This window comes from Staphylococcus caeli, assembly GCF_051413795.1.
In the GTDB taxonomy this organism is placed as follows: Bacteria; Bacillota; Bacilli; order Staphylococcales; family Staphylococcaceae; genus Staphylococcus; species Staphylococcus caeli_A.
Window position 1 is genome coordinate 1 of the sequence record NZ_JBOIRQ010000015.1, and the last position, 57,671, is coordinate 57,671.

The 57,671-nt window shown below is 35.1% G+C and carries 47 protein-coding genes, 1 tRNA gene, 2 pseudogenes and 1 riboswitch; of the genes and pseudogenes, 36 read left to right on the plus strand and 14 right to left on the minus strand.

Translation table 11 applies throughout. The annotated features are described in order from the left end of the window. The first annotated feature begins 408 nt into the window (after positions 1 to 408). The 6 genes from nfsA (at position 409) to ACSULM_RS08665 (ending at position 5,047) form a co-directional block, all read left to right on the plus strand. Complete coding sequence (gene nfsA / locus ACSULM_RS08640) at positions 409 to 1,164, plus strand: oxygen-insensitive NADPH nitroreductase (RefSeq protein WP_436862140.1); 756 nt, start codon at positions 409 to 411, stop codon at positions 1,162 to 1,164. 88 nt (positions 1,165 to 1,252) lie between these two features. After that, positions 1,253 to 1,834 carry a hypothetical protein gene (locus ACSULM_RS08645; RefSeq protein ID WP_436862141.1) on the plus strand — a complete coding sequence of 194 codons (582 nt, stop codon included), beginning with the start codon at positions 1,253 to 1,255 and terminating at the stop codon, positions 1,832 to 1,834. A 308-nt stretch (positions 1,835 to 2,142) separates the two neighbouring features. Then, positions 2,143 to 3,177, plus strand: a complete 1,035-nt coding sequence (locus tag ACSULM_RS08650; RefSeq protein WP_436862143.1) for a PTS sugar transporter subunit IIC — start codon at positions 2,143 to 2,145, stop codon at positions 3,175 to 3,177. A gap of 12 nt (positions 3,178 to 3,189) precedes the next feature. Continuing rightward, positions 3,190 to 3,867: an L-serine ammonia-lyase, iron-sulfur-dependent subunit beta gene (gene sdaAB, locus ACSULM_RS08655; RefSeq protein ID WP_436862144.1), complete on the plus strand. Its 678-nt coding sequence runs from the start codon at positions 3,190 to 3,192 to the stop codon at positions 3,865 to 3,867. Positions 3,868 to 3,879: 12 nt separating this feature from the next. Continuing rightward, a complete protein-coding gene (gene sdaAA, locus ACSULM_RS08660) occupies positions 3,880 to 4,770 on the plus strand; it encodes an L-serine ammonia-lyase, iron-sulfur-dependent, subunit alpha (protein WP_436862146.1) in 891 nt (296 codons plus the stop codon). Between the two features lie 97 nt (positions 4,771 to 4,867). Next, entirely contained in the window at positions 4,868 to 5,047 is a 180-nt protein-coding gene (locus ACSULM_RS08665) for a hypothetical protein (RefSeq protein ID WP_436855593.1), read from the plus strand. Between the two features lie 96 nt (positions 5,048 to 5,143). On the opposite strand, the gene ACSULM_RS08670 is transcribed toward ACSULM_RS08665, so the two are convergent. The 4 genes from ACSULM_RS08670 to ACSULM_RS08685 form a co-directional block, all read right to left on the minus strand. Continuing rightward, a complete protein-coding gene (locus tag ACSULM_RS08670; RefSeq protein WP_436862148.1) occupies positions 5,144 to 6,523 on the minus strand; it encodes an L-cystine transporter in 1,380 nt (459 codons plus the stop codon). Positions 6,524 to 6,772: 249 nt separating this feature from the next. After that, positions 6,773 to 7,777, minus strand: a complete 1,005-nt coding sequence (locus ACSULM_RS08675) for a hypothetical protein (protein WP_436862150.1) — start codon at positions 7,775 to 7,777, stop codon at positions 6,773 to 6,775. 124 nt (positions 7,778 to 7,901) lie between these two features. Continuing rightward, positions 7,902 to 8,564, minus strand: a complete 663-nt coding sequence (locus ACSULM_RS08680; RefSeq protein WP_436862152.1) for a hypothetical protein — start codon at positions 8,562 to 8,564, stop codon at positions 7,902 to 7,904. Between the two features lie 126 nt (positions 8,565 to 8,690). Then, on the minus strand, positions 8,691 to 9,107 hold the full coding sequence (locus ACSULM_RS08685; protein ID WP_436862154.1) for a general stress protein: 417 nt from the start codon (positions 9,105 to 9,107) through the stop codon (positions 8,691 to 8,693). A gap of 225 nt (positions 9,108 to 9,332) precedes the next feature. After that, positions 9,333 to 9,435, plus strand: a riboswitch (purine riboswitch). Positions 9,436 to 9,679: 244 nt separating this feature from the next. On the opposite strand from ACSULM_RS08685, the gene xpt reads away from it, so the two are divergent. The 8 genes from xpt to ACSULM_RS08725 all read left to right on the plus strand — a co-directional run bounded on the left by xpt (position 9,680) and on the right by ACSULM_RS08725 (position 18,308). Continuing rightward, on the plus strand, positions 9,680 to 10,261 hold the full coding sequence (gene xpt / locus ACSULM_RS08690) for a xanthine phosphoribosyltransferase (RefSeq protein WP_436862156.1): 582 nt from the start codon (positions 9,680 to 9,682) through the stop codon (positions 10,259 to 10,261). Beyond that, positions 10,258 to 11,526, plus strand: coding sequence for a xanthine permease PbuX (gene pbuX, locus ACSULM_RS08695; protein WP_436862158.1), 1,269 nt, complete (start codon positions 10,258 to 10,260; stop codon positions 11,524 to 11,526). Before xpt ends, pbuX begins: the two co-directional genes overlap by 4 nt. A gap of 37 nt (positions 11,527 to 11,563) precedes the next feature. Beyond that, positions 11,564 to 13,030 carry an IMP dehydrogenase gene (guaB, locus tag ACSULM_RS08700; RefSeq protein WP_436855599.1) on the plus strand — a complete coding sequence of 489 codons (1,467 nt, stop codon included), beginning with the start codon at positions 11,564 to 11,566 and terminating at the stop codon, positions 13,028 to 13,030. Positions 13,031 to 13,052: 22 nt separating this feature from the next. Further along, positions 13,053 to 14,594: a glutamine-hydrolyzing GMP synthase gene (guaA, locus tag ACSULM_RS08705; RefSeq protein WP_436862160.1), complete on the plus strand. Its 1,542-nt coding sequence runs from the start codon at positions 13,053 to 13,055 to the stop codon at positions 14,592 to 14,594. 109 nt (positions 14,595 to 14,703) lie between these two features. Next, a complete protein-coding gene (locus ACSULM_RS08710; RefSeq protein ID WP_436862162.1) occupies positions 14,704 to 15,360 on the plus strand; it encodes a hypothetical protein in 657 nt (218 codons plus the stop codon). Positions 15,361 to 15,389: 29 nt separating this feature from the next. After that, positions 15,390 to 15,608, plus strand: a complete 219-nt coding sequence (locus tag ACSULM_RS08715) for a hypothetical protein (RefSeq protein WP_436862164.1) — start codon at positions 15,390 to 15,392, stop codon at positions 15,606 to 15,608. A gap of 773 nt (positions 15,609 to 16,381) precedes the next feature. Further along, positions 16,382 to 17,656: a dicarboxylate/amino acid:cation symporter gene (locus ACSULM_RS08720; protein ID WP_436862166.1), complete on the plus strand. Its 1,275-nt coding sequence runs from the start codon at positions 16,382 to 16,384 to the stop codon at positions 17,654 to 17,656. Between the two features lie 136 nt (positions 17,657 to 17,792). Continuing rightward, positions 17,793 to 18,308: a VOC family protein gene (locus tag ACSULM_RS08725; RefSeq protein WP_436862168.1), complete on the plus strand. Its 516-nt coding sequence runs from the start codon at positions 17,793 to 17,795 to the stop codon at positions 18,306 to 18,308. Between the two features lie 24 nt (positions 18,309 to 18,332). On the opposite strand, the gene ACSULM_RS08730 is transcribed toward ACSULM_RS08725, so the two are convergent. After that, a complete protein-coding gene (locus tag ACSULM_RS08730; RefSeq protein ID WP_436862169.1) occupies positions 18,333 to 18,542 on the minus strand; it encodes a hypothetical protein in 210 nt (69 codons plus the stop codon). Between the two features lie 115 nt (positions 18,543 to 18,657). On the opposite strand from ACSULM_RS08730, the gene ACSULM_RS08735 reads away from it, so the two are divergent. From ACSULM_RS08735 to ACSULM_RS08755, 5 genes are all read left to right on the plus strand, one after another. Next, the gene (locus ACSULM_RS08735) at positions 18,658 to 18,867 is read left to right on the plus strand and encodes a hypothetical protein (RefSeq protein ID WP_436862170.1); all 210 of its coding nucleotides are present in this window, start codon (positions 18,658 to 18,660) and stop codon (positions 18,865 to 18,867) included. Positions 18,868 to 18,921: 54 nt separating this feature from the next. Further along, positions 18,922 to 19,080, plus strand: coding sequence for a hypothetical protein (locus ACSULM_RS08740; protein WP_436862171.1), 159 nt, complete (start codon positions 18,922 to 18,924; stop codon positions 19,078 to 19,080). 114 nt (positions 19,081 to 19,194) lie between these two features. Beyond that, complete coding sequence (locus tag ACSULM_RS08745; RefSeq protein ID WP_436862172.1) at positions 19,195 to 19,638, plus strand: VOC family protein; 444 nt, start codon at positions 19,195 to 19,197, stop codon at positions 19,636 to 19,638. 316 nt (positions 19,639 to 19,954) lie between these two features. Continuing rightward, complete coding sequence (gene cspD, locus ACSULM_RS08750; protein WP_069995700.1) at positions 19,955 to 20,155, plus strand: cold-shock protein CspD; 201 nt, start codon at positions 19,955 to 19,957, stop codon at positions 20,153 to 20,155. Positions 20,156 to 20,329: 174 nt separating this feature from the next. Further along, entirely contained in the window at positions 20,330 to 21,952 is a 1,623-nt protein-coding gene (locus tag ACSULM_RS08755) for a poly(glycerol-phosphate) alpha-glucosyltransferase (RefSeq protein WP_436862173.1), read from the plus strand. A gap of 80 nt (positions 21,953 to 22,032) precedes the next feature. Here the strand turns inward: ACSULM_RS08755 and ACSULM_RS08760 are convergent, their stop codons facing one another. Next, positions 22,033 to 24,075, minus strand: coding sequence for a Mur ligase family protein (locus ACSULM_RS08760; protein WP_436862175.1), 2,043 nt, complete (start codon positions 24,073 to 24,075; stop codon positions 22,033 to 22,035). A gap of 246 nt (positions 24,076 to 24,321) precedes the next feature. On the opposite strand from ACSULM_RS08760, the gene ACSULM_RS08765 reads away from it, so the two are divergent. Both ACSULM_RS08765 and ACSULM_RS08770 read left to right on the plus strand, forming a co-directional pair. Continuing rightward, positions 24,322 to 27,084 (plus strand): fibrinogen-binding adhesin SdrG C-terminal domain-containing protein, encoded by a 2,763-nt coding sequence (locus tag ACSULM_RS08765; protein ID WP_436862177.1) that lies wholly within the window; start codon positions 24,322 to 24,324, stop codon positions 27,082 to 27,084. Between the two features lie 142 nt (positions 27,085 to 27,226). Continuing rightward, positions 27,227 to 27,762 (plus strand): annotated as a pseudogene (locus ACSULM_RS08770) (GrpB family protein). A 134-nt stretch (positions 27,763 to 27,896) separates the two neighbouring features. On the opposite strand, the gene ACSULM_RS08775 reads toward ACSULM_RS08770, so the two are convergent. Further along, positions 27,897 to 28,469 (minus strand): histidine phosphatase family protein, encoded by a 573-nt coding sequence (locus tag ACSULM_RS08775; protein WP_436862179.1) that lies wholly within the window; start codon positions 28,467 to 28,469, stop codon positions 27,897 to 27,899. Between the two features lie 315 nt (positions 28,470 to 28,784). On the opposite strand from ACSULM_RS08775, the gene ACSULM_RS08780 reads away from it, so the two are divergent. Then, positions 28,785 to 29,315, plus strand: a complete 531-nt coding sequence (locus ACSULM_RS08780; RefSeq protein WP_436862181.1) for a hypothetical protein — start codon at positions 28,785 to 28,787, stop codon at positions 29,313 to 29,315. Between the two features lie 168 nt (positions 29,316 to 29,483). Further along, entirely contained in the window at positions 29,484 to 30,221 is a 738-nt protein-coding gene (locus tag ACSULM_RS08785) for an alpha/beta hydrolase (RefSeq protein WP_436862182.1), read from the plus strand. Positions 30,222 to 30,610: 389 nt separating this feature from the next. Here ACSULM_RS08785 and ACSULM_RS08790 read toward each other — a convergent pair whose 3' ends face one another. Continuing rightward, complete coding sequence (locus tag ACSULM_RS08790; protein ID WP_436862183.1) at positions 30,611 to 30,982, minus strand: iron chaperone; 372 nt, start codon at positions 30,980 to 30,982, stop codon at positions 30,611 to 30,613. A gap of 61 nt (positions 30,983 to 31,043) precedes the next feature. Beyond that, positions 31,044 to 32,348: a branched-chain amino acid transport system II carrier protein gene (brnQ, locus tag ACSULM_RS08795; protein ID WP_436862185.1), complete on the minus strand. Its 1,305-nt coding sequence runs from the start codon at positions 32,346 to 32,348 to the stop codon at positions 31,044 to 31,046. Positions 32,349 to 32,646: 298 nt separating this feature from the next. On the opposite strand from brnQ, the gene ACSULM_RS08800 reads away from it, so the two are divergent. The 4 genes from ACSULM_RS08800 to ACSULM_RS08815 all read left to right on the plus strand — a co-directional run bounded on the left by ACSULM_RS08800 (position 32,647) and on the right by ACSULM_RS08815 (position 37,901). Continuing rightward, complete coding sequence (locus ACSULM_RS08800) at positions 32,647 to 33,978, plus strand: sodium-dependent transporter (RefSeq protein WP_436862213.1); 1,332 nt, start codon at positions 32,647 to 32,649, stop codon at positions 33,976 to 33,978. A 348-nt stretch (positions 33,979 to 34,326) separates the two neighbouring features. Further along, positions 34,327 to 36,573, plus strand: a complete 2,247-nt coding sequence (gene lip, locus ACSULM_RS08805) for a YSIRK-targeted triacylglycerol lipase (RefSeq protein WP_436862186.1) — start codon at positions 34,327 to 34,329, stop codon at positions 36,571 to 36,573. Positions 36,574 to 36,837: 264 nt separating this feature from the next. Continuing rightward, the gene (locus tag ACSULM_RS08810; RefSeq protein WP_436862187.1) at positions 36,838 to 37,272 is read left to right on the plus strand and encodes an NUDIX hydrolase; all 435 of its coding nucleotides are present in this window, start codon (positions 36,838 to 36,840) and stop codon (positions 37,270 to 37,272) included. A 71-nt stretch (positions 37,273 to 37,343) separates the two neighbouring features. After that, positions 37,344 to 37,901 carry a GNAT family N-acetyltransferase gene (locus tag ACSULM_RS08815; protein ID WP_436862189.1) on the plus strand — a complete coding sequence of 186 codons (558 nt, stop codon included), beginning with the start codon at positions 37,344 to 37,346 and terminating at the stop codon, positions 37,899 to 37,901. A 338-nt stretch (positions 37,902 to 38,239) separates the two neighbouring features. Here ACSULM_RS08815 and ilvD read toward each other — a convergent pair whose 3' ends face one another. Further along, the gene (gene ilvD / locus ACSULM_RS08820; RefSeq protein ID WP_436862191.1) at positions 38,240 to 39,934 is read right to left on the minus strand and encodes a dihydroxy-acid dehydratase; all 1,695 of its coding nucleotides are present in this window, start codon (positions 39,932 to 39,934) and stop codon (positions 38,240 to 38,242) included. Between the two features lie 499 nt (positions 39,935 to 40,433). On the opposite strand from ilvD, the gene ACSULM_RS08825 reads away from it, so the two are divergent. After that, positions 40,434 to 41,423, plus strand: a complete 990-nt coding sequence (locus ACSULM_RS08825) for a LysM peptidoglycan-binding domain-containing protein (RefSeq protein WP_436862215.1) — start codon at positions 40,434 to 40,436, stop codon at positions 41,421 to 41,423. A gap of 120 nt (positions 41,424 to 41,543) precedes the next feature. Here ACSULM_RS08825 and ACSULM_RS08830 read toward each other — a convergent pair whose 3' ends face one another. Continuing rightward, positions 41,544 to 41,813: a hypothetical protein gene (locus ACSULM_RS08830; RefSeq protein ID WP_436862193.1), complete on the minus strand. Its 270-nt coding sequence runs from the start codon at positions 41,811 to 41,813 to the stop codon at positions 41,544 to 41,546. 199 nt (positions 41,814 to 42,012) lie between these two features. Between ACSULM_RS08830 and ACSULM_RS08835 the strand changes: the two genes are divergently transcribed. Both ACSULM_RS08835 and ACSULM_RS08840 read left to right on the plus strand, forming a co-directional pair. Continuing rightward, positions 42,013 to 42,891 (plus strand): GNAT family N-acetyltransferase, encoded by an 879-nt coding sequence (locus ACSULM_RS08835; protein WP_436862195.1) that lies wholly within the window; start codon positions 42,013 to 42,015, stop codon positions 42,889 to 42,891. Between the two features lie 108 nt (positions 42,892 to 42,999). Further along, entirely contained in the window at positions 43,000 to 44,244 is a 1,245-nt protein-coding gene (locus ACSULM_RS08840) for an ammonium transporter (protein ID WP_436862196.1), read from the plus strand. Positions 44,245 to 44,359: 115 nt separating this feature from the next. Here ACSULM_RS08840 and ACSULM_RS08845 read toward each other — a convergent pair whose 3' ends face one another. From ACSULM_RS08845 to gltC, 3 genes are all read right to left on the minus strand, one after another. Beyond that, positions 44,360 to 45,142 (minus strand): YibE/F family protein, encoded by a 783-nt coding sequence (locus ACSULM_RS08845; protein WP_436862198.1) that lies wholly within the window; start codon positions 45,140 to 45,142, stop codon positions 44,360 to 44,362. Beyond that, complete coding sequence (locus ACSULM_RS08850; protein ID WP_436862200.1) at positions 45,139 to 46,260, minus strand: YibE/F family protein; 1,122 nt, start codon at positions 46,258 to 46,260, stop codon at positions 45,139 to 45,141. The genes ACSULM_RS08845 and ACSULM_RS08850 overlap by 4 nt, the downstream gene beginning before the upstream one ends. A gap of 94 nt (positions 46,261 to 46,354) precedes the next feature. Continuing rightward, positions 46,355 to 47,242 carry a glutamate biosynthesis transcriptional regulator GltC gene (gene gltC, locus ACSULM_RS08855; protein WP_436862202.1) on the minus strand — a complete coding sequence of 296 codons (888 nt, stop codon included), beginning with the start codon at positions 47,240 to 47,242 and terminating at the stop codon, positions 46,355 to 46,357. Between the two features lie 139 nt (positions 47,243 to 47,381). Here gltC and gltB point away from each other — a divergent pair. The 6 genes and pseudogenes from gltB (at position 47,382) to treR (ending at position 57,646) form a co-directional block, all read left to right on the plus strand. Next, positions 47,382 to 51,881, plus strand: a pseudogene (gene gltB, locus ACSULM_RS08860) (glutamate synthase large subunit). A 19-nt stretch (positions 51,882 to 51,900) separates the two neighbouring features. After that, entirely contained in the window at positions 51,901 to 53,364 is a 1,464-nt protein-coding gene (locus ACSULM_RS08865) for a glutamate synthase subunit beta (protein WP_436862203.1), read from the plus strand. Between the two features lie 56 nt (positions 53,365 to 53,420). After that, positions 53,421 to 53,513, plus strand: a tRNA-Ser gene (locus ACSULM_RS08870). A gap of 249 nt (positions 53,514 to 53,762) precedes the next feature. Next, positions 53,763 to 55,190 carry a PTS system trehalose-specific EIIBC component gene (treP, locus tag ACSULM_RS08875; RefSeq protein WP_436862205.1) on the plus strand — a complete coding sequence of 476 codons (1,428 nt, stop codon included), beginning with the start codon at positions 53,763 to 53,765 and terminating at the stop codon, positions 55,188 to 55,190. 72 nt (positions 55,191 to 55,262) lie between these two features. Next, positions 55,263 to 56,897: an alpha,alpha-phosphotrehalase gene (treC, locus tag ACSULM_RS08880; protein ID WP_436862207.1), complete on the plus strand. Its 1,635-nt coding sequence runs from the start codon at positions 55,263 to 55,265 to the stop codon at positions 56,895 to 56,897. Between the two features lie 23 nt (positions 56,898 to 56,920). After that, entirely contained in the window at positions 56,921 to 57,646 is a 726-nt protein-coding gene (gene treR / locus ACSULM_RS08885) for a trehalose operon repressor (RefSeq protein ID WP_436862209.1), read from the plus strand. Positions 57,647 to 57,671: the final 25 nt, after the last annotated feature.

Genomic DNA, 57,671 nt, shown 5'->3' on the forward strand with positions numbered 1-57,671 from the left:
GTGGTTATTAACATCTTACAATAGAGTGCCGTTTATGGGCATTTTTTTTATGAAATTTTAAGAGTGTTGCACTTAATATTACAATCCGTCAATAATAAAAGATATGTAGCACGCCACGCACCAAATAGCATGTATTGTTGCAACCTATGAGAGCATCATTAGTAACAAAGCTTGTGTTTCTACTATATGTATATCATTTCTTACTATCTAAGTATACCCGCATTTAAGTTTTTATATTAAAAGCGAGTCATTAATTTAATTTATTAAAAAGTAGTGACATTACTCAATAAATTTAAAATTATTTTCAAAAGATTTTAAGCATGTAAAAAAATGGGTAAAACATAAAGAAGGCATTAGCTATATGAATTTGTTAAGCTTGGGATACATATAGAAAGAGGAGCGGATAAGATGTCTGATTACGTGTACAATTTACTTAAAAAACACCATTCAGTTAGGAATTTTAAAAAGGAAGTTATTCCAGAAACACATATTAAACAACTTGTTGAAGCGGGGCAAAGTGCTTCTACTTCAAGTTATTTACAAACATATTCAATCATCGGCATTAATGATCCAGAAATTAAGATGCAATTGAAAGAAGTGTCAGGTCAGCCTTACGTAGTTGAAAATGGTTATCTTTTTGTCTTTATAATGGATTATTATAGACATGCGATTATAAATGAAAATGCTGAGCATGATATGGCAACATCATTCGAATCAGCGGAAGGTCTACTCGTCGGCACAATTGATGCGACATTAGCAGCTCAAAATATTCCTGCAACAGCTGAAGATATGGGGTACGGTATTGTTTATTTAGGCTCACTTAGAAATGATGTTGAAAGAGTGAGAGAGATTTTAGACTTACCTGAGCATACCTTCCCCTTATTTGGTATGGCGATGGGTATACCAGCAGACGATGAAAATGGTAGCCCCAAACCGCGTTTGCCGTTAGAACATGTATTCCATCAAAATCGTTATAATCACGACAAAGAAAGTCAACGACAATCTCTAGAGGCATTTGATAGAACAGTAAGTGATTATTATAGCAAGCGAACAAATGGTAAGCGTGAAGAAACATGGTCACAACAAATTGCTCAATTCATGAGCTCAAAACAAAGACTAGATATGTTAGAACAATTGAACAAAGCAGGTTTTATAAAAAAATAATGACCAGTTAATAATGGAAGTTGTTTTTCAATGAAGTTGTTCTAGTAAATTTGTCAAAATGGTTTGTGATAAAAAAGGGGGGAGTACGTTGAATATATTTGATAGAATGTTTAAAAAGAAAGTGAGTAAGTCAGAAAAGCATAATGACTACGATAATTATATTTATACATCAAATAGTCAACTTACCCCTGACGAGGCGCAAGCTTATTGGGAAAAAGTGGCACGTAAACTTATTGTTGGTGCGATTAATTCGGTAGATCACACTGCAGAACGTATCTTTATATTAGTGTCCTTTGACGACAGAGTACCGTCGATTGATATGTTTTTCCAAATGAATGGCCAAATAAGATTGTGGAATGACTTAGATAATGCAATGCACAAACGTGTGATTGCAAATAGTCTCGTCACACAGGCACCTAAGATGGTCAAGCAAGTGAATTGTGTATACAATCACGCTGGGTTAGCGCGCTTGGCCTATGCACAAGTACAGTATGAATTTGAAAGTGAAACTTGGTATTTGCATGATGTGATTCAAGGTAGCATTGAATCACAATTGGAAAAAGAGCCTGCATTTTTGAAATGGTTTGATGATGTGTCAAGATGTGTCGAAGGTCTTCCGTTAGATAGTAAACATAAAATTACTTGGGGGCCATTTAAACCAGAATATTAGTTAATGCTGTGATTATGAAATCATTTAACTAAATATAGGAAAGTATATGTAAAGATAATATAACAAACCTTCACTAAATCAGTATGAAATTGATTTAGTGAAGGTTTTTTTGTGGAATTTTCGAATTAAAGTGAAATGTCATAGATGATTTTTTAAATAGAAACTGAATTCATTATTTTGTGAATACATTCACAAAAAGTTCGAAAAAACCTAAATATTCATATTGTAAGAGTTTTCATAAAATCTTATTATGTAGTCGACAAAGATTTAAAAATGCAATTAAACGGAATAGAAAGAGGTTATATGAAATGGATATTATTTTAGGTGTGGGAACTTTATTAATTGTATTGCTAGCAATGACTTTATTTTTGAATTTTGCGCCTTATGGAAAAAAAGGATTGCAAGCTTTATCAGGCGCCGCTTGTGCTACGTTTCTGCCACAAGCATTTCTAAGTTACGCCATTGGTGGTGTATTTGATATTAAGTTTTTACAAGAAATAGGAGATCTGGCTGGGAGTTTAAGTGGGGTGGCGGTTGGATTTTTAACATGTTTGAAACTCGGGGTTTCTCCAGTATTTGCAGTGATTGTGGGACTCGTATTGCATGATTTTAAACTACTACCGGCATTTTTAGCAGCGTATATCATTTCGTTTGCAATTAAGTTTATCGAGAGAAAAGTACCAGAAGGTTTAGATTTGATTACGGTAATATTATTTGCACCTGCTGTAGCCTTTTTATTGGCAAGCATCATGAGTCCAGGAGTGATTGCTTTGTTGCAACAAATAGGTAGTGCAGTTACTGCGGTTGGTGACAATAATCCATATGTACTTGCTACAATACTAGGATTAATTATTCCAGTCACTGGTATGACGCCATTAAGTTCGATGGTATTGACCAGTTTATTAGGATTGACTGGTTTGCCAATGGCTATTGGTGCTTTGACACGCACTGGTAGCTCATTCGTGAATTTTATCATGTTCCGACAGTTAAAAATAGGTAATGCATCTAAGGCATTTGCGGTGGCAATTGAGCCATTAACGCAAATTGATATTATAGCAAAATATCCGCTCCAGCTTTATGGCACAAATGCAATAATTGGCGTTGTGAATGCATGTATAGTGACTTTTAGTGGGCTTGTTATTAATGTAACCGGTATGGCTACACCTATTGCTGGTGCGATTGTCTTATTCGGTTTCAATGAACCCGTACGTGCAGCAATAACGATCGTTACTGTATCGATTGTAAGCATACTGTTAAGCCTCGTTATAGGTAAGACGTTAAATAAATTTAACATGACTCGATTGAATTTTAATTTACCTCGTTTAAAAAAACATGCGAATTAAGGAGAGATATGTATGGCTAGAAAACAAGATTATCAGAGTGCCTTTGATGTAATTGGTCCAATTATGATGGGACCTTCGAGTTCACATACAGCAGGCGCCGTAAAAATTGGGAATGCAGCAAGAACAATATTACAAGCCAATCCTCAAAGCATCACTATACATTATTACGAATCTTTTGCTTCAACGCATAAAGGACATGGTACAGACTTGGCTGTTGTCGGTGGTGCAATGGGATACAATACTTTTGATGAGCGCATTAAGCATTCCATTGATATTGCGAAAGAGCAACAAATCCGTGTTGAAATTATTGAAGAAACAGGTACAAGTTTAGGCGAGCACCCTAATTGTGCACTCGTTAAGTTAGATGGCCCTAATCGTCATGTAGAAATAAATGGTATTTCTATTGGTGGTGGGACGATAAAAATTAAGAGTATTCATATCAATGGTTTGTGCATACTCATGAATCATGGTTTGCCAATACTCGTGATAGATGGAAAAGCGAATATAGCGACAATTAATCACTTAATTAATGATTTAATTGAACATGATATCGATATTAATGAGGAAATAAAAACTATAAATAAAGATAAATGTTTACTCGCGTTACATCTTAACAAGCAATTATCTGAAGCAATTTTAACTGAAATCAATGAAAAATATAATGACTTGAATTTTTCTTATATAAATTAGAGGAGGCGTCATATGTTTAATTCGATGCAAGAAATCATAGATTATGCAGTTGAACATGATACAACATTTTCAGAAATAATGATTCAAGAAGAAATGTCTTTGAAAGGCATTTCGAGAGATGAAGTGAGAGCACTTATGAAACAAAATGTTGATGTGATGAGAGATGCACTTGAAAAAGGTTTGTCAGGAGAAGGTGTGAAGAGTGTAACAGGATACACTGGGCAAGATGCGGTGAAATTAGCAAGATATAGTGAGACGGCACACCCACTCTCAGGTCATGAGATGGTAGAAGCATTAAAAGGTGCGATATCAACGAATGAAGTTAATGCTGCGATGGGAATTATTTGTGCGACACCTACAGCAGGATCTTCAGGCACAATTCCTGGTATTTTATTTAAATTAGAGAAAACACATGATTTGTCGATGAATCAGATGATTGATTTCCTATTTGCAGCAGCGTTATGTGGAAAGGTGATTGCTAATAATGCGAGTGTAGCTGGAGCCATTGGTGGCTGCCAAGCAGAGGTAGGATCTGCGTCAGCAATTGCTGCTGCTGCGGCTGTGGAAATTTTTGGTGGATCACCACAGGCAAGTGGACATGCGATGGCACTTGCTATCAGCAATTTGTTGGGGTTAGTGTGTGATCCGGTTGCTGGACTAGTAGAAATACCTTGTATTATGCGAAATGCAATAGGGTCTGGTAATGGCTTAATATCAGCGGATCTTGCATTAGCAGGTGTGGAAAGTAGAATTCCAGTGGATGAAGTGATCGAAGCAATGGATAAGGTTGGGCGTAATTTGCCTGCTTCATTAAGAGAGACTGGTATCGGTGGGCTTGCAGGGACACCAACTGGAGAAGAAATTAAGAGAAAAATATTTGGCTCATCTACAGTCGGTTCCTAGAACTTCTATGTTGTTGGTTTAATTTTTTAAACATTGTGAAAATTAAATTGAAAAAGTAAAGGTTTCCCACTAAACTGGATGTTAAGAGGTGGGAGCAATGTTACTTAAGCTGGGACTCATATTTTTAGCATTTATTATCAGTAGTATCCTAACATATTATTTAACAACTGAAGGCACATGGGTTAATTTATTATTTAAGTCGCTGTCTTTAAGTTTAATCATTGTATTCTTATTCAATTATATAAAATTTATGATAGATATTAAGCGTAAGGAATAGCAGAGATAGAAAATAAAAATAAAAAGTTGGCACACATGCTACATTTCTCATTAATTGAGAGTGTAGAAACGCATGTGTGCCAACTTTTATTTGTTGCTAATTTGTGATTTCAGCATATTCTTTTTCGTTGTAAACATCTTTATCTAAGTTGTTTGTTAATTTTGCTGTACCTGTACCAGCAAGCGCAGAATCATTGACATTAAGTGCGGTACGACCCATATCTATTAACGGTTCTACAGAAATTAAGACACCCGCTAGTGCTACCGGTAAGTTTAATGTTGATAGTACAATGATAGATGCGAATGTTGCTCCGCCACCAACGCCAGCAACACCAAAAGAACTAATAATTACAACGCCGATAACAGATAAGATGAATTGCCAATTAATTTCGACACCTGCAGCTGGTGCGACCATGATGGCTAACATTGCTGGATAAATACCGGCACAACCATTTTGTCCAATAGAGAGTCCGAATGATGCAGAGAAGTTAGCAATTCCATCTGGGACGCCTAATCTATTTTTTTGAGTTTGAACATTTAAAGGTAATGAACCTGCGCTCGAACGTGAAGTGAAAGCAAATAGTAACACTTCAGCAGTTTTTTTGACGAATGTCACAGGATTTAAACCAAGTCCAGAAACAATGATGAGGTGAATTACATACATTGTGATTAGTGCTGCATACGATGCAATGACAAATTTACCTAAAGTCCAGATTGCCCCAAAGTCACTTGTCGCAATAGTTGCAGTCATAATAGCTAAAATACCATAAGGTGTTAAACGTAATACGAACGTAACGATAGCCATTACTAAGTTGTACAATGCATCAATACCGCGTTTGAGCAGATGACCACTTTCAGGTTGTTTACGCATGACACGTAAGAATGCAAAGCCTATAAATGCCGCAAAGATAACAACCGCAATAGTAGAAGTTGTACGTTGTCCCGTGAAATCTAAGAACGGATTGCTAGGCAATAATTCTAATATTTGTTGTGGTAATGTATTTGCAGTCATATCTTTAGCTTGGCTCGCAATTTCACTACCTCTTGAACTTTCGGCACTACCTAAGTCAATAGAAGAAGCGTCTAAACCAAATAAAAGCGCTGAAATAATACCAATAATTGCTGATATAGCGACAGTACCTATTAGGAAAATGAAAATATAAATCCCGATTTTAGCGAATTTATCGCCGATTTTAATTTTAGTAAACGCTGAAACGATTGATATAAATATTAGTGGCATAACAATCATTTGTAGTAATGCAATATAACCATCACCTACGATGCTAAACCAATCAATCGTTTGCTTTGTAACCTTTGTATCCACACCATAAATTAAATGAATTGCGATACCATAAACGATACCAATCCCTAATGCAGAGAAGACGCGTTTCGGGAATGAAACGTGTTTTTTTGCCATTACATATAATCCGATGAGGAAGGCCACAAAAATAATAATGTTAAGAATAGTAAATAACATAAAAAAAGACCTACCTTTGCTTAATAATATTTTTAAATCCGATATGCATACTAAGGATATTAGTATTTGTGATAATATTCAAGTCTATGACTCAAAAAATTTGTGAAATTTAAATGACTTTATTTTCTGAAAATAACGAATGGAAACACTTTGATGAGAGGGGGAATCAAGAATAAAAAAACTGTCGCCAAGTCTATGACTTGTACGACAGTTAATGACTGCTACGCATGTATGTTATATATTCAAAAATTATAAATTAAATAAACGGGCGAAGAAACCTTTACGCTCTTCTTTCGGTGCTTCATTTGTTGTAGAAGCTGCGGTAGATTGCGCATAGTTCGGTGTTTCAGTTTGAGTACTTGGTTCAGTTACTTCATCTGCAATCGTCGTATCATTTGTTGCAGTTGTAGAAGCTTTGTTTGTTTCTACTTCAGTGTTGCCTTTATTTTCTGATATTGTATCTGTTTCGGTAGATACTTTATCAGTTGGTTGTTCACTAATTTGTGTAATTTCAGCTGCTTCAGTTTGTTTTTGTGATGTGTCATTGTCTGATGACTGACTAGAAAGATCATCATTAGTTGTTACAGTAGTTTGATTGTCAGATTGTGTTTGAGTTGTATTAGCCTTTGGAGTTGTTTCTGTAGAAGATTCTGTTAACGAATCTGCTGACTTCGTAGTTGTTTGTTGGCTTGTTTGAACGTGCGCCGTTTCAACATTAGATTTCGCTAATTCTGATTGTTCTTTTTGTGAATCTTGAATCACTGATTGTGTAGACTTAATTTCATCTGTTGACGATTGAATTGCTTTCAATGACTCAGTATTGGCGTCTAATTTTGTAGTGATTTGATTTTGCATTTCATGTAATTCTTGTTGTTGTTGATGAACTTGATTAATCATTTGACCTAACATATGACGTTCATCACGCATTTTTTGTATTTCAGAGCGTAAATCATCTATAAGTTTGGAAACATTTTGATCCGTAGGTAAGTGGTTACCGTCATCTTTGACTAATACTTGTAGAAAGTCTTTTTCTTTTTCTAATTCTTCGAAAGCTAAATCATAACTATTTGTTTGTTTAACTTTCTCTGCGATATCTTGGAAAAGTTCAATGTCCTCTTCTTGGAAATCTGTAGCTTCACGGCCACGGTATTCTGTTTTACTAAGTTGGTAACCGCGTTCTTCTAAATGTTGAACGATTTTACGGACTTGTTTTTCACTTAGCTCCACACGTTGTGCAAATTCTTTGGTTAACATAGAAATAAGTCCTTTCATTAATTGATTTATGTATACTGACGTTTGTCTTCGGTCAGTGAAACGTCAGTCTTACCTCTATGTTAGTTTAAACTGTTTTAACAGTGATTTCAAGTAGTGGTCGTCATCATTTTCGTAGGCCCATTTCTACGAGTAAAGGATAAATGATACTTCTAGAAATTCTATTAGCAAAGACATATTTAAGGATATAGTTTGATTTTATACTAGGTCCGTAAATATCTTTGGTGAGTTCGATATTAGATTTAATAAATAAATCCATTGGTCGACCGTCTGAATAACCTTGTAAACTAGGAGCTAAGTAGTCAATGTCGTATTGTTTTTCAAAGCCATGTTTATATAGAAATTGACGTCTTGTATCCAATATTGGTATTTGTGATTCTGAGATATCTTCAGGTTCTTTTGGTACTTCTAACATTATAAAATTAACGTCGTGTGCATGTAGTTGATTGGATAGTTTGTTAATTTCGTTTTGAATGCGATCGAGCGTTAGTGAGATAACCTCTTCATGATTTGTTGTAACGCTTGAGATTAAATAGATTAAAAAGGCGGAGTTCGTAGTAGCTTCATAATGTGCAGTTGCCAAACTTATGACCTCATCAGATGAGAGCCCTACTAAAAATATATAATCATCTTTTGTATGTTCATTTTTTAAAGACTGCCTGAAAATTTGAGCGTCTTCATTTAGTTTGATATCAAATTCACTATCGTATAACTTCAACGCAGCTCTAAATAACGGGTCGTCTATTGATGTTATCGTCTTGAATTCCATGAGTACACCCCCAAAATTATTGGTTTATTATAACATAGAAGCACAGTTTGTAAGCTTTTTTAAGATAAAGATATAAAAATGGACACCAACTACGCTAGTCAATGTCCATGATAATTAAGTTATTGTTTAAGATTTTGGCCCATCAGTTTCTTCCGCATAATGGCCACCTTTAGTGTTTGCTTCACTTTGATAAGCAGCGTTAGCTTGTTCCACCTCTTCATGTGATGAAGTGTCTTTAGTAGCTACTACGAGGAAGTTATCGTTTAAAATTTCTTTTTTGTAACGCTCTTTCTCGTCATCGGACAATTTATAATACGATAAGACTACTTCTTCGCCGTCTTCACCAGTCAATACTTTTGCCATTTTATCGCTAAATGAACCACTTGTAGAAGTTAAGTTTACTTCAGAATTGTGTAACTCATCCATGTGTAATTTTGTTTTGCTAATTACTGAGATTTCAGAGTCTTTGTAACCGTCTGCGCGTTTTGCATTGATTGCATCAATGATTTCTTCTTTGCTTTGTACAATAGTAAATTCTGACATTTAATGTTCCTCCGTTCGTTGATGTATTGATTATTATGTCTTTACCCTGTGCGATATTATATAAAACGAATATACATGTATTATATAATGAAGTTTAAGACAGTGACAAACGACATTTTGTTACCTTTGTGAGCATTGATATATTTCTAAATATAATTTTATTATAAATGTAAAGCGCTTACAGTCAATATGCATATTGAAAATAATGACAAAATTTGCTATCATCAGTTAATAATTTATCTAACTCATATAATCTAAAGGATACGGCTTTAGAAGTTTCTACCATGTCGCCATTAACGATATGACTATGGGTAACCAATACAATACTCTAGCAATTCAAGTTGAGTGTTTTAAAAATGGGACGACTATATCATTTTAGAACACGCTACACAAATAACCTTTAAAATAATTTTTTTACATTAAACAAGGGAAATGGATGTAAAAAAATTATCTTTAGCGGTAGCATTTGTAATTTGAAGCAACGCTGCTTTTAGTATTGCACGTTCACTCATAGATCCTGAAACTAAGTTAGTTTAGGATTTTTTTTGTACAAAAAATGAGGAGGTTTTCGAGTGGATTTGTTGAAACAGAAAGTAGAAGCAGATGGCGTAGTCATTGATGAAAAGATTTTAAAGGTGGATGGTTTTTTAAATCATCAGATCGATGCAAGGTTGATGCATGATGTCGGACAAACATTTTACGAGCAATTTAAGAATGAAGGTATCACTAAGATTTTGACGATTGAAGCATCAGGGATAGCGCCTGCAATTATGGCAGCGATGCACTTTGATGTACCATGTCTATTTGCCAAAAAAGCAAAACCAAGCACATTGAAGAAGGCAGTCTATCAAGCAGAGATCCATTCTTTCACTAAAAATGCAACGAGTACAGTGGTCGTATCGGATGAATTTTTAGATGAAAATGATCGCGTACTAATTATAGATGACTTTTTAGCAAATGGAGATGCATCTCTCGGATTAAATGAGATTGTGAAACAAGCTCAGGCGACAACAGTTGGTATTGGTATTGTTATAGAAAAAAGCTTCCAACCCGGTAGAGAACGTTTAGAAGAAGCAGGACTAACAGTTTCCTCATTATGTAAAGTCGCTTCTTTAAGTGGAAATAAAGTATCGTTTGTTGAGGACGAAGCATGAAGACATTTATCTTAAGTTTACAACACTTATTGGCAATGTATGCAGGGGCGATTCTCGTTCCTATTATTGTAGGTACTAGTTTAGATTTTACACCAGAACAAATCGCATTTTTAGTTACAGTTGATATATTCATGTGTGGTGTCGCAACCTTTTTACAAGTATGGAAAGGTACTGGAACAGGCCTTCCTATTGTATTAGGGTGTACGTTTACGGCAGTTGCACCAATGATATTGATTGGTCAGACGAAAGGCATAGGAGACCTTTATGGTTCATTATTCTTATCTGGTATCTTAGTAGTGATTATCGCACCGTTCTTTTCATATCTGGTTAAATTTTTCCCTCCTGTTGTGACAGGAAGTGTTGTAACGATTATAGGAATTAATTTGATGCCAGTCGCAATGAACTATTTAGCTGGTGGACAAGGTGATAAGCATTACGGAGATCCTAAAAATATCATTTTAGGTGTAATTACATTGATTGTAATCCTTGTGGTTCAACGCTTTACGGCTGGATTTTTAAAATCTATAGCAATCCTGATTGGACTCATAGTTGGGACTGTATTAGCAGGATTATTTGGAATTGTTGATGTGAATCAAGTTGGCACAGCACACTGGTTCTCTTTACCACAGCCATTTAGATTTTCAACGTTTAGCTTTGACTTCGGAGCGACATTAGTCTTCTTTATTGTGGCCTTAGTCAGTTTAATAGAATCTACAGGTGTGTACCATGCGTTAAGTGAAATTACAGGTAAAAAGTTAGAGCGAAAAGATTTTAGAAAAGGATATACAGCAGAAGGTATTGCCATTATTTTAGGGTCTATATTTAATGCATTTCCATACACGGCATATTCTCAAAATGTAGGCTTAGTGTCACTATCAGGTGCTAAAAAAAATAAAGTAATCTACGGTATGGTTATCTTATTAATTATTTGTGGCTGTATTCCGAAATTGGGTGCGCTAGCAAACATGATCCCGTTACCAGTATTAGGTGGCGCGATGATAGCAATGTTTGGCATGGTTATGGCATATGGTGTTAGTATATTAGGTAATATAGACTTTAAAAATCAAAATAATTTATTAGTTATTGCGGTATCAGTTGGACTAGGAACGGGTATAAGTGCAGTACCACAAGCATTTAAGGCATTAGGTGAGCAGTTTGCATGGCTAACGCAAAATGGTATTGTACTCGGCGCAATTTTAGCAATTATTTTGAATTTCTTTTTTAACGGCATTAAGCAGCAACAAGATACAGAGGTTATGAAATAATTAAAGTAGTAATACAAATTTTAGGAGGCTGTAAGCTATGTGGGAAAATAAATTTGAAAAAGAATCTTTAACTTTTGATGATGTGTTATTGTTACCAGCAGAATCAGATGTGTTACCGAAAGAAGTAGATTTAAGTGTGCAATTATCAGAGAATATCAAGTTGAATATTCCAGTTATTTCAGCAGGGATGGATACGGTAACTGAATCTAAAATGGCTATCGCAATGGCAAGACAGGGTGGTCTTGGTGTCATTCATAAAAATATGAACATTGAAGATCAAGCCGATGAAGTTCAAAAAGTAAAACGTTCAGAAAATGGCGTTATCTCTAATCCTTTCTTTTTAACTCCGGAAGAAAGTGTATTTGAAGCGGAAGCGTTAATGGGTAAATATAGAATTTCTGGTGTACCAATCGTTAATAATAAAGAAGATAGACAATTTGTTGGGATTATTACGAACCGTGACTTACGCTTTATCGAAGATTTTTCAATTAAAATTTCAGACGTTATGACGAAAGAAGATCTTGTGACAGCACCTGTTGGCACAACACTAGACGAAGCTGAAAAATTATTACAAAAACATAAGATTGAGAAGTTGCCATTAGTTGAAAATGGTCGTTTAGAAGGACTTATTACAATTAAAGATATTGAAAAAGTGCTTGAATTCCCAAATTCTGCTAAAGATGCGCATGGTCGTTTATTAGTAGGTGCTGCGATTGGTATTGCGAAAGATACAGATATCCGAGCTCAAAAATTAGTTGAAGCGGGCGTAGACGCATTAGTCATCGATACAGCACATGGTCATTCTAAAGGTGTTATAGAGCAAGTGAAACATATTAAAGCAACTTTCCCACAAGTTACACTTATCGCAGGTAACGTTGCTACAGCTTCTGGTACAAAGGCATTATATGAAGCGGGTGCAGACGTGGTTAAAGTAGGTATCGGACCTGGTTCTATTTGTACGACACGTGTCGTTGCAGGTGTAGGTGTACCACAAATCACAGCAGTTTATGATTGTGCAACAGAAGCACGTAAACATGGTAAATCAATTATTGCAGATGGTGGTATCAAGTTCTCTGGCGATATTATCAAAGCACTTGCTGCTGGTGGACATGCAGTAATGTTAGGAAGCTTGCTTGCTGGTACTGAAGAAAGTCCAGGCGCAACTGAAGTATTCCAAGGTAGACAGTACAAAGTATATAGAGGTATGGGTTCATTAGGCGCTATGGAAAGTGGTTCTAACGATCGTTATTTCCAAGAAGACAAAGCACCGAAAAAATTCGTTCCAGAAGGTATCGAAGGCCGTATCGCATATAAAGGACCATTACAAGATACAATTTATCAACTTATGGGCGGCGTAAGATCTGGTATGGGTTACACTGGTTCTAGAAACTTAGAAGTATTAAGAGAAGAAGCTCAATTTACACGCATGGGACCTGCAGGATTAGCAGAAAGCCATCCGCATGACGTACAAATTACTAAAGAATCACCAAACTATTCATTCTAAGTTAAAAGGAGATATTTAAATTATGGAAATGGCGAAAGAGCAAGAGCTCATACTTGTTTTAGACTTTGGTAGCCAATACAATCAATTAATCACACGACGTATTCGTGAAATGGGTGTTTACAGTGAACTGCATGATCACGAGATTAGTATTGAAGAAATTAAACAAATGAACCCTAAAGGTATTATTCTTTCTGGTGGTCCTAATTCAGTTTATGAAGAAGATTCTTTCACAATTGACCCAGAGATTTATAATTTAGGGATTCCGATTTTAGGTATTTGTTATGGTATGCAATTGACTACGAAACTATTAGGTGGAAAAGTAGAGCGTGCCAACGAACGTGAATATGGTAAAGCAATTATTAACGCGAAAACAGATGAACTCTTCTTTGGCTTACCAGAAGAACAAAATGTTTGGATGAGTCATTCAGATAAAGTTATCGAAATTCCAGAAGGATTCGAAGTAATTGCAGATAGTCCAAGTACAAACTATGCAGCAATCGAAGACAAAGCACGTCGTATTTACGGCGTACAATTCCATCCAGAAGTACGTCACACAGAATATGGTAATGATTTACTACGTAACTTTGTACGCCGTGTGTGTGATTGTACAGGTGAATGGTCTATGGAGAACTTTATTGAAATCGAAATCGAAAAAATTCGTAACCAAGTTGGAGATCGTAAAGTTCTTTGCGCGATGAGCGGTGGCGTTGACTCTTCTGTAGTTGCCGTATTATTACACAAAGCAATTGGTGATCAACTGACATGTATCTTTGTAGACCACGGCTTATTACGTAAAGGTGAAGGCGACATGGTTATGGAGCAGTTTGGTGAAGGGTTCAACATGAACATTATTCGTGTAGATGCGAAAGAACGTTTCATGAGTAAGCTTCAAGGTGTATCTGATCCAGAGCAAAAACGTAAAATCATCGGTAATGAATTTATCTATGTATTTGATGATGAAGCATCTAAATTACAAGGTGTAGACTTCTTAGCGCAAGGTACACTTTATACGGATGTTATTGAATCAGGTACGAAGACTGCCCAAACGATTAAATCACATCATAATGTGGGTGGTTTACCAGAAGACATGGAATTCCAATTAATCGAACCTATCAATACATTGTTTAAAGATGAAGTACGTGAATTAGGAATCGAGTTAGGTATTCCAGAACATTTAGTATGGAGACAACCGTTCCCGGGTCCAGGATTAGGTATCCGTGTACTTGGTGAAATCACAGAAGACAAACTTGAAATCGTACGTGAATCAGATGCAATTTTAAGACAGGTCATCCGTGAGGAAGGTCTTGAACGTGAGATTTGGCAATACTTTACAGTGTTACCAGGTATCCAATCGGTTGGTGTTATGGGAGACTACCGTACATACGACCACACTGTAGGTATCCGCGCAGTCACTTCAATTGACGGTATGACAAGTGACTTTGCACGCATCGATTGGGAAGTCTTACAGAAGATTTCTAGCCGTATTGTCAACGAAGTAGATCACGTAAACCGCGTTGTCTATGACATTACTTCTAAGCCCCCAAGTACAATTGAGTGGGAATAATAGTATAGAATGACGAAACCCCCTTAGGCATAGGCTTAAGGGGTTGTTTTTGTGGTTTTGGAAATATGTTAATGTAAAATTAATTAAATTTTTATGGGGGACGATTGTTATGAGGAAACTAATTTTTGCTACGCTAACAATGTGTTTATCGATTTTACTAGTAAGTTGTAGTAATGAGTCACCGGAAAATAAACAATCTGATGAAAAAAGTGAAAGTGCTGACAAGACGAGTACTTCTGATAAAGGAACGCCTGAAAAAAATAAAAACGACCATAAACAAAATGATCAACAGGCAAACCAAGAAAATGCAAATGCATCTAATCAAAAGACTGAACAATCAGCGAATGAAGAAAAAAGTATTTTAGATGATTTTAGTACTAATGAAATAGAGTATGCGCGTGTATGGAATCAACTAGGACCATTAAAGAATAATATGGACGGCATGAACTCATTGAATGTCAAACAAATACCAAAAGGATCAAAAGTAAATCCACAAGCGTCTGATAGTGCTGTATATAAAGAAGATGTAGTGAAATTAGAAGCGCCTATGCGTGCAGGTGGTTCAGTGACATATAGCAGCAATGGCGATGGAACGGTAAATGTATATAAAAATGTACCGTATGATTGGCGTGATGCAAACGTCGATGCCGATACGAAGTCAGCAACTACAAAAGCAATTGAAAAAAATATAGAGACAGTTACGATTAGCCCTGGAGATGATCAAACTATCGCAGATTTGGCTAAAAAAGTGAAATACAGTAATTAGACTGGAGATACAGAATAGGAGTGCTTAAATTGAGCATATTAAAAATAATAGTATTCGCTATATTGTTAATCTCATTTTGTATATTAATGTTTAAATCACTATATTATATATTTGTATGGTATAAATTGAAAAAGAAGAAAATTGATGAACAAACATATCAAAGATATATAGATAAAGAAGAGACCCCAATGCTTATCAATCTGGGTATAGTGGTAGCAGTTACAGTAATATTTAGTTTGATGGATTAGCTTAAAAATATAAAGCGTGAATTCTAAATCATTTGAAACAATATTTAGAGGTGAATTAAATTATGAAAGATAGGCTATTCAGTATCATGATATGCATTAATAGTTTTGCATTTTTCTTAATTTCGTTTTGTCATAACGACGATTATATATTAGCAATATTAGCGCTAAGTAATATTATAGTTTGGTGTATTGTATATAGTGATAATAAAAAAGAACGTAGTAAATACTGAGAGAAACTTGAAAGCGACAGGATAGCCAAAGAATAAAGCGACTACTTGTGTAATTTAGAGGTGTGAAAATTATAGAATAAATAGAAAATATGCCCATCTTAATGGTAAAGGTGGGCGTTCTTTATGTACGTCATTAAAATTTACACAAAATTGCAAATGTACTAATCATATTGTTCGATTTTCTCTGAAAAAGCTTTTTCAATATATTCATAATTATTCATTCATAGGAATGATAATAAGAAATCGCCTAAAAAATAAGTGTAATATAACAATAACGACGATTTTGTTCACAATTAAGAAAACGTTTTCTTTAGCCTAGACGAAAATGCTTCAAACCCTTGTCACAACTGGTTTTGTGAACGTTGAAATTTATAGATACAAAAACATAATTTTCTGATATAATAATCGAATGAAAGAAAAAATCATAAATAACTTATAAATGATGTAAAATTAATATATAAGTAGAATTTTGTTTATGATAAACTATATTTTGTGAAAAACTAGCATTTAATCATGCTAGCGTGAATAAGGGGATGAACGAGAGTGAAAGTTATCAAAAAAATAAACTTACCGACACAAATTATCATTGCATTGGTGCTAGGGGTAATTTTAGGGAGTATATTGCATGGCAATAAAGATGTAATTAACTACATACAACCCTTCGGAGATGTATTTATAAATTTAATTAAAATGTTAGTCGTACCGATCGTATTCTGTTCTTTAGCATTATCTATTTCAAATGTTGGCGACACTAAAACGATTGGACGCTATGGCGGAAAAACACTATTATACTTTGTTATTATGACAAGTTTTGCGATATTCATGGGATTAGTCTTTGGTAATTTATTTAAACCAGGTGTTGGCTTAAATCCTGATTTATTACCAAAAGGCGATATTTCAAAATATGAATCAACTGCAAAAGCAGCAGAACAATCTACATATGGTAACCATTTAATTGATACTGTTGTAAATATTATACCGACAAACGTCTTTGAAGCATTTGCTTCTGGAGAATTATTACCAGTCATTTTCTTCTCAGTATTTTTCGGATTAGCTTTAGCTGCTATTGGTCAAAAAGCAAAACCAGTTAAAGACTTTTTAGGTGGAACATTAGAAGCTGTATTCTGGATGATTGGTAAAGTATTATTATTAGCACCAATTGCAGTATTTGCTTTTATTACTACGACAATCATCACATTTGGATTATCGGCATTAATACCATTATTCAAATTATGTTTAACTGTTGTAATTGCAATGTTGTTCTTTATCTTTATTGTATTAGGTATTGTTTCAAGAGTTTGTGGTGTGAAGATTACACAAATTATGAAACTTTTAAAGAACGATTTAATGTTAGCGTTCTCAACTGCAAGTTCAGAGGCAGTATTACCGACAGTTATGAAAAAAATGGAACGTTTTGGTGTACCGAGAGATATCGCATCCTTCGTGTTGCCAACGGGTTATTCATTTAACCTTGATGGCGCAGCGATGTATCAGTCTATCGCGGCATTATTCGTTGCACAATTATACGGTGTTCATTTGAGTATTGGTGAACAAATTTTACTAATGATCACGCTGATGCTTACATCAAAAGGTATGGCCGGTGTACCAGGTGCTTCAATCGTTGTACTATTAACAACACTAGGTTCAGTTGGCTTGAACCCACAAGGACTTGCTTTGATTATCGGTGTAGATAGAATACTTGAAATGCTTAGAACATGTGTAAACGTATTAGGAAACTCTGTTGCGACAATCTTTATTGCGAAAACAGAAGGTGTTTATGACAAAAAGCAAGGCGAAGAGTATCTGAAATCAATTTAATTATTTTAAATCATACCCCTCTTATGGCTAACATAAGGGGGATTTTTGCGTCTTTAGAAAAGTTGGAAATCACAAATTGTTAAATTGAATTTCATGCGGGTATAGATATAGCACAAGATTATTTGGAGGAATGAAGATGAGTAATATTAGTGGAATTAACCATATTGGAATGACAGTTCCAAATATTGATGAGGCTTTTACGTTTTTGAAAAATGCATTTGGCGCAAAATATGCATATGACGGTTTAACATATGAGGATGAGCCTAGAAAGGGTCCAGAAGTAGAGCGTATGTTAGGACTATCACAAGGGGCAGCCATCGTTAAACAACGCATGATTGTCATTGGCAACGGACCAAATATTGAGATGTTTGAAATAGAGAGCGATAACAAAAAAGCACCGTTAGAATTAGAAGATAACGGCTATAATCATATTTCATTATTTGTGGAAGATACGGATTTAGCAATTGAGCAAGCAGTCAATGCAGGCGCTACGGCTTTATCCGAAAAACATGATAACTCTAGATATGAAGATACGGAAGGTAGCAGTAGTGTTTATGTGAAGTCCCCATGGAACAGTTTGATAGAGCTACAATCTATTCCTAATGGCTATTATTACCCGGAAAATAGTGAAAGTGAAGTATTTATTCCTTAATAATTGTAGTGGAATCGTTTTAGCTTATAAAACAGTGGTAATTAGAAGAATATAAAAACCTGTAGTCATAACGATATTCAAGAAAAGCATGAATCGAAATTGTTTGCCTGTCATGGGTTCTGTACCATGCTTGTCTGCGCGCTTATTGACTTTCTTTTGCGTGGATATCGTATTATTCCAAGAAGCAATACTGACAAAAAGAATACCGAGTAGTATTTTTAGAAACAGACTCATTTTAAGATACTCCAGTCCTTTAGAATAGATTATGTTGCATATAAGATAACACATATTTTAATTTTGGAGAAATGAAGGTAGAATAAAGTAATTTTAACATGGAGGAATAAGCAAGATGGCAATAACACTATTTAGTATTGTAATGATTATTAATCTAGTTGAGGCGCTTTATATAGCAGTAAAGATGTTCAAATTGAAACAAGCGGATGCACCTGACCGAGCATATAAACAAATGATTGATCGCTTGGCACCGTTTCTAATTATATCAATGGTGGTATCTATTTTGCTCATTATTATAGCTATAATGGTTAGTAAGATAGTATAATCATGATTCAAACTGATTTTTAAAATTATAGTTTAAATTAGGAGAATAGAAATCGTGAAACAAAAATTGAAGAAAACATTAAGTAAATACGTTGAAAATGGCAAGTTAGAAAATGGTTTATATAAAGTGTCCGACAAAATTAAAGCTAAAAAAGGCAAAGATTATTCTAAATATGTCAGCAAAGTAATGAACTTTTTAAGAAAAAAGGTTTAAATTTTCAGTGAATCCAAGAAATTATATTGCGTAACACTAGCATAAAATTACCACTATTTTGAGACTTATGTAATAATATTTATTGTAGTATAAAACAAATAATGAGGTGTTACAATGACTGAAATTTTTCCATATTTAAACTTTGAAAATACAAAAGAAGCATTAACATATTATGAAGAAGTATTTGGCGCAACGAATATTACACGTCTGCCTGTCGGTAAAGAGCAAGCTGCACAATTTAATATGAGTCCCGAAGATGCAGATAATGCAACAATGCATTCACAATTTGATATTGCGGGTACTACAATTCTTGCTTCTGACTCTTTTGGAAGAGCACAAAAAATTAATAACGGTATTTCACTTTTAATTGATTACGATGTTAATAATGTAGATGATGCTAAAGAAGTTGAAGCACTGTACGATCGTGTTAAAGATGCTGTTGACGTTGAAATGCCTTTAGAAGAACAATTCTGGGGCGGTAAAATGGGTGCATTTACAGATAAGTACAATGTGCGTTGGATGTTACATGGTCAAGACCACACAAAAAATGAAAATTAGAGATGGCAATTAAATAGCAAAATAAATCGGATAGTTAGCTATTCGATTTTTTAATGGATACGAAATGACTTATATATTTCTTATGAATAGATATTTAGCGAAAGTGTTGTTATCAATAATGTTGTAGGGCTATTGATTAAATATAAAGTTATTTGCGATTAGGGGTGTACAAACATATAACTACACGCTATAATAGGTATTAAGTAATTTAGTTCGTGAAATTGATTTGTAGTTTTATTCTTTTGAATTTACTCCTTTTGATTTTTTAAGACAGATTACAAATATTCGTGCAAAAGCACAAGTGGAGGAATTTAATATGAATAACGGTACAGTTAAATGGTTTAATGCAGAAAAAGGTTTCGGTTTCATCGAAGTTGACGGTGGAAACGACGTATTCGTACACTTCTCAGCAATCGCTCAAGAAGGCTACAAATCATTAGAAGAAGGACAAGCTGTTGAATTCGAAATCGTTGAAGGCGACCGCGGTCCTCAAGCAGCTAACGTTGTTAAATTATAATAACGGCTAAAAGACGAGTATAACTCGTCTTTTTTTTATGCCCAAAATTAAGTTCAACACTATTTTAAAAATTTTGAAGTAGTGATTAATATAAATATTTAATAAAATAAACATTGCTTTGAACGATATGTTTTTGGTACTTTATAATTATATATCCACAGTGGAGGTTATTTTATGCATATAGAGTCTAGAGTTAAATCATTAATTGAAAAAGTAGCGGAAAATACGCGTACTTTTGAATATGCATTTTTAAGTCTAGGAAAAGAAAATATCAAGGCGACAGTCAAATTATTGAAAAATGCGAAATATTTAGAGCGAGATATAGTAAAACAGTGTGAAAAATTCAGGAAAAAGACGGGCGTTCATCCAACTTGGATAAAGGTAGATATTGTGACAGAAACAGAGACTGTACTTTTTGATGATGTTGTTTGGGATATGGTCAATACACGCAGAAACTACATAGATTTTGGAATAGCTTTAAACAAATATTGGAATTTGGCATTTTTACCTGAAGAAATTAATGCGAATGCATTTATTAGACCTGACAAAAATGACAAATCGAGATTTATTTTTTCAGAAGAAAACATTAATAACTATTTAAAGAAATATACAAATCAGACTAAAAAATATACATATAATTTCTATCAAGGTAAGCAAGTTATTAAATTCTACACTCAAGGATTTATACATGATGGGGAAGCGGTATACACACTTGGCGATAAAGGATTAACGAAGAACTTACGAGAAGTGAATGATATTCACCAGGAAATTGATCGCTTGTTGGCAGGGAGTACTCAATTTTTAAAGAATATGATGAATGATAATGGCAAATATAATTATGGTTATTTCCCACATTTTGATAAAAACATTAGTTTCTATAACAACTTAAGACACGCTTCATCCACTTATGCTTTGATAGAAGGACTTCATTATCAGGGAAAAGATATTTCAGTTACCGAAAAAGCGTTGGACTATCTCATGAATCATTACTTATATGACGTTGATGGCGTAGGATATATTTACGACGATACGAATGGGGCTAATGAAATTAAACTTGGTCAAAATGCAGCATTTATATTTGCCATTTGTGAGTATTTGAAAGTAAATCCAGATAATACTTCTTATTTAAATGCAGCTCAAAAAGTAGCAAAAGGTATTTTGGCAATGATTAATCAAGAAACAGGTTCGACAGTGCATGTGTTGAATTATCCTGACTTATCTATAAAGGAGCAGCAACGTATCGTTTATTATGATGGCGAAGCGGCACTTGCTTTATTGAGACTTTATCAAATTGACGGCAATCATGAATGGCTGGATACAGTGAAATTGTTGTTTAAATACTTTATTGATCATGATTATTGGCAGTATCATGATCATTGGTTAGGATATTGTACAAATGAGTTAGTTCAAATAGAGCCAGCAGAAAAATATTATCGTTTTGGTATCCAAAATGTGAGTAGTTATTTAGATTATATGAAACAACGTGAAACGACATACCCAACATTTTTAGAAATGTTGATGGCAACGTATCACTTAGTTGAAAAGGCGAAAAATACGGGTTACGCACATATCGTAGACGAATTATTAGATGAAGCAAAGTTCATAGAAGTCATTCATATACGTGCTGATTATGAACGTACAGGGTTCTTTTATCCTGAAATTGCAATGTATTTTAAAAATCCTAAGAAGATATTGAATGCATTCTTTATTAAACACCATGGTTATCGTGTGAGAATTGATGATATTGAACATTATATTTCTGGTTATGTACAGTACCAAAAAGTATTTAATCGTTAAAAATTAAATCACTTTGCTAAAAAACAAAAATAGGACGAAGATGTTGAAATCGAAATTGATTGCGCATCTTCGCCCGTTTTTTATTTTATCTTACTTTTCAATTCATCAATTTCTGTATAAGAAGTAAATATAATAGTAGCTTTTTCACCACGGATAAATCCACTCTTATAATTTAAACCTAAAATAAAAGCATTGTTAAATCTGAATAAATCATATTTATAGTGTTTATAGATATTTAGCAAATCGTGCACTGTATAGCTTTGGCGCTCTTTAATTCTAAAACGTCCCGTTAAATTTGTAGAGATTGATTTATTTAAATTTAATGCTTGTGTTTTTTCTTGAATAAAGTATTTTCTATCTGAGAATGTCTTGAACAATTGATTTGAAAGTTCATATATTTCAGATGGATGTGGTGATGACGTCATGCTTTCTAGCAGTTCATATAATGTTACACGTTTCTCTGTATAATAGTGTTTATTATTTGTTGGCCACTCTTGCATTTCAACATTATAGTCATCTAACTTATCATCCATACATTTCAAATAATATAATAACGGGCCCATTCCCTCAATCGTCATAGAAGTTTGTGTATTATAACTCTCTAGTATTGTATTTGTTTTATTATCTACGATTACATAGCTTTTACCTAATTTAGACATAACGGCAAATAAATCATTTACGTGTTCATTTAAGGAAAATTGTTGTAATTCCATGGGAAGCTTTTTAGCAATTTCAGGAAAATCTGTGCCGCCACTGGAAGATTTTAACAATGTTAGAGAATCCTTATTGCATAAAAATTTTAAATCATGAAGTAATAAATCCTTATCAGGGTACCAGATAATGTGTTTGTGTTTTACTTTATTCACTACCGGACGCAAATCGTCGTCTAAACATAAGATATAATCTGCGTTTGATTGTGTGAGCACATCTACAAGTTCGTTGTGAATTTCTCGTGATTTATGGCCTAAGTCATTGATTTTTCCAATTGCGATAATTTTATTACCAGTGAAAAATTGTGTTTGACTATTAAATGCTGCGATTGCATTAAGCATAGCTGGCAAAGATGCATTGTGTGTATCATCGAGTAATGTGAGCGAATGGGTAGGCGTATGTACTGCTTTCATTGCTAATATTTTAGAAAATGGTTTGAATGATGCCAAATAATTTTTATTGATAGGAATCTTTAGTGTTTTCAATGCTGCAATGGCAGCCAATGAATTTGAAATCATACCTTCGCTGATGGTATTAACCTTATAAGTGGAGGTATCTTGAACATCATTCAACGAAAATTCAATATACCCTTTATGATATGAAATCTGTGCCACATTAATATCGGAATTGATTTTCTCAGATTTGCTATAAGACTGTACGTGCGCAGTTTGTTTCAAAGCTTCCTCTTTTAAATAATCTGCATACTGCGTGTCAGCATTTATAATCGCTGCACCATTTGAATTTAATCCTTTGAAAATACGCGCTTTTAATTCTGCGATTTGTTTAATAGAATTGATAGTTGAAAAATGTGCAGCACCAATACCTGTCACAATAGCAATATCCGGTTTCAGGTTTATTGCAGTATTTTCCTTATTGTTAATCGCATTAAGTGAGGTTTCGATGACTGCAAAATCAGGTTGCTGAATGAGTTTCAACATATTTGCGTAAATTGCGGCGCGAACATTATTATTACCACGGTTTTCTAAAACATGAAAGTTTTGTAATAAAGCGCTGATTAACAAGCGTGTAGAACTTTTCCCCATAGATCCTGTAATCGCGATGAGTGGGTTTTTATATTGATTTCTAATGTGTACAGCTAGCGTTTTTAAAGCTCTAACAGAATCAGTAACAATAATTTGTGGGATTTTATATTTCAAGTCATTGATATAATTTTCAGTAATAATTAATCCAATCTCACCATTATTTCTATCAATCAAATCATTTCCCTCGGGCGCGTTTTTATTACGGCCAAGTTCTTTCCACCAAGTTGTTTTATTAGGTGAAAAATAAGCAGTTTGTCTATTTTTCACAAATTTATATACCGTTTCAAAATCTTTTATCTCGTTGTTTTCATGTTCAGCACCATCTATTAACGTACCATCAATAATTTCTGCAATTTCTTTGATTTGCATGAGCTTATCCTCTCTACTTAATATTCAAATATTACTATACCCTACCACATTTTAAAGATTTAATAAAAGATGTAAAGCTGAATTTAATAATATATATTGTAATTTTATATTTGGTTTTAAATATTTTATTACTTGAATAAACCATATTATCATTGGCAATTGTAAAAAATTTTTATAAATTAACTAAAAACACTTTGCTTTTTAAAAATGTATTGTATAATGTTATGTACGTTAAGGAGGGATAATTTGAATAAAAAATACGATTTTATTTCAAACAAGTTAAATAAATATTCGATTCGACGATTTACAGTTGGGACGGCTTCTATCTTAGTAGGGGCAACACTACTCTTTGGATTAGGGAATGAAGCACAAGCGGACGAACTAGAAACATCGGATGCTAAGCAAACATCATCTGAAGAAGAGGAATCGTCAAAAAATGATGATTTAAACAATGACAATAATGAAATTTTAAAAGATGAAAACACTACAACTTCAGAAACAACTCAAAATGAAAACACTGCTCAAAATGCTGATTTAGCAAAGTCAGATGAGCAACCACAAGATGTGTCAGTAGAAAATACTGATAAAACATCAACGCAAGAAACTGAATCATTGAATACACAAAATGAGGCAACTTCAACAGTAGATAAGGATACAGAAAGAACGCCTGAAACTACAACTGAAACTGATGATACGACATCAACAAAAGTAGCTACAGAACAACCTCAAGCTAAAGAAGAAATGGATATCTCATCAAATGAGCAACCATCAGTACCGTCTAATAATGTTGAAAAAGAAAGTGCAAATGTAACAAATTCTGTACAGCCTAAGACAACAACATCATCAAACACAAATACTCCAGAAACAACAAACGAAGTACAACCGACTACAGATAATAATACTGCAGGAACAACAAACAGTAACACTTCAGAAACAATTTCAGAGCAACCGACAGTAAATATTGATGACAAAGCAGTTGCGAACAATGATGCCTCTAATAGTACGCCATTAACAAATCTTAATAATCAAAGTGACAAGGCGGAAGCTACTACTAGAAGTAATAATACATTAAGAAGAAGTGTGCGTGCATTGAGCGCGGAAAGTAGTGTGGCTTCAGGAGAAGATGTATCTAATAAACTGAACTTTAATAGTAAAATTACAGTGGAAAATAATAACAATATTCGTCCAATTAACTCAGAAAGCTATAAATTAAACATTAGTTTTAATACAGCTGAAAAGATTAATTCAGGCGATTATTTTAAAATCAAAGGTTCAGACAACACGATAAGTGATGATTTAAATCATCAAAATTCAGGCGCTCCAAACATTGTAAATGGTAATGGAGATATTGTTGCAACAGGTATTTATGATCCAACTAATAAAACATATACTTATACATTCACTGATTTTGTTAATGGGAAGAACAATATCAGTGGTAATATCAATTTATATCAGTATATCGATAGAGACAAAGTTCGAAATAATTCGACTGAAACAATAAAATATACTGCAGGTGCGCAAACAGTTGAACAAACGGTTAAAGTAATTTACGATAACCCTTATGAGCAGAGAGGCCCAGCGAATATTGGTTCAGCTTTTACGCATTATAACTACGATACAAAAGAATATGAACAAACGATTTATGTTAATCCATTACAAAAATATTCATATAATACGAAAGTATATATACGTGGATACCAAGATAAAAATGGTGACAGTTCAGCTCAAATTAACAATAATACTGAAATAAAAATATATAAAGTAAACAAAGCACAAGGTTTAAACGGTAGTTATTTCAATGACGTAGATCAATTAGAAGATGTTACGGATAAATTCTTGAAGACACCCTACAATAATGCCGCAGGTCTAGATTTTGGTAATTTATATGGAGATTCATACATTATAAAAGTTGTTTCAAAAGAGAATCCAAATGTAGAAAAAGATTTGATTCAATCTGTGGACCTTTATGCAAATGATTACTATGGCAGTCGTTATATGGTAAATTACTATAATTTTATTAAATCTACAGATAGTTCTGCTGATGGAGACGGTGACGAAGGTGATGCGGATGCAGATGCGGATGCTGACTCAGATGCCGATGCAGACGCCGATGCAGACGCCGATGCCGATGCTGACGCCGATGCCGACGCCGATGCTGATGCGGATGCTGACGCCGATGCGGATGCTGACTCAGATGCAGATGCCGACGCCGATGCTGACGCAGACGCCGACGCGGATGCGGATGCTGACGCCGATGCGGATGCTGACGCCGATGCCGATGCCGACGCGGATGCGGATGCGGATGCTGACTCAGATGCAGATGCCGACGCGGATGCGGATGCCGATGCTGACTCAGATGCAGATGCAGATGCCGATGCGGATGCAGATGCCGACGCCGATGCTGACGCCGATGCGGATGCCGATGCAGACGCAGACGCCGATGCGGATGCTGACTCAGATGCAGATGCTGACTCAGATGCCGACGCCGATGCTGACGCCGATGCGGATGCTGATGCCGACGCGGATGCCGATGCGGATGCAGATGCCGACGCAGATGCGGATGCCGACGCCGATGCTGACTCAGATGCCGACGCGGATGCGGATGCCGACGCGGATGCAGATGCCGACGCCGACGCAGATTCAGATGCGGACGCTGACGCAGATTTAGATGCGGATGCCGATGCTGACTCAGATGCCGACGCTGACGCCGATGCGGATGCTGACTCAGATGCAGATGCTGACGCCGATGCGTATGCTGATGCCGACGCGGATGCGGACGCTGACGCCGATGCTGATGCCGACGCAGACGCCGATGCTGATTCAGATGCTCATGCAAATGGAACTCCAAATATTGATGGAGATTCAGGTCACGGATCAGAAGAAGATAAAGAAAAATCACTTCCAGAAGCTGGTAAACAACAAGAAGGTAACGCAACATTATTTGGAACGTTATTTGCAGGCTTAGGTTCGTTGCTTCTATTAAGAAGACGTAAGCAAAATAAAGAATAGAAATAATATTATTATAATAAACGCCCCCTTTGTCCAAAATTGGATATGGGGGTTTTACTTGTTTAATTTTGCTAATATTGTTTATCATTTAAGTATTGAAAATCAGAAAGAGTATTTTAAAAAGAGAGTGGATGTGCAAATGATGAAAATTGAAGTTCAATCGTACCAACCTGAATGGCCAGAACTATTTGAAATAGAGGCGGATAATATTCGTGCTATATTGGGTGAAGAAATCATAGAAGTTCATCACATTGGTAGTACTTCTGTTCCAGGATTAACAGCGAAACCAATTATTGATATATTACCAGTTGTGAAAGATGTTCATGCTATTGATCAATATAATGAAGCGATGGCTAACTTAGGTTACAAATCATTAGGTGAAAATGGGTCAAAGGAAGACGTTTTTTTAAAAAAGGAGAAGATCCTCGTACACATCATGTGCATATTTTTCAAGAAGAGGCACAACATGAAATAGTACGCCATTTGGCAGTGAGAGATTATTTGAAAGCACACGTAAATACTGCACGTGAATATGGCGTATTAAAAGCGAGTTTAGCTCAAAAATTTCCAAATGATATAGAAGGTTACTGTGACGGTAAAGATGCTTATGTGAAGCAATTAGAACGTAATGCTTTGGAGTGGTGTATCCAAAACGAAGAAACTGATTATATATCGTAAAGAGCGAGTCTGGGACATAAATAGATGTTTCAGACTCGTTTTTTCAATTCAGTTAGCTATTACGGGGTGGGACTAAGAAAGCTTTAATAGAAAATTTGATTTCTTTCTCACTCCCGCTTTAATTTTTCGAATAACTATGAAGGTAGGTGTGGTGTTTCGTTGTAATTCAACACTTTAAATTGATTGTTTTCAAGTTTGAGCGTACTGAAACTACCATTTGCTATTTTACTTAGGCTGTTACCTATTGCTCCATTTGAATAATAACGGAATATAGACTTTATAAAAGCACCATGAGATACAATGAGAATGCGCTGATTTGTATACTGTTGTGTTACATCCAAGAGTCCGTTGAGAAAGCGTTGAGTGACAGCTTGATCAGTTTCGCCATCAGGATACACTTTATCTGGATAAAGAGACATACGTTCATCGACAGTTAAACCTTCTGCTGCCCCAAATCCAATTTCGATAAATGTGTCCATTTTGATGAGTGGGATATCTAATTTTTGCTGTACGATTTCTGCAGTTTTATGAGCTCTTGCTAAAGGGCTTGTAATAATTAAATCCCATTTGGAATTTTTCAAAAAGTGAGCGCATGCTTCAGCTTGTTGGATTCCATTGTCATTTAATGCTATATTTGTACGTCCTTGTAGTCTGCCCAAAGTATTCCAGTCGGTCTCTCCGTGTCGAATAAAACAAATTTCAGTCATGGTAAACGCTCCTTTTATAAAACATAGTACTGTTCATTGTCGCATGCTTCTCTTTTATTTTCAAAAAGAAGTATCCATTTTAAATAAATATAAGTGGTTTAATTATTAAATTAAATATACTGCAAGTGATACGCGCTATGTTGAAGATGAGTAATATATTGATTTGATTATTGAAAAATAAATAAGCATAGATTTATGTGAATCGGGTAGACAGGGCAATGAGGAATATTTGAGATTTAAAATTATTTAATTTTTGAATTTTAAATATATAATCATATTTTCCGATTTCACAATATAGAAATGGAGGTTGCAAAGATGATTAATATTATATCTGCCATAGGTTCCATAGGGACATTTGTGATGGCATTATTTTATTTTGTTTCGGTAAGTATACAGTTATACCAAATGAAAATAGGTTTCTTGCCAGCGCTGGATTTTAATCAAATATTGATTAAGCGTAACAATGATGAACTACAATTGAAAAATGTCGGTATTGATAGTGATTCAGAACAAGACTACTTAAAGTTATACAATTTAGGTGGTGGATCGGCTAAAAATATAAAAATTGAAATATACATTGGTAATCAGAATGTGTTACAAGAAAAATATATCAATATTTTACCGAGTAATGAAGGCTACTTGTTGCCAATTAATAGAGATGTTTTTAGCGAAATTGAAAAGACAATCAAGAATAATGGCTATCAATCAGATTTAAATGTGAAAATATCATATAAGCACAACGTAAGTAGAAAGACGCAAGTACTTTATTTAAACGGTATTATTGACAGTTTCAATGTTTATAATGATGAATCTATTTATGAATTGCAGTTCTTTAGTCAAAAATAATCATATTTTCCGATTTTTATTTCAATATACTTTCTTAGTTAGGACGATAAATGTGAATCTAGCTAAGAGAGTTTTTTAGTGGGAAATTATTCTAGAATCAATATTTTGTAGCGTGAATGATTTTCTATTACAATAAATAGCGGATAATAAATAATGGAGTGACTGATGATGATAAATGTAAAAGCACCGAATCCGATATTTTTAGAGCATGAACATGCAGAAAAAGCTATATTATTACTGCATTCATTTACTGGAACTGTGCGAGATGTGAAATTATTGGCAACTAAGTTAAATAAAGCTGGATTTACATGTTATGTGCCGGCATATAAAGGGCATGGACTCATGCTTGATGAATTAATGTCTTATGATGTTGATGACTGGTTAGCTGATGCGACAGCAGGTTATCAATTCTTAAAAGATAAAGGATATTCCGATATCAGTGTTTGTGGTGTTTCTTTAGGGGGCATTTTATCGCTGAAATTAGCTGAGACTAAGCATGTAAATTCAGTCGCCATTATGTCTACACCTTATCGAAAAAGCGATGCAGGTCTTGCAGGTAGACTTAAAGATTATGGGGAACGCATGGGAAGCTTAATCGGATTAGCGCAGTCAGATGTGGTGGCACAACTTGAGAAAATAAAAAATTATAGTACTGAACTCGATAAATTCCAATTATTAGTAGATAATGTTATGTCTCAACTTGAACAAATTACGGCACCTATTGCTGTGAAATTTGGAAAACAGGATGACGCATCTTATGAAACGAGTGCGCACTATATCTTCGACCATATTCAACATGATGACAAAGACATTAAAGGTTACGACCAGTCTAAACATTTGATGACGCATGGTGCAGGTCATGAAGAAGTTGAACAAGATATTATTGCATTTTTTGAAGATTATTAACGACATTATCAGCCAAAGATAATATGGAATGGAGCAGATAGTAAAAATAAAATCACAAAAACGAAAGTGGGATACACTAGATAAAGTTTTTTTAGTCACTTCGTTGGTATTACTCATTGTGAATGTATTTTTTATTTTTAATATAGTAGAAGTGCATAATGGTGTTTCGACGCTTGTATTATCCGCAACAATGTTAGTACTAGGTTTTGTTACTTTTAATAAGCAGTCTAATAAAATTGGGTACATGTATTTTGTGTTCGCAATTATATTTTTAATAGCGAGTATAATTGCATTTATTTACAAATAGATATAATAAAAAACTTTCGCTCATCTATGTTAAAGGTGAACGAAAGTTTTTTATTTGCGAAATATAGACTAATTAAGTTGTTTTAAGTACGCCAGAACGTTGTGCATTCTGATTTATCTTCAATATTATACTGAATAATGGCTTCTAATAGAGAAAAATCTATCTCTTGAGTCCATTTTACTCGAAATAAATTGTTAGTTTGTGAATAGCCAGCAGCTTCAATTTGTGATGTGAATTGATTTAATGCTTTCGCTTCAGGTGCTACTGAAAAATGTGCTTTCGCTTTGCTAAAAGCAATGATGAACGTGCCATGATCGGTGAACATCGGTTGATTCCACTTTACTGTTGTTTCAAGGTTTGGAAAAGTTTTTGCCACCCAATTTAGTAGAGACTCCATTTTTTCTTTATGTGTTTCATTATCGATTGAATCCAGAAATGATTTAAAAGCTTCCATATAATAACCCCATTCTTTGAAAAAGTTTCTGTTTCTTATAACTATCATAGCAAATTAAACATTAGTTTGTGTGTATGGTTTTATTTTCCAGGAAATAATCAATGATTAAGCCAACAATCAGTAAAATAATGAACGGAACAATCCAGCTCAATTGAATATCAGCTAATGGCAATGTTTGATATAAAGCAGTTAATGGTTGGAACAACTTAAAGTCATTAAATATTTGTAATACCGAAATAATCAGTGTCACGATAGTCGGTAATATAAATGCAAGTTTCATTTCAAACGGTATAAAGATACTAACTAACGAAATGAGTACGAGCACGATAGATGTAGGATAAATGAATGTTAGTAAGGGTACTGCTATTTGTAAAATAAGTTCTAAGCCTAACGTTGAAACTATGAACCCTAATAATGAGAAAAGTAGAACGAATTTTTTGTAAGAAATACGTGGTAACTTTTTCATTGCAAAGGCAGCACAAGCGTTAACTAAGCCAATGCAAGTTGTTAAACAAGCAAGGATAACGATAATACCAAATAACAAGTTTCCAATAGAACCAAATACGCGTAAAGAATTAAACGTTAAGATAGCTGTGCCATCTTTGAATCCTGCGTGGCTTGTCGTTGCACCGACATAAGCAAGTGCAAAATAGATGATTAATAATAACACTGCAGAAATTAATCCGGATTTAATTACGTTTTTCACAAGTGTTTGTTGGTCGTTAACCCCGTTCATTTTAAACATTTGTACGATAACGACAGAGAATGCTAAAGCAGCTACTAAATCCATTGTAAAATAGCCTTCTAAGATACCTGATACGAGTGGGGTCTTAGCGTATTCACCGGTTGCTTGGCCAATCGAGCCTTCCGGATTTATAATCACTAATATACATAGGACGGCGATGATAATGATGAGTATCGGCGTTAAATATTTTCCTAAATTGTCTATAATTCGATTTGGATATAAAGCGATAAGATAAACAATCAAGAAAAAGATTAGTGAAAAAATAATTAGAGTGAAATGATTATGTACCGGTAAGATATGGTTTGTACCTATTTCATAGGCAACATTAGCTGCACGTGGAATACCATATAAAGCACCAATTGATAGATAGATACAAATAGCGAAAATAGTACCGAAGATAGGATGTACTTTTTTACCGATGCTTTCAACACCGCCGTTCATATAGGCGACGACAATTACAGTTAGATATGGTAATAAAATACCAGTTATTGCAAAGCCAGTCATTGAAACCCACATATTTTCTTTAGCTGTATAACCTAACATAGGTGGAAATATTAAATTTCCCGCCCCAAAGAAAAATGAAAATAACATTAGACCAGAAATTAGTATGAGTTTATTCATTTTTATTTACCTCAATTTTAAGGAGATTGTCTTGTACAAAACACATTCTACTTTAACATAAAAGTAATGGATATTCAATGAAATGTCAGACAATTTTTAATATTTGAAGTATTAAATGGATGAAAAGTCATTAAAAATTCAAAGTCTGCCAAGTACTGTGGAAGGCTACTATAGCAGTGTATAAGTGTAATAATATGAAAAAATTGATTGAGACCTGTGCAGAAAAATGTTATAGTAGGTGCTATGTTACTAAAACGCTTTAACGTAATAAAGTTGTTTGATATATAAAGGATGTAGAATAATGCATAAACAATCACAATGGAAATCATCAACAGGGTTTATTTTAGCAAGTGCGGGCTCCGCAATCGGACTTGGAGCTATGTGGAAATTCCCTTATATGGCGGGTGTTAACGGCGGTGGCGCATTCTTGTTAATGTTCCTCGTATTTACGATATTTGTGGGTTTACCACTATTAATTATGGAATTTACAGTTGGGAAAATGGGCAGAACCTATACAACAAAGATTTATGAGAAGTTAACTCAGAAGAAATGGCTAAATATTATCGGGTGGAACGGTAACTTGGCCGTCTTTATATTATTCGGCTTTTACAGTGTTATCGGTGGCTGGATAATTATTTATATTTTTAACGTTGCTTTACAAATAGTAACTTTTAGCAGTGATAAATTAAGTGCGATCCAATTTGAAACGATTATTGGTAACCCGTGGCTTACCATCGTTGGACAAGGTGTGTTCATATTATTAACAATGGTGATTGTCATGATGGGTGTAGAAAAAGGTTTGGAAAAAGCGTCGAAATTTATGATGCCATTGCTGTTCATTTTTCTAATTATCATTGTTATTAAGTCATTATCATTGGATGGCGCTTATGAAGGATTAAAATATATCTTGCAACCAAGATTAGAAGATATATCCATGGAAGGTGTGTTATTTGCCCTCGGTCAGTCATTCTTTACATTGTCTTTAGGAACAACAGGGATGATAACGTATGCGAGTTATGCGTCTAAGGAAATGACTATTAAAACTTCAGCAGTGTCTATTGTGGCAATGAATATTTTAGTGTCAGTATTAGCTGGTTTAGCCATATTTCCTGCGATTGCTGCGTTTGGTTATAAACCAACCGAAGGACCTGGTTTGCTGTTCAAAGTGTTACCACAAGTTTTTGATCAAATGGCGATGGGACAAGGGTTTTATCTTATCTTTTTAATACTGTTTTTATTTGCGGCACTTACATCATCGATTTCGTTACTCGAGTTAAATGTTTCCAATTTTACTAAAAACGACAATGCGAAGCGTAAACCAATTGCATTTTATGCGAGTGTACTAGTCTTTATTATTAGTATACCGGCAACATTATCATTCAGTAGTTTGAGTGGTGTTCAATTTGCAGCCGGTACTATTTTTGATAATATGGATTTTCTTGTGTCAAATATATTAATGCCGTTAGGTGCACTGGGGACGACCTTAGTGGTAGGACAATTATTAGACAAGAATGATTTAAAGGCACATTTTGGTAAAGATAAGTTTAAATTATTTATGCCTTGGTACTATCTTGTGAAATTCGTATTACCTGTCGTTATTATACTAATTTTTATTGTTCAATTTATTTAATAATACTCGTCGTATATAGCGGCGAGTATTATTTATTGCACAAAATTAAATTGCGTTTGATTGTTGACATGGCAGTAGTTATTTAGTAAAATCTAATTAAATTATTTATTAAAAGATTTTAAATTTTAGAAGACGAAAGTACTTTTTATATTTGGGTTTAATCTTTTGATAAATAAAAATTTTCCGAGGAAATGTAAGCGTTTTCTTAAACAGAGGAGGTTGTGTCGTATGAAAGCTTTAATTGGTAAGTTTTTTGAATTGATACCACGTTTTTTCGTAAATCTTTTCATCTAATTATTTTTTAAAATTTGATGTGTAAAAAAATCATAAAACTAGAGGTGTTGAAATATGGAAAAGAAACAAAATAAGTACAGCATACGTAAATTTACTTTCGGCGCTTCTTCAATTCTAATCGGTTCATTACTATTTTTAGGTGCAGGATCAGCACAAGCAGCAGAAGAAAGTAATACTCAAGAGGCAGCAACACAACAATTGAATGGGAATCAATTGGGGGATAATCAAAAAGAAAATTTAGGGAATGAACAAGCAACACCGGTTAAAAATGATAATACACAGACAAATGGTGAGGAAAATGCGACAAATGCAAGCTTACATAACGAACAATCAGTTAAATCTCAAACGAATGTCAGCGCTATTGAGGTAGACCCAGGCTATAATGAGAAAGACAAAGCGCAAAAAGCAGAAATAGATCCAGGCTATAATGCGAAAGACAAAGCGCAAAAAGCAGAAATAGACCCAGGCTATAATGAGAAAGATAAAGCGCAAAAAGCAGAAATAGACCCAGGTTATAACGCGAAAGACAAAGCGCAAAAAGTAGAGGTAGACCCAGGTTATAATGAGAAAGATAAAGCGCAAAAAGCAGAAATAGACCCAGGTTATAATGCGAAAGATAAAGCGCAAAAAACAGAGGTAGACCCAGGTTATAATGAGAAAGACAAAGCGCAAAAAACAGAGGTAGACCCAGGTTATAATGCGAAAGATAAAGCGCAAAAAGCAGAAATAGACCCAGGTTATAATGCGAAAGACAAAGCGCAAAAAACAGAGGTAGACCCAGGTTATAACGCGAAAGACAAAGCGCAAAAAGCAGAGGTAGACCCAGAATATAACGCGAAAGACAAAGCACAAAAAGCAGAGGTAGACCCAGAATATAACGCGAAAGATAAAGTACAAAAAGCAGAGGTAGATCCAGAGTATAATCAAGCAGCACAAAATAAATTGACTGAAGAAAAACAAGATAAAACAACTGTCTCATTGGATAAACTTAAAAATGAGACTGTAGATACAAACTCCAAAACAGATAAAGAGCGTAAACAAAACCCTGAAAAAACACTTAAAACGCTAAAAGAAAATGCAGTTGCAACACCAAATCAACAAACAAAGCAAACGGCAGAAAGAACAGCTGATCAGCCAAATAAAAAGGCCAAACAAAGCCAATATAAAAATCAGGACCCAATTATTTTAGTGCATGGTTTTAACGGATTTACAGATGATAACAACCCAGCAGTGCTCTCCCACTATTGGGGTGGCGATAAGCTAGATATCCGCCAAGATTTAGAAAGTAATGGTTACGAAGCTTATGAAGCAAGTATCGGTGCATTAAGTAGTAACTATGACCGTGCGGTAGAGCTATATTACTACATAAAAGGTGGAAGAGTAGATTACGGTGCAGCCCATGCTGCTAAAACTGGACATGATCGATATGGTAAGACATATGAAGGTGTTTATAAAGATTGGCAACCAGGTCAAAAAGTACATCTAGTGGCTCATAGTATGGGTGGACAAACAGTTAGACAGCTAGAAGAATTATTGCGTAATGGTAATAAAGAAGAAATAGAATATCAAAAAGCACATGGTGGCGAAATTTCACCACTATACCAAGGTAAAAGTGATAATATGATTAATTCTATTACTACATTGGGCACGCCACATAATGGCACGATTGCTGCTGATAAACTTGGTAATGAAGCACTAGTAAGACAATTAGCATTTGATTATGCTAAGTTCAAAGGTAACAAAAACTCTAAAATAGATTTTGGTTTTGGACAATGGGGGCTTAAACAAAGAGAAGGCGAATCATATGCAAAATATGTGCAACGTGTTCAAAATAGTAAAATATGGAAGTCACAAGATAACGGTTTCTATGACTTAACACGTGAAGGCGCGACTAAATTGAATAAAAACACATCATTGAATCCTAATATCGTTTATAAAACGTATACTGGTGAGTCTACGAGACCGACATTATTAGGTAGACAAAAATCAGACATCAACATGTTTTTACCATTCACTGTAACAGGAAACGTGATTGGTAAAGCGGCAGAAAAAGAGTGGCGTGAAAACGATGGTTTGATTTCAACAATTTCAGCACAACATCCGTTTAATCAGGCCTATACTGAAGCTACAGATCAAGTGCAAAAAGGTATCTGGCAAGTGACGCCAATTAGACATGGTTGGGATCACGTAGATTTTGTTGGACAAGATGCTACAGATTCAAATCATCCAACTGAAGAACTGCAACAATTTTGGCATGGTATTGCTGAAGATTTAGTACGTAATGAACAATTTGATAAGTAATTTAAGTAAAAGATATATATGAAGGAGGTTACTATTATGACTGGAGATTTCTTTGATTTATTAGGATCATTTTTCAGAGTGATTAAATCACTATTTTTCTAAATCTACAATAATTTTATATTGTAAAAGCGTTAGTCTATCAATTGAAGATATTTACATGAACGGGAACTTGAAATCAAAATTTTGATTTAGTTCCCGTTTTTTTTATAAGTAAATGTATGAAGTTAACATTTAGGGAATAAATTATTAATAAGGAAGATAAATATGAATAAAGAACGATTTAAATGTGTAACGGCAGTACATATTTTTTTAATAAAGGATAATCATATCTTATTACTTCGAAGATATGATACGGGATATGAGGATGGGAATTATAGCGTATTAGCTGGCCATCTAGAAGGTAATGAAAGTGTCTTAGAAGCTGCTCAGAGAGAATCCTTAGAAGAAGGGGGCGTGAACATTCCATTTGATAGTTTGAATTTTGTTGGTGTTATGCATAGGAAATCTAATGATGAAAGAATAGATTTTTTCTTTGAAGCTACTGAATGGCTAGGAAACGTTGTTAATATGGAACCAAATAAGTGTGATGAGTTAAGATGGTTTCCTCTTGATGCATTGCCTTTAAATGTTATTCCATATGTAAAAAGAGCTATTGATAACTATAAAGAAAATATTTATTTTGATACCCAGGGTTTTTAAGTGAATATTGTAAAATTAAATACTACTATAGATTTTATATAAACTAAATATAACAAGCTAGAGGTGGACATATGATTCAATTTTCAAAAGGTGAATTAGTTGTGCTAACAGAGTCACTTATTAATAAAATCTACTATTGGAAGTATGAAGAGCCAGTACAAGCTGCTAAAAAATGGAATGGACCCTATATCAAAGAGCCTGAAATGGATAAGCCAACATTTTTGCAAGAAATGAAACAAAATCGGTTTATATATCCAAATGTTGAAGGGACATTGGCAATTATCATAGATGGGCAGTTCATCGGTACAGTTGGTTCATATTGGGTAGATAAGCAAACAAATTGGCTAGAAATTGGTATTGTTATTTACGACAGTGATTATTGGGAAAGTGGCATTGGTAGTGAAGTGTTTCAATGTTGGATAGATTACTTATTTGATAATAACTTTATTCATAGGTTAGGTATTTCTACATGGTCTGGAAATGTGAGGATGATTAAGTTAGCGTCAAAAGTTGGTATGCAAGAAGAAGCAAGAATTAGACAAGCGCGTCAAGTAAATGGTCACTATTTCGATGCAATTAAGATGGGGATATTAAAAAGTGAGTGGTTAAATAATCGAAGCAAAAAATAGGACCTGATATACAAGATATCAAGTCCTCAAATAATTATTAGAAATTATTTTTTGAATAAACCGATGATTTTTTTGATGATATCGATGATTACGCTCATGTCATTCACCTCGCTTTGTTTTGTTACCTTCACTTTAATATAATTGTACTCAATTGTGTTTGATAATTCTTAAGTCGTTAAAAACTGTTCGTAACTGGTTAAAAATTATAAAACAAGACAATTTAGCATTCAAAAGTGTCTAGAATGCTATTATTTTTGTATTTTAAAAAGCATGATGACAAATTACGCATTTCACGTATCTGACATCATGCTTCTTAAACTTGCTATTTTTTTAAGTTATTAATCAGTTATGGCACCTTTGGCAGCGGATGACACCAGCTTTGCATATTTTGCTAATGTGCCACGTGTAGCTTTTAATGGTGGTGCTTCCCATTGTTGGCGACGACGTTCAAGTTCTGCATCGTCAACATCTACATTAATTTCGAGTGCGTGAGCGTCAATCTTAATCATGTCATTTTCTTTTAATAGAGCCATTGGACCGCCTGTTTGTGCTTCTGGCGCGGCATGGCCGATTACGAGGCCGTGTGAACCTCCAGAGAAACGACCATCAGTAAGAAGGGCGACAGATTCGCCCAATCCTTTGCCGACTAGGATAGATGAAGAAGATAACATTTCCGGCATACCTGGTGCCCCTTTAGGACCAGCATAACGAATGACAACGACATCTCCTGGTTTGATAGAATCATTTAAAATAGCAGCAGTAGCTTGGGATTCGGAATCAAAGACACGTGCCGGTCCATGAATGTAGGTAACACTAAGACCTGAAATTTTTGCAACAGCACCTTCAGGAGCAAGGTTTCCTTTTAAAATAACCAATGGACCAGTTTCATGCTTTGGATTGTCAAAATCTATAATAGTTTTATTATCAGTTAAATCTGGCTGGTCAGCGAGATTTTCAGCAACGGTTTGTCCTGTAACAGTTAAGCAGTCACCGTGAATCAAACCTTTGTCATGTAATAATTTCATTACGGCTGGGATACCGCCAACTTCATCAAGGTGCGCCATTACATACTTACCACTTGGTCTTAAATCTGCAATATGTGGCACACGTTTACGAATTTTTTCAAAATCATCTAACGTTAAATCTACATCAATGGTATGTGCAATAGCGAGCAGATGTAAAATGGCATTCGTTGAACCACCCAATGCCATCACTACTGTTATCGCATTTTCAAATGCTTCTTTGGTCATAATATCTTTTGGATAGATGCCTTGTTCTAAAAGTTTATAAACTGCTTTGCCGGCAGCACGACTGTCTTTGGATTTGTTTGTAGAAACTGCTGGATGTGAAGCACTTCCTGGAAGACTCATCCCCATCGCTTCGATAGCTGAAGACATTGTATTCGCAGTAAACATACCTCCACAAGCACCAGCACCTGGACAAGCAGCACATTCAACTTTATGTAAGGCCGCTTTATCTATTTCGCCATTATTATATTGTCCGACACCTTCAAATGCAGATACTGCATCGAGATCTTTGCCATCTAATTTCCCGGGCAATATAGTACCTCCATAAACAAAAACTGCTGGCAGATTCAAACGCGCGATACCAATCATACATCCAGGCATGTTTTTATCGCAACCACCTATAGCTACAAGTGCATCTAAATTTTCAGCACTGACGACAGATTCAATAGAATCTGCGATAATTTCACGACTAGGTAATGAGAAACGCATACCATCTGTCCCCATAGATATACCGTCTGAAACGGTAATTGTATTAAAAATGAGCGGCGAACCACCAGCTTCGCTAATACCTTGTTTAGAAGCGCGTGCTAGGCCGTCTATGTGCATATTACATGGTGTGACTTCACTCCAAGTACTTGCGACGCCAATCATTGGTTCTTGGAAGTCTTCATCTTCAAATCCTAACGCTCGTAAGTAAGCACGATTAGGTGTACGACTCACACCTTCACTAATAACTTTACTGCGGATGCGTAAGTCTTTTTCGTTTGTATGATCTTGTTTTGTCAAAAAAATACCCCCGTAGTTATATATATTTGAAAAATCTGAAAATTAAACGTGTCGCATACTATAAATGACTACACATTTTCTATAAATTATATGTGCTCATTTATAAAAGTATATATGTACAGTCTTACCCTTTTTAATGATATCTAATTAAAGTGATTATGAATTAAATGTAAATATATATTGTACAAAAAGGGGTGTGTCCATAGCTGTATTGTGGAATTTGAAACTAGTCATTTGTTCAAGGAATTAATTTTGAAATGGGACATTGTAATGCTTTAAATATGATAAAATTAAGCTCGTAAGCGATTTTAACAGAATGTAATAGTTTAGAAAGATTTATCAATTTTGTAACATAATATCGAATTAAGCGAATTGTTCTCGTTTGTAATAAGAATGTCATATAAATAATACACTAAAGTAGAATTATAAGTAGTATAATGAAATGGTGAATATAAAGGAAGTACGTAAAATAGATATAAATATGGGAGGTTTACATACATTGCGTAAAAAAATCATTGCAACAGTAATTGGGACAAGTGCTTTAGCAGCAATTTCTACAGCGAACGCAGATGCCGCTACTACATATAAAGTTAAAAGCGGAGATTCACTATGGTCAATAGCGAATAAATATAATATTTCAGTGGCTAAATTAAAGTCACTTAACAACCTAACGTCAAACGTCATTTTCCCGAATCAAACACTAAAAGTTTCGGGTTCAACGGGTACAACAAGTTCAAATACTTCTACAAGTACTAGTACAACAACATATACAGTTAAATCTGGTGACTCATTGTCAGCTATCGCAGCAAAATATGGGACAACATATCAAAAGATCATGAGTTTAAATGGATTAACAAATTTTAATATTTATCCAGGTCAAAAATTAAAAGTATCTGGTACGGCTGCTTCAACAAGTACAAATACTTCTACAAGCACAAGTACTAGTACAACAACATATACGGTTAAATCTGGTGACTCATTATCAGCTATCGCAGCAAAATATGGGACAACATACCAAAAAATCATGAGTTTAAATGGATTAACGAATTTTAATATTTATCCAGGCCAAAAGTTAAAAGTATCTGGCAAAGCAACAACTGGTGGTTCGGGTTCAGCGAGTACTTCGACGAATACAGGTTATAGAACACCGATTTTCAATCATTCTAATTTATACGATTGGGGTCAATGTACTTGGCATGTATTTAACAAACGTGCACAAATCGGTAAAGGTATCAGCACTTATTGGTGGAATGCCAACAGTTGGGATACAGGCGCAGCAGCAGATGGTTATACAATTGATCACAATCCAACAGTTGGTTCGATTTTACAATCTGACCTTGGATACTATGGTCATGTTGCATACGTGGAATCTGTAAATTCTAATGGAACGATTACTGTTTCTGAAATGAACTATAGCGCTTCACCAGGTGTGGTAACGTACAGAACGATTTCTGCATCAGAAGCACGTTCATATAAATATATTCATTAATAGTCGAAAATAAAAAGACTTGCAATGCGGTTTGAAATAAAAAACCGTCATGCAAGTCTTTTTTATGTGTCGTATTCATATAGTTCGCACTGAAATTACAGAATCATATATTGTGTTAAATTATGCTTCTTTGCGAATTGATTTTAAGCGTCTCACAGTTGAGAAAAGTGTCGTTGCTAAAGTGAAAGTTGAAAATACTTTTGCAAATTTACGTGGTGATTTTAATGCTGTATAGAAGTCGAGAACCGCGCCGACACTTGTAATTGCAATACTAGCATAAATTAGTTTTTTGTTTTTCGATTGATATGCATACCAATTAAACCCTTCAACTGCGATGCCTACAAAGTTAATCGTATTCGACAAGCGATTTATTTTTGTTTTTTTAGCCATTTATGTAGCCTCCCATTTTTATAATAAGTATTGTTGAATCTAATTATAACATTTGTCATATTATCTCTGAGATGTCTTTATAAATGATTGTTATCACTAGTGTGTGTGAATAATAAATTATGATAACATAAGCGTGATACATACAAAAATAGTTTGCAGAATGAAATGAAGTACATGTGAATGATTAGGGGGAAAAACTATGATTAACTGCGTGTGTCTCGTAGTGGAACGACAGGATAAGTTATTGCTCGTACAAGCAAGAAATAGACAGAAATATTATTTTCCTGGTGGCAAGATAGATGATGGAGAAAGATATACAGAAGCATTGCGTAGGGAAATTAGAGAGGAATTACAGGTAGATATACCAGAAGATAAATTTGTCTATATTGATACAGTTATTGGAGATGCTTACCCGCAAAAAAATATGCAAACACAATTAAATTGCTATTATACAACAGCAGAAATCGATTGGAATCATATAGAAGCTAATCAAGAGATTACAGATATCCAGTGGATTGATAAGAAAGAGCAAGACAAGATTGCACCTGCAGTATTAACGTGGATAGCATGCCAATCACACTTGAATGATACAGTCGCATCTACAACAAAGATTCAACTATTACCTTACAATGAACATTTAAAAGAAGCGATAGCATGTATAAATATTACTGAAGCGGATCGGAAATTCACAAAAACACCCGTTGAGAATATTCAATTAGCGAAACAGGATTTAGAACGTCATCCGACACTTGTATTTGACGATGCATCGCGCTGTGTTGGATTCTTTACATTGCACGAAGGAAGTGGTGTGTCTCCTTTTTCCAATAATAGTAATGCTATATTTTTTAGGTCATTTAGTATCGATGCTGATAGTAGAGGTAAGGGGTTTGGTAAACAAGTCATTCAAGCACTGCCTGATTATATTAAACAGCACTTTAGTCATATTGATGAAATTGTATTAACGGTCAATACGGATAATAAGATAGCGCATCAACTTTATCAACAATGTCATTATGAAAATATTGGAGAAACGATATTAGAAGATAGACCGGTATATATACTAAGTTATAAAATTTAATTTATCCCACTAATACGTTAGAAAAGTTTACATAAAGTGTTAATTTACATGACGTATTTTTGCAATTCACAACAAACGACGCTATGCTCCCATACAAGGAGTGATTGTATGAATATGAATGATACATTATTTTTATTTCTTTGCACGCTATTAGTGTGGTTAATGACACCAGGCTTAAGTTTATTCTATGGTGGTTTGGTTCAGTCTAAAAATGTCTTGAACACTGTGATGCAGAGCATGTCGGCAATTGTTATTGTTACGTTTGCATGGATTTTATTGGGGTTTAGCTTTAGTTTTGGTGCTGGTAATTTTATTTTCGGAGATTTTAGTTATATTGGTTTGTCACACGTAGGGTTTGAAACACAGTCAGGACTTGCGGAACATATACCTTTTGCATTGTTTATGTTGTTTCAACTCATGTTTTGTACGATTGCAGTTTCAATTCTATCTGGATCGATAGCAGAGAAAATGAAGTTCATTCCATATTTAATTTTTGTGTTTTTATGGGTTGTTTGTGTATACAGTCCGGTGGCGCATTGGGTTTGGGGCGGTGGCTGGATTGATGCACTAGGTGCCATTGATTACGCTGGTGGTACAGTTGTACATATCACTTCTGGTATATCCGGATTAGTCTTAGCTGTAATGATTGGTGCGGGCAAAGACTTTGATAAACGACCGCCACATAATCTCATTATTACATTGATTGGTGGCATCTTAGTTTGGGTAGGATGGTATGGTTTTAATGTAGGAAGTGCACTCACATTTAATGAGATAGCAATGGTATCGTTTGTTAATACCGTGTTGGCATCTAGCGCAGGTGCACTCGGTTGGTTGACTATTGAATATTTTATGAAAAAAACAACAAGCTTTATTGGTATGTTATCTGGTGTGCTTGCGGGATTAGTTGCAATTACACCAGCAGCAGGATTTGTAGGCTATACAAGCGCAATAGTGATTGCATTTATTGGTGGTGTAGGTTGTTATATTGCCATTAATTACATTAAAGTGAAATTACAATACAATGATGCATTAGATGCATTTGGAATCCATGGTGTTGGAGGTATTGTCGGAGCATTGTTGACTGGCATTTTTCAGTCGCATCAGGTGAATGGAGATATTGTTAATGGTTTGTTATTCGGTGGTGGTGTCCAACCGTTGATTAATCAGCTGATTGCAGTGGTAATTACGATTGTTTTTAGTGGTTTAATGACCTTTGTCATTGCTAAAGTGATTGGTATATTTAGTAAATTAGAAACAGATGAAGTAGAGGATGCACAAGGGTTAGATTATGTTGTACATGGAGAACGTGCTTATTTTAATGAAGAATTAAACAAATTAAATAAGCGCAAATAAGTAATAGATGTTAAAAATGCTTATGTGGAAGAGGGTGTTTACTACGTTATACAAGTAGAATTAGATAATTCATGTATATCGAAGTAGACACAAGACCACATAAGCGTTTTTTTGATTAATCATGTGCGTTTGATGTGCTTTGCGTAGGTTTCTGTTTTTTGATTAAAAGTGCAGTTAACCATGCTGTAATTGGAATACTAATGGCTACAGCAATACCGCCTAATAAAATAGAAATGAATTCCTGTGCAAAAATTTTTGAATTTATAATATGTCCAAAGGAATAATTAAGTTTGAAAAACCAAAAGAATAACGTTAATTGTCCTCCGAAATATGCGAGGTAAATAGTGTTAGCCGATGTTGCTAAGATTTCTCGACCTACACGCATGCCTGAATGAAATAACTCTCGTTGACTTAGCTTGGGGTTGGCTTCACTTAATTCATACATAGGTGAACTGATAGTTATAGCTAAATCAATTACAGCCGCAATAACGGCTAATACAATTGTAAATACCATGAATTTAATCATATCAATGCCGATATTCATGGAAAAAATATATGTCTCATCTTGTTGTTCGGTTGTAAATCCTTGTAGATGACCAATTGAAACTGAAAGGTATATGGCTGCAATTAATATGAGTGTTGTTAAAATTGTTGCGTAAAATGCGGCTTTTGTTTTGGTATTATAGCTGTTTAACACAAACAAATTGCACGCTGCAATGACGATACAGAATACCAAAGTCACAAGATAAATCGGGACACCGAATATAATGAGGATGATGGCAATAAATAAAATAATAAAGTTTAAAAATAATGTTAAGTATGATATTAAGCCTTTTTTGCCACCAAAAATCAACATTAATATAAATAAAATGATGCCTAAGATTGTAATTGCACTCATTGTGTTGCACCTCTCAATTTAAACCATAATTGCATGAGCATGATTGTAATCGGTATGGTTAATACAATGCCGATACCGCCAGTAATTGCCCGGGAAATTTCTAAAGACCAGTTCATCGAAACGGTATAAGTAATCGTATTAGCATTTTTTAAATAAATCAGTAACATGGGTAAACTGCCGGATAGATAGGAGAATAATAAAATATTGGTCATGGTACCCATAATATCTTGTCCTATATTACGACCGGCTAATGCCCATCGCGTCATGCTAATATCAGGTGTTCTACGCAAAATTTCTGCCATACCGCTGGCAATCGTTATGGCAACGTCCATAACGGCACCTAGAGATCCAATCATAACGGATGCAAGGAACACTTCTTTAGGTGGTAATGTTAAAAAACTCATGGTTTCAAATTTTAAACCAGCACCATCAGTAAAGTGTATGACAAGTTGCGTAGCGCCTACACAGATAAATGTACCAAGTAAGGTACTGATGATGGTGATAAATGTGCGCCAACGCCAACCTGTGACAAGTATTAAAGTGAGCACTGTCGAAATAACGATACCAATACTCATTAAACCAAATAGACTGATATTAGGTGATTGATTATGAATATAAATGGCTAAAAGTACGACTGCCGTATTAATTACCAATGACAGTATGGACTGTAATCCGATTTTTTTGCCAACAAGTAGTACGGTTAATAAAAAGAGGCCTGTGATTGCTACAACGAGACTGTCACGTTTCTTTTCGGTAATGTAGGCGCCATTTAAATTATCGTCGATATGTAATAAAACTCTATTATTTTTCGAAAAAGATTCGCTATCTGCTTGAGAATCTGTATATTCATGACTGATTTTTGCAGTTTTGCCTTCAAATTTTCCATTTAATATTTTTATGTGTAAGCGTTCTTTGTGCTTGATATCCTTGTTATGGTGTTCGTCTGTAATTTGTGTTGCTGATTGATTGTCGATTTTTGTGATTTGACCAATCGGCGTATTGTAAAATTTCGCATTCACAAAGGTAAAAATAAATAAACTTATGAATAGGACGCAAAATATAAAAATAATCCAATTGAAGGGCTTGTTTAATAGTGATTTAGTTGATTTCAAACGCATTCAATCCTCTCTCTTTATAGACAATGCGATTATACGCCCCTTAGAAAATGAATTCAAAGATTTATAAAAATGCAAAGGTCTCAATAGTATCTTGTTAATGATAAGTTGCGTTTTTGCTCAATAATTGTTCAATCATAGATTGCAAAAGTTGGATATCGTTTTTCTGATTATCGTGTCGAACGATACTGCAAATGGTACGCTTTAGTTCGGTATGTTCTAATGAAATTGAAGTCCATTTTTGTGATTTTTTCTCTAAAAGATGATATGACGGTGTAATGATATAACCGCGCGCTTTGCTCAATAAATATTGCGCTAGATGTGGGTGTGTAATTGTGTGAATTGGCGTGTCGATGATTTGAGTTAATGTTTGTTTTATATGAACTGGTAACGAATACAGTTCATAAATAGATTTATTTGAAAATTGTTTTAGCGGTGGATTGGTTGCCATGGTGATAGTATCATCTTTAGGTACATATATATGAAAATATTCTTCAAAAAGTGCCTTTACATGTATATCCTTACTTTGTTTGATATTTTGTGTAAGATCGGTAAGGCCAATGTCTATTTGGTCAGTCGTTAATGCATTTAAAATTTCATCCTCATTCATAAGGATAGGTTCGACAATTGAATGACTTTCGTGTTCAAAGGCTTGAATGAGTGATGTGAGTACTTGGGAAACATAACTTTCAACGTAACCAATGCGTAATATAAAGTGATTCGATTCGGATTGATTATGAAATAGACGAACCGTTTTGTCGAGTTGATCAATAATTTTAGTAGCTTCTGAAAAAAGTTGTCTGCCATCATCGGTTAAATATATATTACGACCTTCACGCTTGAACAATGTGACGTGCAATTCTTTTTCTAGCTGCGTAATCTGTCTGCTTATTGCTGATTGTGCGATGTCTAATTCAAGTGCTGCTTCGGATAGATGCTCTCGCTTCGCTACTTCTACAAAGTATTTTAGTTGCTTTATTTCCAACCCAAAAACCTCCTTTTCTAATATTGTTCTAATAATTAGAATGATATCATCTAATTTATATATTGAACAGATTAATTTACTGCTATATAGTTTACTTACTTATTTAATATTCAGAATTTTCGTAAAATAGGTGAAACACATGCTCGAATATGGTAAAAAAATAGGTTTGTATGATAGTCGTGAAGAACATGACGCATGTGGTATAGGGTTTTATGCCAATATGGATAATAAAAGAACGCATGATATCGTGGAAAAATCTTTAGAAATGTTACGTAGATTGGATCATCGTGGCGGTATTGGCGCTGACGGTGTTACAGGTGATGGTGCTGGTATTATGACAGAAGTACCTTACACTTACTTTGCACAACATGTGGATTTTGAGTTGCCTAAAGAAGGGCAATATGCGGTAGGGATATTTTTTACTGATGAAAAGGTTTCGGGTTCTCAACATGAGTCGGAATTCAATGCCTATTTTGAAGCAGAGGGGCTAACGGTACTTGGGTATAGAGATGTGCCGGTAGATACGCATGCAATTGCAGCACATGTAGCTGAAACAATGCCTTATATCCAACAAGTATTCGTCGCATTAAATGATGTTTCACACATTGAACGAACATTATTTTTAGCACGTAAACAAATTGAATATTATGCACAACAACAACAATTAGATTTATATTTTACAAGTTTATCTCATAGAACAATTGTCTATAAGGGATGGTTACGCTCTGATCAAATTAAAGCATTGTATCAAGATTTAAACCATGCAGATTATGTCTCGAAATTGGGTCTCGTACATTCTCGTTTTAGTACAAATACATTTCCAAGTTGGAAACGAGCACATCCAAATAGATTATTAATGCACAATGGTGAAATTAATACAATTAAAGGTAATGTCAATTGGATGCGTGCCCGTCAAAATCGACTCATCGAAACGATTTTTGGAGACGATAAAGATAAAGTGAAAGAGATTGTAGATGAGGATGGTAGTGACTCTGCTATTGTAGACAACGCGTTGGAGTTCTTGTCATTGGCAATGGAGCCTGAACGTGCAGCTATGTTAATGATTCCAGAACCATGGCTTTACAATAAAGCGAATGATGCCAATGTTCGTGCATTCTATGAATATTATAGTTATCTGATGGAGCCATGGGATGGTCCTACGATGATTTCGTTCTGTAATGGAGATAAGATTGGTGCCTTGACAGATAGAAATGGTTTGAGACCTGGACGTTACACGATTACTAAAGATAATTATATTGTATTTTCATCTGAAGTCGGTGTAGTTGATGTCCCAGAATCGCAGGTTGCTTTTAAAGGACAATTAAATCCAGGGAAATTATTACTCGTCGATTTTAACGAACACAAAGTTATCGAAAATAATGAATTGAAAGCACGTATTGCGAATGAACTGCCGTATGAAAGCTGGTTAAGTCAATTTAAAGTGAATTTAAATTTAGAACAAATCAAGTATCAGCCGTCAAATTGGGATGAAGCTACATTAACACGATTGCAAAAGCAGTTCGTCTACACAAAAGAGGAAATGGATAAGTATTTAACTGAATTAGTCGAGAGTAAGAAAGATCCGATTGGTGCGATGGGGTATGATGTGCCAATTGCTGTACTAAATGAAAAAGATGAAACGCTATTCAATTATTTCAAACAGTTATTTGCGCAAGTAACAAACCCGCCTATTGATGCATATCGCGAAAAAATTGTGACAAGCGAATTATCTTATTTAGGTGGCGAAGGTAACTTGTTACAGCCAAATGAAGGGGTATTGAAGAGAATTCAATTGAAGCGTCCTGTATTGACGGAAGCACAGCTAACTGCGATTGAGCAGAGTCACTTTGATGTAACACATATATCAACCATTTACAATGGAGATTTAGAAACGGCGCTAGAACATATTGGGGATAAGGCGATTCAAGCTGTAAAAAATAATAAAGAAGTGATTGTGTTAGATGATCGTGATTTGGTTGAGTGTTCAGGTTATGCTATGCCAATGCTACTTGCAGTCAGCCATATTCATCAGTTATTGATTCGAGAAGGATTACGCATGAAGACAAGTATCGTCGCATTATCGGGTGAAACTAGAGAAGTGCATCATGTTGCTTGTTTATTAGGATATGGTGCCAACGCAGTCGTACCGTATTTAGCGCAACGTACGATTGAACAATTAGTGCATCAACAACGACTAGCTGGGGATATTTCTGAAAATGTTCAAACCTATACAGATACTTTATCTGAAGGAGTTATTAAAGTTATGGCTAAGATGGGTATTTCTACTGTTCAAAGTTATCAGGGGGCACAAATTTTTGAAGCAGTAGGCTTATCAGATGCAGTTATTGATAAATATTTCACTGGTACACAGACAAAATTATCTGGTATTTCTATAGAAATGATTGATCAAGAGAATAAAGCGAGACAAACACCTAAGAGTGAATACATCGAATCTGGTAGTACATTCCAATGGCGTCAACAGGGTCAATATCATGTATTCAATCCAACATCTATTCATTTATTACAACATGCATGTCGTTTAAATGATTATGAAAAATTCAAAGCATTTTCGCATGAAGTCAATCATAAACGTACTGATCATATTCGTCATTTGATGGAATTTAAGAAACAAACACCAATTGATATTAATGAGGTTGAACCAGCAAGTGAAATTGTCCAACGTTTTAATACTGGAGCAATGAGTTATGGTTCGATTTCTGAAGAAGCCCATCAAACATTAGCAGAAGCAATGAACCAAATGGGTGGTAAGAGTAATAGTGGTGAAGGTGGCGAAAATCCAGAGCGCTTTATAGTTGATGAAGCGGGACGTAATCGCTCAAGTGCAATAAAACAAGTAGCTTCCGGTCGCTTTGGTGTGACAAGTGATTATTTGCAACATGCTAAAGAAATACAAATTAAAGTTGCGCAAGGTGCTAAACCGGGTGAAGGTGGTCAATTACCAGGAACGAAAGTATATCCGTGGATTGCTGAAGTAAGGGGTTCAACACCTGGTATCGGCTTAATATCACCACCACCACATCATGATATTTATTCTATTGAAGATTTAGCGCAATTAATCCATGATTTAAAAAATGCCAATAAAGATGCCAATATTACAGTTAAACTCGTGTCGAAAACAGGTGTGGGTACTATAGCAGCAGGTGTTGCTAAAGCCTATGCAGATAAAATTGTCATCAGTGGCTATGACGGTGGAACGGGTGCATCACCAAAGACAAGTATTCAACATGCTGGGGTACCATGGGAAATTGGCCTAGCTGAAACACATCAGACATTAATGATGAATGATTTGAGATCGCGTGTGAAAGTAGAAACAGATGGTAAATTACTCACTGGTAAAGATGTCGCGTATGCTTGTGCCTTGGGTGCATAAGAATTTGGTTTTGCTACGGCACCTTTAGTTGTTATGGGATGTATCATGATGCGTGTATGTCATAAAGATACGTGTCCAGTAGGTATTGCGACACAGAATCAAGATTTACGTGCTTTATTTAAAGGAAGAGCAGATCATGTGGTTAACTTTATGCACTTTGTTGCTGAAGAACTCAGAGAAATATTGGCTGAACTAGGCTTGAAATCAGTGGATGAGCTTGTAGGTCGCACGGACTTGTTAAGTCGTAAAAGTAATTTAGCGAGTCGTCGTCCTAAAGCAGCTGCAATGAATGTAGAAGCATTGTTATACCAACATGAAGGTGACCGATTTAAGAAAATTGAACAAAATCATCATCTAGAACAAGGTTTTGATTTAACAGAATTATATCCAGACGCACAAACAGCAATTGTTCAAGGCCAATCATTTAAAGGTAAATACCAATTGAAAAATGAACAGCGTGATGTCGGCGTTATTACCGGAAGTATGATTACACGTGCACATGGTTCAGCAGGACTGCCTGAAGATACAATTTTTGCAGAAACAACTGGCCATGCCGGTCAAAGTTTAGCAGCGTACACACCAAGTGGGTTAACGATTCATCATACTGGAGATGCTAATGATTATGTAGGTAAAGGGTTGTCAGGTGGTAAAGTCATTGTCAATGCACCGAATACCCAACGTGAAGACGAGATTATTGTGGGTAATGTGTGTTTCTATGGTGCCTCTCATGGTAAGGCTTATATCAATGGTAAAGCAGGTGAACGTTTCTGTATTCGAAATAGTGGTGTTCACGCTGTTGTTGAAGGTATTGGTGATCATGGACTTGAATATATGACTGGCGGTAGAGTCGTCGTCCTTGGAGATGTTGGTAAAAACTTCGGACAAGGTATGAGTGGCGGTGTGAGTTACATTTTCCCATCAGATGTAGCGCAATTTAAACAGGAAAATGAATTAGCGAGTCTTGATTTTGACGAAATAACAGTAGACGCAGAACGTGATGTGTTGAAAGATATGCTAGAAGCACATGTTCGATATACTGATAGTTTCAAAGCGAAAAAAATTCTTGAAGATTTTGATAATGTGGCTCAAAAAGTCGTTAAAGTAATTCCGAAAGACTATAAATTAATGATGCAGAAAATAGATTTGCAAAAACAACAAACGGATGTCTTAGATGAAGCGTTATTGAATGCATTTAATGACAAACGTGAAGTGTTGGCGCCCGAGCAACAACGAACTGCCGTATATTAATCATAAAGGGGGGATTGTCATGGGTGAATTTAAAGGATTTATGAATTATGACAAACAACAATTGCATGAATTATCTTTGGTTGAGCGTTTGAAGCATCATGATGCGTTTCAACAAAGGTTTACAAAAGATGAAGCTGCGCAACAAGGTGCGCGTTGTATGGATTGTGGGACGCCTTTTTGCCAAACTGGAGAACCCTTTGGTAAAGAAACAATTGGCTGCCCAATCGGAAACTATATACCTGAATGGAACGATTTAGTATATAGACAAGATTTTAAAACGGCGTATGAACGCTTAAGTGAAACGAATAATTTTCCGGAATTTACAGGTCGTGTATGCCCGGCGCCGTGTGAGCAATCATGTGTAATGAAGATTAATCGCGAATCCGTAGCAATCAAAGGTATTGAGCGAACAATTATCGATGAAGCATATGAAAATGGTTGGGTTCAACCGACGATTCCGAGACATAGACGTGATGAATCTGTGGCGATTGTTGGTAGTGGTCCTGCAGGATTAACGGCAGCGGATGAATTGAATAAGCTAGGGTATAATGTGACTGTGTATGAGCGTGCACACGAAGCGGGCGGTTTACTCATGTATGGCATACCTAACATGAAATTAGATAAAGATGTCATTCGTCGCAGAATTGATATTATGCAGCAATCCGGTATTCGTTTTGAAACAGATACTGAAGTCGGTGTGGACATTAGTCGAGAAGAACTGAATGAAGCATATGATGCAATCATTTTATGTACTGGTTCTCAAAATGCGCGTGATTTACCTTTGGAAGGCCGTATGGGATTCGGTATACACTTTGCAATGGATTATTTGACTGAACAAACACAATATTTAAACGGTGAAATTAAAGCGCCTTCGATTTCCGCTGAAGGGAAAAATGTTGTCGTTATTGGAGCGGGTGATACAGGTGCAGATTGTGTGGCAACTGCTTTACGTGAAAACTGTAAATCTATTGTTCAATTTAATAAATATACAAAACAGCCTGAAGCGATTGAGTTTGATGAAAATATGTATTGGCCGCTAGCTATGCCTGTATTCAAGATGGATTATGCACATAAAGAGTATGAATCTAAATTTGGTTTCGAGCCACGTGCATATGGTGTGCAAACGATGCGTTATGACGTTGATCGTGTAGGTAATGTGAAAGGCGTATATACTCAAATATTAGAAGAGACAGATGAAGGTATGGTTGTCGTTGACGGTACTGAACGTCACTGGCCAGCAGATTTAGTACTACTGTCCATTGGGTTTATTGGTACGGAAACAACAGTACCGCATGCATTTAATATTCAAACTGAACGCAATAAAATTGTAGCGGACAATAAAGATTTTAGAACAAATCAACCGCATATTTTTGCTGCGGGGGATGCAAGAAGAGGTCAAAGTCTTGTTGTTTGGGCTATTCAAGAAGGACGTGCAGTGGCGAATGCAGTAGATGAATATATTTCTGAAAAAACATTTGTGTAAAACTGTAGTTTTGATTGACTTTTATAATGGGCTATAATATGATAATTATTGTGTTTGGAGGAATACCCAAGTCCGGCTGAAGGGATCGGTCTTGAAAACCGACAGGGGCTTAACGGCTCGCGGGGGTTCGAATCCCTCTTCCTCCGCCATTATATTTAAAATACCAAGACTAATGATATAGATATAGCAAGTACTCAACGATAAGTTGAGTGCTTGCTTTTTTTTATGTGTTTTTTGAAGTGTGCAATGATCGTAATAAATGTCGTAAAAGGTGCAGTAACCATTTTGAAAATTAAAGGGATGAAATGACAATATTTATGAAAACCTTTACAAAACTTGTATAGACAAGTTATACTTTCTTTAATATTTAAAGTTTAACAATAAGGGAGTGGATCATCATGGCTGTTAAAAAGAGAGATGTGCAAGATATCGTCGAAGCAATTGGGGGCAAAGACAACTTGGACACAGCGACACACTGTGTGACACGTCTGAGACTTGTCTTGAAAGATGATGACAAAGTAGACAAAGACAGATTGAGCAATAATGATTTGGTGAAAGGGCAATTTAAGGCAGATAATCAATATCAAATCGTTATTGGTCCTGGTACAGTAGATGAAGTATACAAGCAATTCATTCAAGAAACGGGAGTCAGTGAAGCGTCTAAAGATGATGCGAAAGCAGCAGCAGCGAAAAAAGGCAATCCGATTCAAAGATTAATAAAGTTATTGGGAGATATTTTTATACCGATTTTACCTGCAATTGTAACTGCTGGTTTACTAATGGGGATTAACAATGTGCTAACAATGAAAGACTTATTTGGTGCGAAGCCACTTGTTGAACAATTTCCACAACTGGGTGACATTTCGAATATCATTAATGTCATTGCAAGTACGGCCTTTATCTTCTTGCCTGCGTTGATTGGGTGGAGCAGTATGCGTGTGTTTGGCGGTAGTCAAATACTCGGTTTAGTCTTAGGTTTGATTTTAATGAACCCGCAACTTGTATCGCAATATGATATAGCGAAAGGTAATATACCAACGTGGGATATCTTTGGTCTAGAAATCAAACAATTGAATTACCAAGGGCAGGTATTACCGATTTTACTTGCTTCCTATGTATTAGCGCAGATTGAGAAATTCTTAAATAAATATGTGCACGATTCTATTAAAATGTTGGTCGTTGGTCCAGTCGCATTATTAGTCACTGGTTTCTTAGCGTTTATCGTTATTGGTCCGGTCGCGTTATGGCTTGGTACTGGTATTACCAATGGCGTAACATTTGTCTTTGAACATGCTGGCTGGTTAGGTGGCGCTATTTATGGTTTGTTCTATGCACCATTAGTTATTACTGGTTTACACCACATGTTCTTAGCCGTCGACTTCCAATTGATGGGCAGTAGTTTAGGCGGTACTTATTTATGGCCAATTCTTGCAATCTCTAATATTTGCCAAGGTTCCGCTGCATTAGGTGCTTGGTTCGTATACAGACAACGTAAAATGGGTAAAGAGCAAGGTTTAGCAGTAACTTCAAGTATATCTGGTTTCTTAGGCGTTACAGAACCTGCATTATTCGGGGTAAATTTACCATTAAAATACCCATTTATAGCGGCGATATCAACTTCATGTATCTTAGGTGCTGTACTTGGTGCTACTCGTGTATTAGGTAGTGTAGGTGTCGGTGGTCTTCCAGCATTTATTTCGATAAAAAGTGAGTATTGGGGCATATATTTAGTAGTAACAGTTATAGCAGCTATAGTACCTGCAATTTTAACGGTATTCCTTTCGAAATTTAGTAAAGAAAAAGCCAAAGAAATGGTTGAAGAATAGTCATACAATTGAACTCGCTAATATTTCTTAGCGGGTTTTTAATAATAGTAAAAATAAAGGTGGTCATTTAATATGCAACAAAATGATTGGAGAAAATCAGTTGTTTATCAAATTTATCCTAAATCATTTAATGATACGACAGGGAATGGTGAAGGTGACTTGCAAGGTATTATAGAAAAATTAGACTACTTGCAATATCTCGGTGTGGACTATATTTGGTTAACGCCAGTGTATGAGTCGCCGATGAATGATAATGGTTATGATATTAGTAATTATTTTAAAGTGAATCCGCAATTTGGAACGACTGAAGATTTAAAAACATTGGTGGCTGAAGCACATAAAAGAAATTTGAAAATTATGATGGATATCGTCATCAACCATACATCAACAGAACATGAATGGTTTAAACAAGCATATGCAGATAAAAATAGTCCGTATCGAGATTATTATTTCTTTAGACGATCTGCAGATTCAGAACCGCCTACGAATTGGGAATCGAAATTTGGAGGTAATGCTTGGAAGTATGATGAAAAGACGGATGAATATTATTTACATTTATTCGATGTGACACAAGCGGATTTAAACTGGGATAACCCAGAAGTTAGACGTGTATTATATGATGTGATTAATCATTGGATTGATTTCGGTATAGACGGTTTCCGTTTTGATGTTATCAACCTTATTTCGAAAGGTGAATTTAAAAACTCTGAAAAGATTGGAAAAGAATTTTACACGGATGGGCCGCGCGTGCATGATTATTTGCATGAAATGAATCAACATACATTCGGTGATAAGGATTTAATGACCGTTGGTGAAATGTCATCAACTACAATAGAGCACTGTATCAAATATACGGCACCCGAACGTCAAGAATTGAGTAGTGTCTTTAATTTCCATCATCTCAAAGTCGATTATGTAGACGGGGAAAAGTGGTCAAATGCTAAATTAGATTTTCATAAATTAAAAGATATATTGATGGAATGGCAACTTGGTATCTATAAAGGCGGTGGATGGAATGCAATATTTTGGTGTAACCACGATCAACCGCGTGTCGTTACACGTTTTGGAGATGATACGACGGAACCATTACGTAAACAAAGTGCTAAGATGCTAGCAACAGTACTACACATGTTGCAAGGTACTCCATATATTTATCAAGGTGAAGAGATTGGCATGACAGATCCTGGGTTTAATGAGATTAGTCAGTATCGTGATGTTGAATCGTTGAATGCTTATAACAAGATGAAAGCGTCAGGGTACAATGAGCAAGAAATTCTAACGATTCTTGGACAAAAATCACGTGATAATTCAAGAACTCCAGTTCAGTGGACCGCGGGTGAACATGCTGGTTTTACTTCGGGCACACCGTGGATTGATATCCCTAATAATTTTGATAAAATAAACGTTGAAGCAGCAGTTGAAGATGAACAATCTATACTTCAGACATATAGACATTTAATTCAACTACGTCATGAACATGACATTATTACGTATGGTAGTATCGAGCCTCTATTTATGGATCACAATGAGTTATTTATTTATAAACGTCATTATAATGGGGAAACTTGGTTAATCATCGCAAACTTTTCAAAAGAGCGTGTGACATTACCTGAAGGTTTAGAAATAGAAGGTGAAGTTATTGTCCAAAATGGTGAAGTTGTGAATGGTGTTATAGATGGTTTTGGAAGTATCGTAGTGGCACAATAATTTATAAAAGGTAGTGAGCGCACATGGCACAAAAGAAGTTTATTACGATATATGAAGCGTTACGTACAGACATCATTGAATCACGCATATCGTATGGTGCGCAATTGCCCTCGGAATATGAGTTGGTTGAATCATATAATGCATCGCGAGAAACTGTGCGTAAGGCACTGAATTTATTGGTTAGAGATGGCATGATTCAGAAAATTAGAGGAAAAGGTTCAATTGTGATTTATCAAGGTCTAACAGAATTTCCTTTTGCAGATTTAACAAGCTTTAGAGAAGTTCAACAAGGATTAGGATTACAACATGAGACAGAAGTGAAAGTGTTGGAACGGTTGAACGCGAGTGATGTGCCGCATGTGAAAGCGGCTTTGGAAATTACAGCGCAAACTAAGCTATGTCATATTGTTCGCACAAGAAAGATTAATGATAGAGTGAAAATCATAGATGAAGATTATTTAATAGAAGATATCATTCCAGATGTTACGATGGAAATTGCCACTCAGTCCTTGTATCAGTACATCGAAGACGAGTTGGACATGGAGATTAGCTATTCTAATAAATCTATTACGTTTGAAGCGTTTAGTGATCGAGAATATGAAATTTTTGGTGATATTGTACCGCCGTACACTGCGACAGTTCGAGGTATTGTACATTTGAAAGACACGACAAAGTTTCAATACAATGTTTCTAAGCATTTGGCTACAGAATTCAAATTTAATGATTTCTCTAGAAGGCATAAATTGTAAGTTATTTTAATGAATATTGACTATC

Excerpts from the sequence above, each read along its gene's own strand:
- nfsA (WP_436862140.1), top strand. The coding sequence starts at position 409 with ATGTCTGATTACGTGTACAATTTACTTAAAAAACACCATTCAGTTAGG.
- ACSULM_RS08650 (WP_436862143.1), top strand. The coding sequence starts at position 2,143 with ATGGATATTATTTTAGGTGTGGGAACTTTATTAATTGTATTGCTAGCA.
- sdaAB (WP_436862144.1), top strand. The coding sequence starts at position 3,190 with ATGGCTAGAAAACAAGATTATCAGAGTGCCTTTGATGTAATTGGTCCA.
- sdaAA (WP_436862146.1), top strand. The coding sequence starts at position 3,880 with ATGTTTAATTCGATGCAAGAAATCATAGATTATGCAGTTGAACATGAT.
- ACSULM_RS08665 (WP_436855593.1), top strand. The coding sequence starts at position 4,868 with ATGTTACTTAAGCTGGGACTCATATTTTTAGCATTTATTATCAGTAGT.
- ACSULM_RS08670 (WP_436862148.1), bottom strand. The coding sequence starts at position 6,523 with ATGTTATTTACTATTCTTAACATTATTATTTTTGTGGCCTTCCTCATC.
- ACSULM_RS08675 (WP_436862150.1), bottom strand. The coding sequence starts at position 7,777 with ATGTTAACCAAAGAATTTGCACAACGTGTGGAGCTAAGTGAAAAACAA.
- ACSULM_RS08680 (WP_436862152.1), bottom strand. The coding sequence starts at position 8,564 with ATGGAATTCAAGACGATAACATCAATAGACGACCCGTTATTTAGAGCT.
- ACSULM_RS08685 (WP_436862154.1), bottom strand. The coding sequence starts at position 9,107 with ATGTCAGAATTTACTATTGTACAAAGCAAAGAAGAAATCATTGATGCA.
- pbuX (WP_436862158.1), top strand. The coding sequence starts at position 10,258 with ATGAAGACATTTATCTTAAGTTTACAACACTTATTGGCAATGTATGCA.
- guaB (WP_436855599.1), top strand. The coding sequence starts at position 11,564 with ATGTGGGAAAATAAATTTGAAAAAGAATCTTTAACTTTTGATGATGTG.
- guaA (WP_436862160.1), top strand. The coding sequence starts at position 13,053 with ATGGAAATGGCGAAAGAGCAAGAGCTCATACTTGTTTTAGACTTTGGT.
- ACSULM_RS08710 (WP_436862162.1), top strand. The coding sequence starts at position 14,704 with ATGAGGAAACTAATTTTTGCTACGCTAACAATGTGTTTATCGATTTTA.
- ACSULM_RS08725 (WP_436862168.1), top strand. The coding sequence starts at position 17,793 with ATGAGTAATATTAGTGGAATTAACCATATTGGAATGACAGTTCCAAAT.
- ACSULM_RS08730 (WP_436862169.1), bottom strand. The coding sequence starts at position 18,542 with ATGAGTCTGTTTCTAAAAATACTACTCGGTATTCTTTTTGTCAGTATT.
- ACSULM_RS08735 (WP_436862170.1), top strand. The coding sequence starts at position 18,658 with ATGGCAATAACACTATTTAGTATTGTAATGATTATTAATCTAGTTGAG.
- ACSULM_RS08745 (WP_436862172.1), top strand. The coding sequence starts at position 19,195 with ATGACTGAAATTTTTCCATATTTAAACTTTGAAAATACAAAAGAAGCA.
- cspD (WP_069995700.1), top strand. The coding sequence starts at position 19,955 with ATGAATAACGGTACAGTTAAATGGTTTAATGCAGAAAAAGGTTTCGGT.
- ACSULM_RS08755 (WP_436862173.1), top strand. The coding sequence starts at position 20,330 with ATGCATATAGAGTCTAGAGTTAAATCATTAATTGAAAAAGTAGCGGAA.
- ACSULM_RS08760 (WP_436862175.1), bottom strand. The coding sequence starts at position 24,075 with ATGCAAATCAAAGAAATTGCAGAAATTATTGATGGTACGTTAATAGAT.
- ACSULM_RS08775 (WP_436862179.1), bottom strand. The coding sequence starts at position 28,469 with ATGACTGAAATTTGTTTTATTCGACACGGAGAGACCGACTGGAATACT.
- ACSULM_RS08780 (WP_436862181.1), top strand. The coding sequence starts at position 28,785 with ATGATTAATATTATATCTGCCATAGGTTCCATAGGGACATTTGTGATG.
- ACSULM_RS08785 (WP_436862182.1), top strand. The coding sequence starts at position 29,484 with ATGATAAATGTAAAAGCACCGAATCCGATATTTTTAGAGCATGAACAT.
- ACSULM_RS08790 (WP_436862183.1), bottom strand. The coding sequence starts at position 30,982 with ATGGAAGCTTTTAAATCATTTCTGGATTCAATCGATAATGAAACACAT.
- brnQ (WP_436862185.1), bottom strand. The coding sequence starts at position 32,348 with ATGAATAAACTCATACTAATTTCTGGTCTAATGTTATTTTCATTTTTC.
- lip (WP_436862186.1), top strand. The coding sequence starts at position 34,327 with ATGGAAAAGAAACAAAATAAGTACAGCATACGTAAATTTACTTTCGGC.
- ACSULM_RS08810 (WP_436862187.1), top strand. The coding sequence starts at position 36,838 with ATGAATAAAGAACGATTTAAATGTGTAACGGCAGTACATATTTTTTTA.
- ACSULM_RS08815 (WP_436862189.1), top strand. The coding sequence starts at position 37,344 with ATGATTCAATTTTCAAAAGGTGAATTAGTTGTGCTAACAGAGTCACTT.
- ACSULM_RS08830 (WP_436862193.1), bottom strand. The coding sequence starts at position 41,813 with ATGGCTAAAAAAACAAAAATAAATCGCTTGTCGAATACGATTAACTTT.
- ACSULM_RS08835 (WP_436862195.1), top strand. The coding sequence starts at position 42,013 with ATGATTAACTGCGTGTGTCTCGTAGTGGAACGACAGGATAAGTTATTG.
- ACSULM_RS08840 (WP_436862196.1), top strand. The coding sequence starts at position 43,000 with ATGAATATGAATGATACATTATTTTTATTTCTTTGCACGCTATTAGTG.
- ACSULM_RS08845 (WP_436862198.1), bottom strand. The coding sequence starts at position 45,142 with ATGAGTGCAATTACAATCTTAGGCATCATTTTATTTATATTAATGTTG.
- ACSULM_RS08850 (WP_436862200.1), bottom strand. The coding sequence starts at position 46,260 with ATGCGTTTGAAATCAACTAAATCACTATTAAACAAGCCCTTCAATTGG.
- ACSULM_RS08865 (WP_436862203.1), top strand. The coding sequence starts at position 51,901 with ATGGGTGAATTTAAAGGATTTATGAATTATGACAAACAACAATTGCAT.
- treP (WP_436862205.1), top strand. The coding sequence starts at position 53,763 with ATGGCTGTTAAAAAGAGAGATGTGCAAGATATCGTCGAAGCAATTGGG.
- treC (WP_436862207.1), top strand. The coding sequence starts at position 55,263 with ATGCAACAAAATGATTGGAGAAAATCAGTTGTTTATCAAATTTATCCT.
- treR (WP_436862209.1), top strand. The coding sequence starts at position 56,921 with ATGGCACAAAAGAAGTTTATTACGATATATGAAGCGTTACGTACAGAC.